Genomic DNA, 44,355 nt, shown 5'->3' with positions numbered 1-44,355 from the left:
CTCTCGGGCGCTCCGGCGGCCGGCGCTCCGGCGGCCGGCCTGGCGCTCGCGGTAGTCGCCGGCGTGGCAGCAGTTGGCGCACCAGCAGCCGTCGTGGTTGCCGGCGGCGTAAGCGTCGTGATTGCAGGCGGCTTCGGTATCAAGTCGGAAACAGCAGCGGCAGCAGGTGCACCACCAGCGGCACCAGCAGCCGGGGCCTCTTCCTTGGCCGGATCCTTGATCGGCGCCATGCGATTGTTACCCTTGCGCGGCACGCGTGGTTCTTCCTCGGGCGGGCGCGGGGCGATTTCCGGTGGCGACATCAAGATCAGCAATTGACGGTTGTTCTGGATGCCGGCCAGCGGCTGGCAGATCACGCCGCCAAAAGCGCCGCTGGCGTTGCTGTCGACTTGCGTGACGCGCGCCACGGCCAGTCCGGCCGGGTAGATGCCATCGAGGCCGGACGTGACCACGATGTCGCCGACCTTGATATCGGCATTGGGGGCGGTGAAGCGCAACTCCAACGAGCCGATCTTGCCGCGGCCGTAAGCCACGCTGCGCAAGCCGTTGCGCAGCAGTTGCACGGGAATGGCCTGGTCCTTGTCGGTCAGCAGCGTGACTTCCGACGTGAACGGGAACACGCGCGTGACCTGGCCGACCACGCCCTGGTTGTCGATCACGGGCAGACCGAGCGAGACGTCGCTGTTGCTGCCGCGGTTGAGGATGATCTTGCGGCTGCTGGCGTCGCGCGCGTCGTACAGCACTTCGGCCAGGATCGACTTGGTGGGCACCTGCTCGCGCGCGCCCATCAGGCGGCGCAGCTGGTTGTTTTCGGCCGTGCGCAACTGCGCCTGCTGCAGCGCCTGGGCATCGGCGATCTGCTGGCGTTTGAGTTCATCGACCTGTTTTTTCATCTCCGCGAGCGAGGAGAAGTAATCGCCGGCGCCATAGATGGCGTCGCGCGGCAGCAGTGCCACCATCTGCAGCGGATGCAGTACGGTGCCGACGACCTGGCGCACGGTGCCCAGCGTGCGCATCTGCGAATCGACCAGCAGCAGCACGATCGATATGCAGGCGAACACCGTCATCTTGACCCGCGCCGAAGCGCCTTGCTTGAAAAGTGGCGGAGGACTGTATTCCATGACTTTCAATAATCCGGCGCTCCCGCGCCAACCAGACTGTCAACTCACCCAATGAACCGGGGCCGCTTAGCGGCCCCGGTTTTATCTATTTGATCACTCGTAGGAGAAGATCGACCCCAGTTGGTCCATGCGCTCGAGCGCCATGCCCGAGCCACGCACCACGCAGGTGAGCGGGTCTTCGGCCACCAGCACCGGCAGACCGGTTTCTTCCATCAAGAGGCGGTCGAGGTCGCGCAGCAGCGCGCCGCCGCCGGTGAGCATCATGCCTTTTTCGGCGATGTCGGCGCCCAGTTCCGGCGGGGTTTGTTCCAGTGCGTTCTTGACGGCGGAAACGATGTTGTTGAGCGGGTCGGTCAGCGCTTCGAGGATTTCGTTGGACGAAATGGTAAACGAACGTGGAATGCCTTCGGACAGGTTGCGGCCCTTGACTTCCATTTCCTTCACTTCCGAACCCGGGAAGGCCGAACCGATGGCCTTCTTGATCGCCTCGGCGGTTTGCTCTCCGATCAGCATGCCGTAGTTGCGGCGGATGTAGTTGACGATCGCTTCATCGAACTTGTCGCCGCCGACGCGCACGGAGCCTTTATAGACCATGCCGCCCAGCGAGATGATGCCCACCTCGGTGGTGCCGCCGCCGATATCGACCACCATCGATCCGGTCGCATCCGACACCGGCAGGCCGGCGCCGATGGCTGCAGCCATCGGCTCTTCGATCAGGTACACCTGCGAGGCGCCGGCGCCCAGTGCCGATTCGCGAATGGCCCGGCGTTCCACCTGGGTGGAGCCGCACGGTACGCAAATGATGATGCGCGGCGACGGACGGAAGAACTTGGAATCGTGCACCATGCGGATGAACTGCTTGAGCATTTGCTCGGTGACGGTGAAGTCGGCGATCACGCCGTCTTTCATCGGGCGGATCGCCTCGATATTGCCAGGCACCTTGCCCAGCATCTGTTTTGCTTCCTTACCAACTGCCTGGATCGTCTTCTTGCCGTTCGGGCCGCCTTCCTGGCGGATCGCAACGACCGATGGTTCATCAAGGACGATGCCCTGGCCGCGGACGTAGATCAGAGTGTTGGCCGTGCCCAAGTCGATGGCCAGATCGGTGGAAATATACCTGCGTAAAAAACCAAACATGTGTGTCCTGTGGCGCCACTGGGTGCGCGTAAGCTGTAGAAAGATGTCCTGTGGTGAGCGGCGGTGGCAATGATTCAGCCCCGGCAACGCATCAACCCGCCATTCTACCTTATAATTTGAATGCAATTTGCCGAAAATCGGCCCGAAAGTGTATCAGTCCAGTCCGCAAGTTAAGCGGTAATCGTCGGCTTTTACCAGCGCTTTAGCGGAATTTCAAGTTTTTATCATTGTAACAATTTAAACATTTGCGCGGCTTTCCCCGCGCCCTACGCCATGTCCCTGACCCTATCCGACGTAACACGTATTGCCAAGCTGGCACAACTGGAGATGAGCGAAGCGCAGAGCGCCACCGCCCTCGACCAACTCAACGGTATCTTCGAGATGGCCGGACAGATGCAGGCAGTCAATACCGACGGCGTGGCCCCGCTGAGCCACCCGCTGGCCGCCCACATGAACAACATCGCGCTGCGCCTGCGCGAAGACAACGCCACCGAAACCAACCGCCGCGACGACTACCAGGCCGTGGCGCCGAAGACCCAGGACGGCTTGTACCTGGTGCCGAAGGTGATTGAATAACGCCTTGGCAAGTACGCGCCTTCGAATCCGTCATTCCCGCGACAGCGGGTATCCATACTGAGTTAGCCATGCCAGCGTTCTATGGATTCCCGCCTGCGCGGGAATGACGGAGCAGCGGATAACAAAGCGGTCATCGGTATCTGTACGACTGACAACCACGGCACCACGAATTCTGAATTGAACGCCATGCACACCAAAACCATTAAAGAGCTGTCCGCGCTGCTGCAAAGCAAAGCCATTACCGCCACCGAGCTGGCCACGCATTTCCTCGACCGTATCGAGCAAAGCGACCTGAATGCCTTCCTGCACGTCGACCGCGCCCTCACCCTGGCGCAAGCTGCCGATGCCGATCAACGTATCGCCAACGGCACCGCCACCGCGCTGACCGGCGTGCCGATCGCCCACAAGGATATTTTCGTCACCCGCGACTGGCGCTCGACCGCCGGCTCGAAAATGCTGGCCAACTATGTGAGCCCGTTCGACGCCACCGTGGTGGAAAAGTTCCGCGCCGCCGGCATGGTCACGCTGGGCAAACTGAACTGCGACGAATTCGCCATGGGCTCGGCCAATGAAAACTCGGCCTTCGGCGCCGTGAAAAACCCCTGGGACAAGACTGCCGTGCCGGGCGGCTCGTCCGGCGGTTCGGCCGCTGCCGTAGCGGCGCGCCTGGCGCCGGGCGTGACCGGCACCGACACCGGCGGCTCGATCCGCCAGCCGGCCGCCTTCTGCGGCATCACCGGCATCAAGCCGACCTATGGCCGCGTATCGCGCTTCGGCATGATCGCGTTTGCCTCGTCGCTCGACCAGGGCGGCCCGATGGCGCAAACCGCCGAAGACTGCGCGCTGCTGCTCAACGCCATGGCCGGCTTCGACGAACGCGATTCCACCAGCCTGACGCCCGAACTGGGCGGCATCGACGAAGATTTTACGCGCGAACTGGGCCAGCCCTTGACCGGCCTGCGCATCGGCGTACCGAAAGAATACTTCGGCGAAGGACTGGCCAAGGACGTCGAAGACGCCGTGCGCGCCGCGCTGGCCAAGTACGTGGAACTGGGCGCCACCCTGGTCGATATTTCGCTGCCCAATACCGCGCTGTCGATTCCCGCGTACTACATGATCGCCCCGGCCGAGGCATCGTCGAACCTGTCGCGCTTTGACGGCGTGCGCTTCGGCCACCGCGCCGACGGCTACAAGGACTTGGGCGACATGTACCGCAAAACCCGCGCCGAAGGCTTCGGGGCCGAAGTCAAACGCCGCATCATGGTCGGCACCTACGTGCTGTGCCACGGCTACTACGACGCCTATTACCTCAAGGCGCAAAAGATCCGCCGGCTGATCGCCGAGGATTTCGAAGCGGTACTGAACGGCCCCAACGCCGTGTGCGACGTCATCATGGGACCGGTGGCCCCCACGGTGGCCTGGGACCTCGGCGACAAGTCCGACGACCCGGTTGCCGCCTACCTGGCCGACATTTTTACCCTGTCCACCAGCCTGGCCGGCTTGCCGGGCATGTCGATCCCGGTCGGTTTCGGCCAGGGCGACAAGAACGCCAACCGCCCGGTAGGACTGCAAATCATCGGCAAGCATTTCGGCGAAGCCAAGCTGTTGAACGTCGCCCACGCCTACCAGCAGGCGACCGACTGGCACACCCGCGCACCGAGCGGTATCTAAAGAATCTAAAGCGAGAACAATATGGAATGGGAAGTCGTCATCGGTGTTGAGAACCACGTGCAGCTCACCACCGCATCAAAAATCTTCAGCGGCTCGCCGACCACGTTCGGCGCGGCCCCCAACACCCAGGCCAGCCCGGTGGACCTGGCGCTGCCGGGCGTGCTGCCTGTGATGAACAAGCAGGCCGTCGATCGTGCGATCCGCTTCGGCCTGGCCGTGGGTGCGAAAATCGCGCCAGCCTCGATCTTCGCTCGCAAAAACTATTTTTACCCGGACCTGCCCAAGGGCTACCAGATCAGCCAGTTCGAAGACCCGGTGGTCATCGGCGGCGCGGTCACGTTCGGCTATGAAAAGGACGGCCAGTTCGTTACCAAGACCGTCAACCTCACCCGCGCCCACCTGGAAGAAGACGCCGGCAAGTCGCTGCACGAAGACTACGCCGGCATGTCCGGCATCGACCTGAACCGCGCTGGCACGCCGCTGCTGGAAATCGTCTCCGAGCCGGAAATCCGCAGCGCCGCCGAAGCGGTGGCCTACTGCAAGGCCCTGCACTCGCTGGTGATGTGGCTTGGCGTGTGCGACGGCAATATGCAGGAAGGCTCGTTCCGCTGCGACATCAACGTCTCGGTACGGCCGAAAGGACAAACGCAGTTCGGCACCCGCTGCGAGATCAAGAACCTCAATTCGTTCCGCTTCATCGAAGAAGCCGTGCACGTCGAAGTGCGCCGCCAGATCGAGCTGATCGAAGACGGCGGCAAGGTCGTGCAAGCGACGCGCCTGTACGACCCGGACCGCAAGGAAACCCGCGAAATGCGCAGCAAGGAAGACGCCCAGGACTACCGCTACTTCCCCGACCCCGACCTGCCGCCGCTGGTCATCTCCAACACCTGGATCGAGCAAGTCAAGGCCGCGATGCCGGAACTGCCCGACGCCATGCGCGCCCGCTTCATTTCCGACTACGCGCTGCCCGAATACGACGCGCTGGTACTGACCGCCTCGAAAGCGATGGCGACATATTTTGTTGCCGTGGTCGATGCGGCCGGCAAGGACAACGCCAAGGCTGCCGCCAACTGGCTGATGGGCGACGTCTCGTCCACCGTCAACCGCGAAGGCGTGGACATCGGGGAGGCCCCGGTCAAGCCGGCGCAACTGGCGCTGATGCTCAAGCGCATCGCCGACGGCACCATCAACAACAAGACCGCCAAGGAATTGTTTGCCGACATGTGGGCGGCGAAATCGGACGACGACAACCTGGTCGATGCGCTGATCGAGTCGAAAGGCCTGAAGCAGATTTCGGACACGGGCGCACTGGAAGCGATCGTTGACGAAGTGCTGGCTGCCAACGCCAAGTCGGTCGAGCAGTACCGCGCCGGCAAGGAAGCAGCGATCAACGCCCTGATCGGCCAAGCCATGAAAGCCTCGCGCGGCAAAGCCAACCCGGCCCAGCTGACCGAACTGCTGAAAGCCAAGCTGGCCGGTTGATCCTTCCAACACTCCGATCGCGCCCCGCCAGCTTCAGCTCGCGGGGCGTTTTTTTATGCCAATGTAGACAGTCCTGTCTATAATCTGCCACAGCCTTCAAAGGGCTGTCGAATAAAGTATACATTTTTGTCTAGACAGACTAATCTACAACCACTGACACACCTGACCGACACCACCATGAGCATCCCGAAACCCACCGCCGCCGAACTCGAACTGTTGCAAACCCTGTGGCCGCTTGGCGCATCGACCGCCAAGCAGGTGCACGAAGCGATGCTGGCACACAAGCCCGAGCTCGCTTACGGCACCGTGCTGCGGCTGATGCAGATCATGCACACCAAGGGCATCCTGATTCGCGACGAGAGCCAGCGCTCGCATATTTATGCGCCAGCCCAGGCCCAGGATTCGCTGCAAACCAACCTGCTGCGCGACCTGATCGACAAGGCTTTTTCCGGTTCGGCCAAGGCGCTGGTGCTGGCGGCGCTGCGTTCGGGCATTTCCAAGAAAGAGCGGGCCGAGATTGAAGCCATGCTCAAGGACGATCCAAAGCCATGAGCGCCTTCATCGCCATGCTGGGCGCCACCCTGGTCCACTTCCTGTGGCAGGGCTTGCTGATCGGCTGCGCCACCGCCGTCGTGCTCGCGCTGCTGCGCAACAGCCGCGCCGAATACCGCTACCTGGTGGCGTGCACAGCCTTGCTGGCCTGCCTGGCCTGGCCCGCGCTGGGCCTGGTCGAACGCCTCGGCAACGGCGCGGCAGCACCAGGTGAAGCGGCCGGCATGATGCAGTTCGCGGTCCGCAACATGGTCGGCAACGGTCAACTGATCGACCTCGGCGCTGCGGTCCGGAGCATTGTCAGCGTCTGGGCGCTGTGCGCGGCCGTGCTGTCGGTACGCATGGCGCTGGGGCTGCTGTGGATCGAGCGTACGGTGCGGCGCAACGCCAGCCGCCACGATCCGGTGCAGGCACGCTGGCAGGCACGGCTGTCGCAGATGACGCAGGCGTTCGGCATCACGCGCCAGGTGCGCCTGAGGATCGTCGAAGTGCTGGCCAGCCCGGTCACGGCCGGCTGGTGGCGGCCGGTGGTGCTGGTGCCGGCTGCGCTGGCCGCCCGCATGCCGCCCGACCTGCTCGAAGCGCTGCTGGCGCACGAATTGGCGCACGTGCGCCGTCACGATTACCTGGTCAACCTGCTGCAGAACGTGATCGAAACGCTGCTGTTCTACCACCCGGCCGTCTGGTGGCTCTCGAACCGCATCCGTGCCGAACGCGAACTGATTGCAGATGATTTCGCAGCAAGGCAGCTCGGCGAACCGCGGCGTCTGGCACTTGCTTTATCCGAACTGGAACGTCTCCAGTTCTCCACCCACCACCTGGCCCAAGCGGCCAACGGAGGAAATCTGATGGATCGTATTCAACACCTGATGCGCCCTGCCCCGCAGGCCCTGAACTGGAAAGCCGCGATTCCGATGCTGGGACTGGCGCTGGCCTGTGTCGCAATTTATGCCGAGGCAACGGCGGCCGAGGCCACCACGGCCAAGAACAAAACAATCAAGGCCGTGGTTAATTTCGACAGCTGCGCCAAGCCGGAATACCCGGCGGCGGCGGTGGCCCAGCAACGTACCGGCATGGTCACACTCGGCTTTTCCATCGGCGCCGACGGCAAGGTCAAGTCCAGCAAGATCGAAAAGACCAGTGGTCATCCCGACCTCGACCAGGCCGCCCGCACCGGCATCGAGAAGTGCAGTTTCATCCCTGCTACCAAGGCCGGCAAACCGGTCGAGTCGTCGCTGAAGATGGTGTACAACTGGAACCTGGAGTAAGCGGGAAGGACTGACTCAAGGACGCGCAGCCGGCATGAAATGCGCGTCCAGCCCGGCAATCCCGGGCGCCACCCAGTGAGCACAGGCCGGCTCCACGCATTCGTGCAGGTGACCGGCAATAAACTTGATCAGGCTGTGCGCCGGCGCCGACAGGCGGCGGTCCTTGCGCGCCACCAGGTACCAGTTGCTCTCGAGCGGAAAGCCGGCCACCGGCAGCACCGCCAGCCTTTCGCGGCCCTCCTGCAAGGTGTGCTCGGAAATCACCGACACGCCCAGCCCCGACGCCACGCTCAACCGGATCGCCTCGTTGCTCTCGACCTGCATGGTATTGCCGAGATCCATGCCCTGGGCGCTGAGCCACGATTCGAACATCATCCGCGTGGCCGACCCCGGCTCACGCACCAGGAACCGTTCGCCGCGCAGCTGGGCCATCGTCACCTGCGGGCCGCCTGCCGCCCAGTGGTCCTGCGGCGCGATCATCTGCAGGGGATTGCGCAAGATGCGCGCAGCCTGCACCTGCGGTCCGCTCGGCGGATGGCTGAACACGTACAGTTCGTCCTCCTGGCGCTCGAAGCGGCCCAGGATGTGCGCGCGGTTGCCCACGCTGAGCGTCATGCCGATATCGGGAAACTGGCGGTAGAACGCCCCCATGATGCGCGGCAGCACGTATTTCGCGGTGGTGACCACGGCCACGTTGATGTGGCCGGACGAGCCGCCCCGCGCGCGTTCCAGGTAGCCATTGAAATCGTCGAAGCGGCCCAGCACGTCGCATGCAGCGCAAAACAGTTCCTCGCCCACGGCGGTGCGCTCGAAGCGCCCTTCGCGTTGCTCGAACAGCGGCGCGCCCACTGCCTCGGCCAGCCGTTTCATTTGCAGCGACACAGTGGGCTGTGTCAGGTGCATGGCGCGGGCGGCGGCGGAAATACTGCCGCTGCGCACCACTTGCACATAGATTTGCAGCAGGCGAAAACTCAGGTGGCGGATGTTCATGTCGGTCCATTCATAGATAATGCTCTATGGCCTATTGCAGAAGGTTTTATTATTCAATATACGCGGTGATCGGCACAATGGCGAGCATTCCAATTAGAAACTTTTTCCATGCCTGACATCGTGATCGCCTTCTTCGCCCTCGGCCTGTGCGCCGGCCTCGTCAAATCAGACCTGAAACTCCCCTCACCCACCTACGACACGCTGGCCATCCTGCTGATGCTGGTGCTTGGCTTAAAAGGCGGCATGGCGCTGCACGGCCATGTTACCGGCGCCATCGTGGTCGAGCTGCTGGTAGTGGCCGCGCTGGGCGTGGCGCTGCCGCTGCTGTGCTACCCGGTGCTGCGCCGGCTGGTACGGCTCGACCGTCCCAACGCGCTCAGCATCGCCGCCCATTACGGCTCGGTCAGCGCCGGTACCTTTGCCGTGGCCCTGGCGCTGGCCGAGCACGATGGCCTGGCCGTGAGTCCGCAAACCACCTTGTACCTGGTGATGCTGGAACTGCCGGCCATCGTGGTGATGTTGTGGCTGCACCATCGGCGCCAGGGCGGCGCGTCGTCAAGCCACGGCGGCATGGCCATCTGGCGCGAAGCGCTCACCAGCCGTGGCGTGGTGCTGCTCGGGGGCGGCGTGCTGATCGGTGCTTTGTACGGACCGCAAGGCATGGCGCCGATCGCCCCCGTGATGCTGGGCGGCTTCAAGGCCATGCTGGCGATCTTTTTACTTGAAATGGGCTTGTGCACGGCGCGCGTATGCCGGCCGCTGCCGTTGCAGCACTGGCGCCTGATGGTGTTTGCAGCGGTGGCGCCGTTCGTGCTGGCCTGGGCCGGGATAGCCGTGGCCACCGTGCTGGGGCTGCCGCCGGGAACCACGCTGGTGCTGGCCGCCCTGACCGCCAGCGCGTCCTATATCGCCGCACCGGCCGCGATCCGCGCCGCCATCCCGCAGGCCGATATCGGGCTGGCGATGCTCGCTGCGCTGGGCATCACGTTCCCGGTCAATGTACTACTGGGCTTGCCGTTGTACCGGCACTGGCTGGGCGTCTGAGATCAGGCGGTAATGCTGAGGTTGATGCCCATCTCGACCAGCAGGGCCAGGTCGGACAGCGAGAAGTCGAGCGTGGGCGTGGCCGCGCCGCGCTCGGAGCTGAACGAGATGCGCAACTCGGCCGCCACGTCGGCGCGCTCGAAGTGGATGCCGCGCGCGGACGACTCGGCCAGGAAGGTACGGATCGCCTTGAGCAGTTCATCGGGATTGTCGTCGGTGGCGATGCGCACGTAGAAACCGGAATCAATGCGTACCCGGCCGTCGGGCTTGACGTCGCCACGGCGCCAGTCGCCATCGGGCTCGACCGGCAAGCCGTCGCGGATATCGGCCAGTCCTTCGTCGCCGCCGTGTACCTTCAATGTTGCTATGTTCATGCCTGCCTCGGTTGGTCTGTACGCCGATCTAAAAGATTACACCAAAGAAACACCGGCGTCCAGAAGACTTGCAGCCTGCCGGACTTGGGGAGTCAAAGCGAAAAAATAGCTGATCGATTACAGATTTTGTCGATTTCGCAGTGCCCATAGTGGGCTATGGGCCGAGAAATTGGCGAAATATGGACCGATCCAGGTATTTTTGCAGCTGACGATCCCAAGTCCGACAGGCTGCTCACATCAAATAATTCCGTAGCGTTCGCGATAGGCCGCCACCGCGTCCTTGTGTTGCAGCAGTTGCGGATCGGCGCCGGCGCCGTTCAGGTAGCCGAACAGGTCGTCGAGGTTGCCGATGGAAATCACCGGGATGTTGTACTGGATCGCCACTTCCTGCACCGCCGAGTTCGGCGATAGCTGACCATCCTTGCCGGCGCGTTCCATGCGGTCGAGCGCGATCAGCACCGCGCATGGCTCGGCGCCGGCGGCGCGTATCATGTCCACCGACTCGCGCACCGAGGTGCCGGCCGAAATGACGTCGTCGATGATGACGACCTTGCCGGCCAGCTTGGCGCCAACCAGGGTGCCGCCCTCGCCGTGGTCCTTGGCTTCCTTGCGGTTGTAGGCGAACGAGGTGTTGCGGCCCTTGCCAGCCAGCGCCATCGCGGTGGCCGAGGCCAGGGTGATGCCCTTGTAGGCGGGGCCGAACAGCATGTCGAATTCCACGCCCGAGTCGAGCAGGGTCTGCGCGTAAAACTGCGACAGCTGGGCCAGCGTGGCGCCGTCATGGAACAGTCCGGCATTAAAGAAGTACGGCGACTGGCGCCCGGCCTTGGTGGTGAACTCGCCAAAGCGCAACACTCCGGTCTTGACCGAAAACTCGATGAAATCCTGACGTAAATTGCTCATGCTGCCTCATTTCTGTTCAATTCTGGAAAGTGCCGGTATTTTACCGCTACACTAGCGCATTCCAAAATTTCGACGCTTTTTCAAGCACTTGCCTTCATGCCAAAAATCATCTCCGCCAACCTGAACGGCATCCGCTCCGCCTCGTCCAAGGGTTTCTTCACCTGGCTGGCCAGGCAGGATGCCGATTTCGTCTGTGTCCAGGAACTCAAGGCGCAAGCGCCGGACATGACGCCGGAATTCCTCAACCCGGGCGGCTACCACGGCCACTTCCACTACGCCGAAAAGAAGGGCTACTCGGGCACCGGCATCTACAGCCGCCTCGAACCGGACCGCGTGGTGATCGGCTTCGGCGCCCCCGAGTTCGACCGCGAAGGCCGCTACGTGCGCTGCGACTTCGGCAACCTGACCGTGATTTCCGTGTACTGCCCGTCCGGCTCGTCCGGCCCCGAGCGCCAGGAAGCCAAGTTCCGCTTCATGGATTTGTTCTTGCCGCACCTGCAACTGCTGCACGCGGAAGGCCGCGAAGTGGTGATCTGCGGCGACTGGAACATCGCCCACAAGGAGATCGACCTCAAGAACTGGAAAGGCAACAAGAAAAACTCCGGCTTCCTGCCCGAAGAGCGCGAATGGATGACCCGCATCTTCGACGAAGTGGGCTACGTCGATGTGCACCGCGGTCTCGACCCGCGCGAAGAACAGTACACCTGGTGGAGCAACCGTGGCCAGGCCTACGCCAAGAACGTCGGCTGGCGCATCGACTACCACGTCGCCACCCCCGGCATCGCCGCCCGCGCCACCAGCGTGGCCGTGTACAAGGAAGAGAAGTTTTCCGATCATGCGCCGTTGATTATCGATTACGCGCACGAGTGAAACTCAAAGAGGCTCAGAGGCTGCGCTGGCTCGAAAACTCGCGCCAGTCGCCGCTGAGCGGATCGAGGAAGCAGATGCGGCGCGCCAGCAGTTTTAACGGGCGCTCGTAGTCGTCCGGGCCGCTTGGCAGCGCCACCGGGTAAAAGGCGTCGTTCCGGATCGGGATACCCAGCGCAGACAGGTGCAGGCGCAGCTGGTGCTTGCGGCCGGTGTGGGGGAACAGGCGATATCGCGTGCAGTCAGCACCGTGCTCGATGACGTCGATGATGGTCTCCGAGTTCGGCTCGCCCGCTTCCTCCTTCATGAGGAAGAACTTGTCGCCGTCCACCATGCGACTGCGGTACGTGAACGGGAACTGCGCGCCGTCCAGGCGTGGCGCCAGTGCCTCGTATTCTTTTTCGATCACGCGCTGCTGAAACAGCGACTGGTAAGCGCCCCGGCTTTCCGGGCGGCGCGAGAAGATCACCACGCCGGCAGTCTCCCGGTCCAGGCGGTGGATCGGCGTGAGCGCAGGTTCGCCCAGCGTTTTTTTCAGCCGCACCAGCAGCGTCTCGTGCAAAAAGCGGCCGGTCGGTGTCATCGGCAGAAAATGTGGTTTATCGACCACCACCAGGTGGTCGTCCATGAACAGGATCTGTTCCTGGAACGGGATCGGCGTCTCCACTTGTTCCAGCTCGCGGTAGTAAAAGATGCGCATGCCACGGCGGTAGGCGCTGTGCGGCGCGAGCGGAACACCGTCGCCATCGACCACGTGGCCGCGCGCCATGCGCTCGCGCCAGGTGGACTCCGGCACATCGGCAAAATGCGCGGCCAGGAAGGTGATCATGTCGGGCCACTGGCCCTCCGGCAGCCACAAGTAGCTGGGCGCGACGCCGTCGCGCATCGGCAGCGGATGCCGATCTGCCGGGGACCGCACCGGCATCAGGATTTCGGCAGCGCCAGCGAACGGTATGGCGGCAGCTTGTTCGCGTCGAGCCCCTTGGCGCGGGCGTACACCGGCAGCACCAGGTTCATGTGGTCGTTCATGTTCCTGATGCGGTCGCTGCCGGTCGGGTGGGTGGACAGGAAGCTGATCGGCTGGCTTTTGTTAATCGCCGCCATCTTCTGCCACAGCGCCACGCCGGCGCGCGGATCGTAGCCGGCCCGCGCGGCCAGGTCGAGGCCCACCAGGTCGGCCTCGGATTCGTCGCTGCGCGAGAATTTCAGCGCCGAGACCTGCGCCACGGCACTGCCGCCGGCGTCGCCCAGGCGCGGATCGAGGCCGAAGTAGCCGGCGATCAGCGAGCCGCCAACGCGGGCGACGGTGCTGGTCACCGCGTTCTTGCCGGCCTGCGCGCGCGCGTGTTCACGCAGCGCGTGGGCAATCTCGTGGCCCATCACCGCCGCCACTTCATCGTCGGTCAGATTGAGCTTGGTCAGAATGCCGCTGTAGAACGCGATGCGCCCGCCCGGCATGCAGAACGCATTGACGGTCGGCGAATTGAGCAAGTTGACTTCCCACTTCCAGTTGGCCGCATCCGGGTTCCAGCGCTTGGTGAACGGGATCAGGCGGTCGGCAATCGCGCGCAGGCGTATCAACTGCGGGTTGCTGTCGGTGGCAACCTGGTCCTTGTCGTGGGCCTGCTTGAGCATCTGGTCGTACTGCAGCTTGGACTGCTGGTTGACCTGGTCGGCGTCGCCGCCGATGCTGCGCATGCGCGACATTTTTTCGACCGGGATACCGTCGTTTTGGGCCAATGCCGGCAGCGCCGGCAGCACGCTCATCGCACAGGCCAGCGCCAGTGCGGCGCTGTTGAATTTAAGCTTTTTCATCTCGTTTATTCCATGGGGCGATTTTGGGGAGCATCAGCATGGCCGGGAAAGCCAGCATGAAGCAGACCATAAAGAACCAGAACCAACCGGTTTCCGCGACAATATACCCTACCGATGCGTTGATGAATGTGCGCGGTACCGCAGCCAGGCTGGAAAACAACGCGTACTGCGTGGCCGTGTAGCGCGGGTCGGTGGCGCGCGACATGAACGCCACCAGCGCTGCCGATCCGAGCCCCAGGCTGGCAAACGCCTCGAAGCCGAAGACTGCGCTGAGCAGGAACGGATCGGGCCCCACCTCGGCCAGCCAGGCAAAACCGAGGATGGCAAGCGCCTGCAGGACGCCGAACACCCACAGCGCACGGTTGATGCCGAGCTTGATCATCCAGATGCCGCCCACCGCGCCGCCGGCCAGGCTGGCCCACCAGCCGGTGGCGTTGGCGGCGAGGCCGATCTGCTTGGTGGTAAAGCCGATATCGAGGAAGAACTTGGTCGATAGGGCGGTGGCCATGGTGTCGCCGATTTTATACAGCAGCACGAACATGATGATGATGATCGCCTGTTTCAAGCCATCGCGCACGATGAATTCCCTGAACGGCAGCACGATCGCCTCTTGCAGATTTTTCGGCGGCGCGCCATACACGGCCGGCTCTTTCGCCAGCAGGGTGCAGATAAAACCGGGCAGCATGAACGCGGCCACGATCCAGAACACGGACTGCCAGGACATGGTGTCGGCCAGCACCAGCCCCAGCGCGCTGGGGATCAGGCTGGCCGCCTTGTAGGCGTTGACGATGATGGCGGCGCCCAGGCCCTGCTCTTCTTCGGCCAGGATTTCGCGGCGGTAGGCGTCGATCACCACGTCCTGGCTGGCCGACAGGAACGCGATGACCCCCACTGCCAGCACGATCAGGGTCAGCTCCTGTTTTGGGTCGAACATGCCCACGCCGCCGATCACCAGGAACAGGCCGATCTGCGTAACCGCCATCCAGCCCCGGCGCCGGCCCAGCGTACCAATGCTGTAGCGGTCCATCAGCGGCGCCCACAGGAATTTGAACGTGTACGGGAACGTCATCAGGCCGAACAGGCCAAGCGCCTTGACATCGAGTCCGGCCGTGGCCAGCCATGCCTGCATCAGGTAGATCAGCGTGTACAGCGGCAGCCCGGAACTAAAGCCCAGGAACAGGATCGAGATGGTGCGGCCGTTCAGGTAACTGATCCAGCTTTTCTTCTGTTCCGGGGTGGTCATCGCTATGCTTTCTTACGGAGGCGGAATACCGCCAAATCGCCGCGCAGGTTGGGCAGGAAATCGACGCGTTTGCCTTCGGCCAGCGCCACGCAGTCGATCACTTCCACGCCGCAGTCGTGCGCCAGGTCGCGGAAATCGTTGATGGTGGCGCAGCGCAGGTTGGGCGTGTCGTGCCATTCGTACGGCAGTGATTTCGATACCGGCATGCGCCCGCGCAGCAGCGCCACGCGGTGCGGCCAGTAGGCGAAGTTGGGGAACGAGACGATCACCTCCTTGCCCACCCGGACGATGTCGCGCAGCAGCGCTTCCACGTGCTTCATCATCTGCAAGGACGACAGGCACAAGACGGTGTCGAAACTGTTATCGCCAAACAGCGCCAGGCCGTTTTCCATATCCTGCTGCACCACCTGCACGCCACGGCGGGTGCTGGCCAATACCTTGTCGTCGGCGATCTCGATGCCGTAGCCGCTGCAGCGCTTGTCGCTTTGCAGGTAGTCCATCATCACGCCGTCGCCGCAACCGACGTCGAGCACGTGGGCGCTGGGCGGCACCCAGTGGGCGATGAAAGCCAGGTCGGGACGGGCCGCGCTCAAGTCGTTGAAATTCATGCGGCCTCCTTGCTGTTGATGTCGTTCAGCTCGTTCCATACCCGGTCGTAGTACGCGCGCACCAGGTTCAGGTAGCGCGGGTCTTCCAGCAGGAAGGCGTCGTGGCCGTGCGGCGCGTCGATCTCGGCGTAGGTCACCTGGCGGCGGTTGTCGATCAGGGCCTTGACGATTTCCTGGCTGCACTCGGGCGAGAAGCGCCAGTCGGTGGTGAAAGACGCCAGGAAGAACTTGGCGCGGGTGGCTGCCAGGGTCTTCGACAGATCGCCGCCGTGGTGGCGCGCCGGGTCGAAATAATCGAGCGCCTTGGTGATCAACAGGTACGTGTTGGCGTCGAAGTATTCGCTGAACTTGTCGCCCTGGTAGCGCAGGTACGATTCGATCTCGAAGTCCACGCCGAAGTCGAACTTGTAGGTGCCGGTCGCCGCAATGTCGTCGGCAACGGCGCGCAGCTTGCGGCCGAATTTTTCCGCCATGTCGTCGTCGGACAGGTACGTGATGTGGCCGACCATGCGCGCCACCCGCAGCCCATTCTTGGGCACTACGCCGTACTCGTAAAAGTCGCCGCCTCGGTAATCGGGGTCGGACAGAATCGCCTGGCGCGCGACGTCGTTGAAGGCGATGTTTTGCGCGGACAGCTTGGCGGTGGATGCGATCACCACGCAGTGGCGCAGGCGGTCCGGGTACATGATGCTCCAGGCCAGCGCCTGCATGCCGCCGAGCGAGCCGCCCATCACGGCGGCAAACTGCGTGATGCCCCACTTGTCGGCCAGGCGCGCCTGGGCGCTGACCCAGTCTTCCACGGTGACGACCGGGAACGCGGCGCCGTATGGCTTGCCGGTGGCCGGGTTGGTGTGCATGGGGCCCGTGGAGCCGAAGCAGGAGCCGAGGTTGTTGATGCCGATGACGAAGAACTTGTCGGTGTCGAGCGACTTGCCCGGGCCGACCATATTGTCCCACCAGCCGGTGCTTTTCGGCGTGCCCTCGTATTCGCCGGCCACGTGGTGCGAGGCGTTCAGGGCGTGGCATACCAGCACCGCGTTCGATTTGTCGGCGTTCAGGGTGCCGTAGGTTTCGTACATCAGCATGTAGTCGCGCAGCTGCGCGCCGCTTTGCAGCGGCAGCGGTTCGGCGAAATGCATGGTTTGCGGGGTGACGTATCCCAGGGATGACATGGTGGTTTCGATTTTTTTATTGGGGCGGCCCCACGGGCCATCTATCAGGATGGGACCGCGAGGATGGGTCCCATCAGCTACTGCAGTGTGCTACAAAATGTTCACAGCTAGGCCCGGGGACGACGACAGTACGAATGTACGGCTAGGAGCCAGAACGACGCTGTGGGCATTTTGTAGCACACTGCCTTACATCAGTTGTAATTGTTCGACCGCGTCTGCAATTACATTGGGTTCCATCGAGCGCATGATCTTGCGGGTTTGCGGCATGATGCGCGCCAGGTCGCTGTTCAGGATTTCCTGCTTGACCGAGAGCAGTTGTGCCGGATGCATGGAGAACTCGCGCAGTCCCAGTCCCAGCAACAGGCGGGTGAGCTTGACATCGCCCGCCATTTCGCCGCACACGGCGACGTCGATCCCGGCCTTATGCCCGGCCGCAATCGTCATGGCGATCAGTTGCAGCACAGCCGGATGGAGCGGATTGTAAAGGTGCGCGACCTCGTAATCAACCCGGTCGATCGCCAGCGTGTACTGGATCAGGTCATTGGTGCCGATCGACAGGAAGTTCATGCGCTTGACGAACATCGGCAGCGCCAGCGCGGCGGCCGGAATTTCGATCATCGCGCCCACGTCGACGGTCTCGTCGAACTTGACGTGCTCGTCGCGCAGCTCGGCTTTCGCCTGCGCGATCATGGCCAGCGACTGGTCGATCTCGAACGCGTGCGCCAGCATCGGGATCAGGATGCGCACCTTGCCAAAGGCCGATGCGCGCAAAATCGCCCGCAGCTGGGTCAGAAAAATCTGCGGCTCGGCAAGGCAGTAGCGGATAGCCCGCAAGCCCAGCGCGGGGTTCAAGGCCGTGTGCTCGGCCTGGTCGAGCGGCTTGTCGGCGCCGATGTCGAGCGTGCGGATCGTCACCGGCCGACCCTTCATGGCCACCACCGCCTTCCTGTACTGCTCGAACTGCTCGTCCTCGGACGGGATCTTGCCCTTGCGGCCCATGAACAGGAACTCGGAGCGGAACAGGCCGACGCCGTTGGCGCCCGCCTCCATCGCGGCCGGGCAGTCGTCGGGCAGCTCGATATTGGCCAGCAGCGTGATCTCGGTGCCATCTTTGGTGATGGCCGGGGTTTTCTTGAGTTTGCCCAGCTTTTTGCGGGCGCGAATCGCCGCGTTCTGGCGGTCGCGGTACTGCTCGAGCACCACCACGCTGGGGTTGGCGATGACCACGCCGGCGTCGCCGTCGATGATCAGCCAGTCGTCCTGCTCGATCAGGGTCGAGGCGCCCGACATGCCGACGGCTGCCGGAATGTCGAGACTGCGCGCGACAATCGCCGTGTGCGAGTTCTGCCCGCCCACATCGGTGACAAAACCGATGAACGAGCGGTCGCGGAACTGCAGCATGTCGGCCGGCGAAATGTCGTGCGCGACGATGATCATCTGCGGCTGGAATTCGTCGTCGCCCACCTTGACCGGCGGCGGCAGGATCTGCTCGGTGCCCATCAGGACCTTCAACACCCGCTCGGCCACCTGCTGGATGTCGGCCTTGCGCTCGCGCAGGTACGGGTCTTCGATCTCGTCGAACTGCGCCGACAGTTCATCGATCTGGGTGAGCAGCGCCCATTCGGCGTTGTAGTGGCGCGCGCGGATGATGTCGAGCGGCGCCTCGGAAATCATGGGGTCGGACAGGATCAGCGCGTGCACGTCGATGAACGCGCCCAGCTCCGTGGGTGCATCCTTGGGCAGCTCGTTCCACAGGGTTTGCAGTTCCTTGTGGACCTGGGCCAGCGCCTGCTGCAGGCGCAGCACTTCGGCTTCGAGGTGTTCTTCGGCGACCAGGTAATGCTTGACGTCGAGCGCGGCCGGCGCCAGTTTATGCGCGCGGCCAATCGCAATCCCGCGCGACACCGGGATGCCGTGCAGGGTAAACGAAGCCATGGGGGCGCCGGAATAAGGACGGGCGCGGCCGCGATCCGAGGGCATTACTCGCCTTCGCCAAACTTGTCGTTGATCAGTGCAGTGAGGGCAGCCACGCATTCTTTTTCATCGGCGCCGTCCGCTTCGAGCAGGACCTTGGCGCCCTTGCCGGCGGCCAGCATCATCACGCCCATGATGGACTTGGCGTTGATGCGGCGGGAATTGCGGCTCAGCCAGACATCGCTCTGGAACTTGGCGGCCAGCTGGGTGAATTTGGCGGACGCGCGTGCGTGCAGGCCGAGCTTGTTGATAATCTCAAGTTCTTGTTGAATCATATTTATCTTGTCTCTTCGAGAAAAACTGCGAGAAAGCCGCACTCTAAAAAAACCCGCGCCAGTCGAATTTTATCCGACGCGAATCCGGTTATCGACGCGCACCGCACCACTTTGCGCGCCGGCCAGGGCCATCTCGACGACCACGTCCAGCGTATCGCGGCGGTAAGTAATGGCCCGCAACAGCATCGGCAAGCTGATGCCGGCGATCACTTCCACCCTGCCCGCGTCCGCCAGGCGGTCGCAGCAATTGGACGGCGTACCGCCCTTGACGTCGGTCATCACCAGCACGCCGTCGCCGTCGTCGAGCCGCTTGATCGCCGCCGCCGCCAGTTGCTGGACTTGCCCGAGATCCTGGTCGGCGATCACGTCGATCGCTTCCAGCAGCTCGGTGGGGCCGCGAAACACGTGCGCGCAGGCGGCAATGAATGCCTGTCCCAGCGGCGCGTGCGTCATAAGCAGTATGCCAACCATATTGTTAATCCGCCAGTGAGCGCGGACTAAATTGAGGCCGTCCGGCAAAATTATTTTGAATTTGCATCTTTTTAACCCGCCGACACGGCCGCTTCGACCGCGTCGATGAAGGTGGCCGCCACCGGGAAGCCCGCCTGCTGGGTAATTTCCTGGAAGCATGTTGGGCTGGTGACGTTGACTTCGGTTAGGCAGTCGCCGATCACGTCCAGGCCGACCAGCAGCAGGCCGCGCGCGGCCAGGGTCGGGCCGATGGCGTTGGCGATCTCGAAATCGCGCTCGGTCAATGGCTGGGCCACGCCGAGGCCGCCAGCGGCCAGGTTGCCGCGCACCTCGCCATTTTGCGGAATGCGCGCCAGTGAAAACGGTACCGGTTTGCCGGCGATCACCAGGATCCGTTTGTCGCCCTTGGCGATGTCCGGGATGAAGCGCTGGGCCATGATGGTCGTTGCACCATTTTGGGTCAGCGTCTCGATAATCGCCCCAAGGTTCATGGCGTCGGGCTTGACGCGGAAGATGCCGGTGCCGCCCATGCCGTCCAGAGGCTTCAGAATGATGTCGCCATGTTCGGCCTGGAAGGCGCGGATACGGGCCTCGTCGGCCGTCACCAGCGTGGGCGACGTGTACTGGCTGAACTGTGCAATCGCCAGCTTTTCGCTGTGATCGCGAATGGCCGACGGCTTGTTGAAAACTTTGGCGCCCTGGGCTTCGGCCAGTTCCAGCATGTAGGTGCCGTAGATGTATTCCATGTCGAACGGCGGATCCTTGCGCTGGACGATGGCGTCGAACTCGCCCAGGTTGGTCTCCACCGCCGGGGCGGCGCGGTACCAGTCGGTGGCGTCGCCGGTAAAGCTGATCTGCGACGCCTTGGCTGTCGCGATGCCGCCCAGCACTGCCATATCCTTTTGCTCGAAGGCGTACACGGCATGGCCGCGCTGGTTGGCCTCGACCATCATGGCGTAGGTGGAGTCCTTGTAGGTCTTGAACGTGGACAAGGCATCAGCGAGGAAAGCAATTTTCATGGGTGCATCCGGTGGAGTGAAGCACTGATTTTAGCCGAGATTTGGTGCAGGGATGATTTGGGGGACGCTGACGGGCCATGGATCCCCGCGTTCGCGAGGATGACGACACTACGGTCGCCGGCTTCAAAACCGTCATACTCGCGCGCACGCGATGGCCGCTCTGCGGCCGCCGGCTTCAAATCCGTCATCCTCGCGCAGGCAGGGATCCATAGTCCCGCTGATCCGGCGATCTCCTGATTAATAAACCTCCGGATTCGGATCCGTCCGCTCCATCTCCAGTGACGCCGCCAGCAGCGCCAGCCGCGCCACCACGCCGTACACGTAGAACCGGTTGGGCGCCGCCGTGCCCGGCTTGGCTTTCAAATCGGGCACCGCGTGCTGCTGGGCGAACGCCAGCGGCACGTACTGCGAGCCCGGCGCATTGAGGTTCTGGTCGACGCCTTTTTCGGCATGGACGCGGTAAAAGCCACCGACCACGTAACGGTCGATCATGTACACGACCGGCTCGGCGACGTCGTCCTTGATGCTCTCGAAAGTGGGCACGCCTTCCTGGATGATGAAGTCGGTCACCTCTTTACCATCCTTGATGACGATCATCTTGTCGCGCTGGGCTTGGGTCAAGTCCTTGATTTCACTGGAATCCTTGATGGTCAGGATGCTGGTGCCATAGGTGCCGGCGTCGGGCTTGATGATCACGAACGGCTTTTGCTCCTTCATGCCGTACTCCTTGTACTTCTTCTTGATTTTCGACAGCAGCGTATCGACATTGGCGGCCAGGCACTCGTAGCCCTCGCCGGTGCGGAAGTTCACCGCGTCGCACTTGGCGTGCAGCGGGTTGAACATCCACGGATCGACACCGATCAGCTTGCCGAATTTCTTTGCCACTTCGTCATACGCATTCAGGTGGTTGCTCTTGCGGCGCAGCGCCCAGCCCGCGTGCAGCGGCGGCAGCAGGCTTTGCTCATGAATATTTTGCAAGATGTCGGGAATGCCGGCCGACAGGTCGTTATTGAGCAGCACGGTGCACGGATCGAAATCTTTCAGGCCCACGCGGCGGCCATTGGCCGAGCGCACCAAGGGTTCGACCACCAGCATATTGCCGTCCGGCAGAGCGATCGGGGTGGGCTGGGTGACGTCGGGGGACAGGGAACCGAGGCGCACGTGCAGCCCGGTCTGGCGGAAAATCTGCATCAGGCGGGCGATGTTTTGCCAGTAGGTAGGGTGGCGCTGGGTGAGCTCCGGGATCAACAGCAGGTTGCGCGCATCGGGGCAATACTTGTCGATCGCGGCCATGGCGGCCTGCACCGACAATGGCAGCATTTCGGTGGCCAGGTGGTTGAAACCGCCGGGAAACAGGTTGGTGTCCACCGGCGCCAGCTTGTAGCCAGCGTTGCGCATATCGACCGAGCAATAGAACGGCGGCGTGTGCTCTTGCCACTCCAGGCGGAACCAGCGCTCGATGGCGGGAGTGGCGGCCAGGATTTTCTCTTCGAGGTCGTGGAGCGGGCCGGTCAGGGCGGTGGCGAGATGGGGAACCATGATTACTTCCTTAAATGATGCGGGAGGACGACCCTCCAGGCACGCTGAAACACCGAATATTACCTTGTGGATAAGCTACATCGGGGCGATACCCCTATTTTAAAGGCGGGAATGAAAAAAGCCCCCGCACGCGAGTGCGGAGGCCTTCTTGACAAGAATGACAGCAATTACCTGTCGGGTTACATGTGATAGGCGGACTCGCCGTGGGTGGTGATGTCCAGGCCTTCGCGTTCTTCTTCTTCCGGTACGCGCAGGCCGATCACCATGTCCACCAGCTTGAAGGCGACGAATGCCACCACGGCCGACCAGACGATGGTCACGCCCACGCCGGTGGCCTGGATCAGCACCTGGCCGCTGATCGAGTAGTCTGGCGATGGCTTGTTGGCCACGTAATCGAAGATGCCCTGGCCGCCCAACGATGGCGCAGCGAACACGCCGGTCAGGATGGCGCCCAGGATGCCGCCCACGCCGTGCACGCCGAAGACGTCCAGTGAGTCGTCGGCGCCCAGCAGGCGTTTCAGGCCATTCACGCCCCACAGGCAGATCACACCGGCCAGCAGGCCCATGATCAGTGCGCCCATCGGACCGACGAAACCGCAGGCAGGAGTAATCGCCACCAGGCCGGCGACTGCACCCGAAGCGCCACCGAGCATCGATGGTTTGCCTTTGAAGATCCATTCGGCGAAGACCCACGACACGGTGGCGGCAGCGGTTGCCAGCAGGGTGTTGATGAAGGCCAGTGCCGCGATGTCGCCCGCTTCCAGCGGCGAACCGGCGTTGAAACCGAACCAGCCTACCCACAGCAGCGAAGCGCCGATCATGGTCATGGTCACCGAGTGCGGCGCCATCGATTCGCGGCCGTAGCCGACGCGTTTGCCGATCACGTAAGCACCGACCAGGCCGGCAACAGCGGCGTTGATGTGCACCACGGTACCGCCGGCGGTGTCGAGCGCGCCGTGCTGGAACAGGTAGCCGGCTTTGGCGGTTTCGGTGGCCAGGGTGGCGGCGTCCTTGATCGCATCAGGGCCGGTCCAGAACCAGACCATGTGGGCGATCGGCAGGTACGAGAAGGTGAACCAGATCACCACGACCAGCAGCACGGCGGTGAACTTGGCGCGTTCGGCAAAGGCGCCGACGATCAGCGCGCAGGTAATCGCTGCGAACGTGGCCTGGAAGGCGACGAACATGAACTCCGGAATCACCACGCCCTTGCTGAAGGTGGCGGCGTAGGCGAAGGTGCCCTTGACCGGGTCGTAGATATTGTTGAGGAAGGTGCGGTCATGCAGGTTGCCGAAGAACGCATTGCCTTCGGTGAAAGCCAGCGAGTAACCGTAGATGCACCACAACACGACGATCACGGCGAAGATCATGAAGATCTGCATCAGGATCGACAGCATATTCTTGGAACGGACCAGGCCGCCGTAGAACAGCGCCAGGCCGGGAATCGTCATCATGACCACCAGCAGGGTGGCAACCATCATCCAGGCATTGTCGCCCTTCTGGGGCGTTGGCGCGGCAGCGGGTGCAGCGGCCGGTGCAACTTGGGCAGCCGGCGCGGCGGCGGGCGCGGCTGGTGCAGCTTCCGGTGCGGCAGCGGTGGCGGCAGCCACCGGCGCCTCGGCCGGCTTGGCGTCTTGCGCATGGACAGGTGCGGCAAGCGCGAACAGCAGAGAGACCCCAGCTAACAACGTTGTTATAGTTTTCTTCATCTAAATCCCCTTAAAGAGCTTCGTTGCCGGTTTCACCGGTACGAATGCGGATCACCTGTTCCAGGTTGTACACAAAGATCTTGCCGTCGCCGATTTTGCCGGTGCGGGCTGCGCCTTCGATCGCCTCGATCGCCTGTTCGACGATGCTGTCGTCCACGGCTGCTTCGATCTTGGTTTTCGGCAGGAAGTCGACCACGTATTCGGCGCCACGATACAGCTCGGTATGCCCTTTTTGCCGGCCGAAACCTTTTACTTCGGTCACCGTGATGCCTTGCACGTTGATGGCCGACAGGGCTTCGCGGACTTCATCAAGCTTGAACGGCTTGATAATGGCGGTAATCATTTTCATGAGAGCCTCGCTTAGAAAGTTTTGGAAATGGTGACGACAGCGCCAGATTTACCAAGGTTTTTGCCGTTGCGGCCGACGTAGGCATCGGTATTGGTCTTGATGCCGGCAACGGCGACAGAGAACACGCCGAAGTCCTTGGTCACGCCAACCTTGTAGTCGCTATAGCTGAGAGCGCCGTTGTTCTCGACGTTCTGGTGGCCGGCATGGAGGTTGAGCACATAGCCGTCATAGACGTCGTAGTTGAACTGGCCGTCGAGGTAGCCGCTGTTCTTGCTGTCGGCGGTGCCAAACAGGTTGCTGGTCGATTGCGAATATTTCACCGAGAACGGGCCGGCGCTGACCTGGGCATACAATTCGAAGGTATTGGCGTTGGTGGCCAGCTTGTTCGACGGGTAGGCGTAGTACAGCGCGCCGACGTCGTAGGCAAAGGTGTCGGTGATCTGGCCGCGCTTGCCCGCGTAGATGTCGAATTCATACGAAGCATCGCCGCCGCCGTCCTTGATCCACTTGATATTGGTGGCCCATGCCCCCACATACACACCGGTGGGGTTGTTGACATAGTCAACACCGCCCTGCACCGCTGGTTGCAGACGGGTTTGCGAAATGCCGCGATAACGGTAATCGCTGACTGCGGCGACGTTATAGGTGATCTGGTTGTCTGGTACAGGTTCGGCAGCGGCAGGTGCGGCTTCCTGGGCCAGCGCCGAAGCGCTCATGGTGGCGAATGCCAAGGTCAACGCTGCTGCTGTCAGGGTCCGGGTCAGGCTTTTGTTTTGGCTCTTCATCATTTTGTCCTTGTAGTTATCGAAACTGAATACAGATACTTGATGCGATGCGGGTAAAATCCTTGTAAAGCGAAGCGGTAAGCATTCTATGGCTTCTATAGCAGAATGCGTGCCAGCTAACGTTGCCTGGTAGATAGCTGCTTGGGCTGCTTTGTCATGGGCGACCGGGCGCCCCATCTGACAAAAGTGATAATTTCGAAGAAAAGTTGGCCGCGCTGCTTGAATTTGCACCACACCGATACACGGACGCACTTCAATGGTGCATCCGCCCAGCAACCAGATCAAGGAATATTATGGATATGAATACTTTTTTTAACGACTTGCAGAACAAGATCTCCAAGGCCGTCGAAAATTCGCCCGCCAAGGACATCGAGAAAAACGTCAAGTCCATGATGACCCAGGGCTTCTCCAAGCTCGACCTGGTCACCCGCGAAGAGTTCGATATCCAGACCCAGGTACTGGCAAAAACCCGCGCCAAGCTCGAGGCGCTGGAAACGCGCCTGGCGGCGCTCGAAGCCAAGGCCGCACCGGTGTCGCCAGCTGCGGTGTCGCCTGCGGCTGCGGTTCAGGCAGAACCTAAAGTGGAAATCGCCAAGGGCGAGGTACTGTAAGCTCGATGCCGGCGGGTGCACCGCCGGCAAATTTACGGAGGCGCGCTCGGTGGCGGCTATCGGCCGACGCGGAAGTAGTCGGCGTCGAGATACGCCGGGGCGGCGTTTGCGCCTGCGTCTGCGTTGATTGCACCGTTCGCGCCCGGCGCCTTGGTCGCCAGCAGCCCCACCTGCGCGCCCACCCAGCGTCCCACGCTGGCCGAGAACGGTTGCCCTGCCAGGGTGTACTGCTTGCCGTCCAGGCTGTAGGCAAAGCGCACCACCGCGCCGTCGCTCACCTGCGCCCGCAGGTACAACGGCTGTTGATCCACGGTTGCTAAAACCTGCACCTGCTCCTTGCAGGCGGCGGCCGGTTGTTCGCAGGTCGCCAGCACCAGCTCCTTGCCGGTTTTTCCCTGCTGCACGCCGATCCACGCATATTTAATCCCCAGCACCACCAGGCCAGCGCGGCTCATCTCGCCCTGCACATCGATGCGGGTATCGACCGTGAAGGCCGGCGCCGGGAATTTTTGCGTCAGCACCGCTGCCACGTCGCGCACGCTGCCCCCAGCGGGCGCCGCCTGCGCATTGAGCCTCAGGCTGCCCGGCTTGGCAGCGAGATCGTACCAGCCCGGCGCTTGGTTGGCGTTCCACTGCCATTGCAGCCCCAGTTCGGCGGCATTGAATTCGTCGCCTGCCGGCGGCGCCTTGATGCCGCTGTCCTTGCCGGCCGGCTTGGCGTGTACCAGCACCGGCTCACCCGTGCCCTTGCCAGCCTTGTCCTCGCCGATCACCGGCCAGCCGTCGTGCCAGCGCATTGGCTGCAAGTGCACGATGCGCCCGTAAGCGCGCCGGTCCTGGAAGTGATAGAACCAGTCCTGACCTTTCAGGTCGGTTACCCACGCGCCCTGGTGCGGACCGTTGGTGGGAGACCCGCCCTGGGCCATCACGATGCGGTCCTGGTACGGGCCGGCGATGGTGCGCGAACGGAACACCGACTGCCAGCCATGTTCCACGCCACCGGCAGGTGCGAAGATGTAGTAGTAGCCGTCCTTCTTGTAGAACTTGGGCCCTTCCAGCGTGGTATAGCCACCGAGCTTGTTGCCGTCGATGATGTCGCGGCCGCGCTCATCGAGCAGCGTGCGCGCCTCCGGGTCCATCTGGCGCAAGGTCAGGATGTTGTTGAAACCGGCGCGGCTCTTGGCCCACGCGTGCACCAGGTAGGCCTTGCCATCGTCGTCCCACAGCGGCGACGGATCGATGATGCCTTTACCGGGCAACAGCAGGTGCGGTTCGCTCCACGGCCCGGCAAAGCTGGTGGCGGTAATGACATAAACGCCGAAATCGGGATCGGGATAGAAGATCCAGAATTTGCCGGCATGGTGACGCAGCGATGGCGCCCACACGCCCTTGCCCGGCTGCGGCGTGGCGAACGCCTGCGCCGGCACCAGCTTGGGCAGCGCATGGCCCACCAGCTCCCAGTTGACCATGTCGGTCGATTGCAGCAGCGGCAGCCCCGGCGCGTTGCTGAAGCTCGACGCGGTCATGTAGAACGTGGAGTCCACCCGGATGGCGTCCGGGTCGGAATAGTCGGCGTACAGGATGGGGTTCTGGTAGCGGCCGTTACCGAGGTCGGCCACCCAGGGACCGCTGGCAGGGCTTTGTGCCACTGCCCATGGCGCGCTGCACAGCAGCGCCAGCGTGGCCATGGTGATTTTCATTTTGCCTCCTGCGGTTTGGCAGCTACCGGCGCGATGGTAAAGCTGTAGCTGGCCGGTTCGAGCTTGATGCGGTACTTGACGTGCGGGCGGCCGGTGAGGTTCCAGCCGGTGTCGCCGCCTACGCCCGATTGCGCCAGGTCGATCAGCAGCGAGCCGTCGCCGTGCGGCGCGATCTCCGAGCTTTTCCAGGCGCCGCGCTCGCGCAAATACAGGTCTTCGTACGGGAACGCCAGCACATTGACCGACAGGGGTGCTGCACCCTTGACCGTAATACCCGCCCCCTGCTGGTTCGCCAGCGACAGCCAGCGCACGCCGGTCTTGTTGCCGCTTTCCTGCGGGCGGCTGTAGCCGTGGTACTGGTCCGCCACCTTGCCCGTGTAACGGCCGATTGCATAGCCGGTGGCGCGGTCGGCGTACGATTCCTGCGGGCCGCGACCGTACCACTGCACCGTGTCGAGCGTGTTGTCGTTGTCGAAGCGCAGCCCCAGGCGCAGCGGATCGGGCAGGTCGTCGCGCAGCGGCGTGAAGGTCGCGGCCACACCGAGTACGCCGTCCGCATCAAGCGTATAAACGGTTTCCCAGTGGGCGGCGCCGGCGCCAAAGCTGTACAGCACTTTCACGCGGTTGCCGTCCTGCGTGACCGCACGCACGTGGCGCTGCTCGGAGAAGGTTTTCCAGACCTGGTGCGTCTTGTCCACGCCTGCGCCTTCGTCGTTGTCGATCAGCCCGCGCCAGAAGTTGGGCGCGCCGCCCTTGAGCAGGGTCTTGCCGTTCACGGTGTAGTTCACCAGGCCGGTCTTGGCGTCGAGCAGCAGCGAGGCCGGACCGGCGGCCAGGCGGATATTGTCGCCGTCGCGCGCGGGCTTGACCGCCTTGGCGGTGGCCACCGGCTTCGATGCCGGCACGGTGACGAACTGGGACCAGCCCACCACCGTGCCGGCCGCCACGCCCTTGACCGATGCGGTACGGGCCTTGGCGCGCAAGGTCACCAGTTGTTCGCCGCCGGTCGAACGCAGCTTGGGCAGCCTGATCTGGACCTGGCGGCTGGCGCCGGCAGCGACGGCCGGCACCGTCAACGCACCGCGCGTGACCTCGTTGCCGTCGTTGGTGAGCACCCAGTCGAAATCGAGGTCGGACGTGTCGCGGAAGTCGTAGCGATTGACCACCGTGACCTTGCCGGTGGCGGGATCGCCTTCGAACACCAGGGGCGAATAGACTTTTTGCACCTCGTAGTATTCGGGATCGGGCGTGCGGTCGGAGCGCACCACGCCGTCGCCCACCACGCTGTTGTCGCCCACTTTCGGATTGACGTCGAAGCCGGAGGCATAGTAGCGGCGGCCCTTGTCGTCGGTGGCAAACACGGTCTGGTCTACCCAGTCCCAGATAAAGCCGCCCTGCAGTTTTTTGTGGGCGCGGATCACCTGCCAGTAGTCTTCCATATTGCCCAGCGAGTTACCCATCGCGTGCACGTATTCACACTGGATCATCGGCTGGGTAAAGCGCGGATCGGCCGCGTAGTCGGCCATCTTTTCGATGTCGTCGTACATCGGCGCGTAGATGTCCACGTAGGCGTTGGGCTTGTGGGTTTCGCCGATGGTGCCGTGACCGAGGTAGCTGATCAGGCGGTTGGGATCGTTGGCGCGGATCCACTGCGCCGCGTGCTCGAAATTGGGGCCGGTGCCGGCCTCGTTCCCCAGTGACCAGAAGATGATCGACGGCGAATTCTTGTCACGCTGGACCATGCGCGAGACGCGGTCGACGTGCGCGGCGCGCCACTGCGGCTTGTAGCCCAGTTGCACCTGCTCGCGGTAGCCGGGCACCTTGGAGTGGTCGCCCAGCTGCATGTACGCATGCGATTCGATGTTCGCTTCGTCCATCACGTACAGGCCGTATTCGTCGGCCAGGTCGTACCAGCGCGGGTCGTTCGGATAATGCGAGGTACGCACCGCGTTGACGTTCGCCTGCTTCATCATCTCCACGTCCTTGCGCATCAGGTCCAGCGACATCACGCGGTACGTGACCGGATCGTGCTCGTGGCGGTTGGCGCCCTTGATCATGATGCGCTTGCCGTTGACGCGCACTTCGCCATCCTTCATCTCCACCGTGCGAAAACCCATACGGCGCGACGTGGCAGACACCAGCTTGCCGCCGGCATCCATGTATTCGAGCACCATGCGATACAGGTTGGGCGTCTCGGCCGACCAGGGGCGCACCTTGGGCAGCACGCCGTCAATCGTGGCAGCGCTGCCGTCGATGCTGGCCTTGCGGTTGAATACTTCGCGCTCGCCGTCGAACAGCGTGACCGCGATGCTGCCGGCCACCGGAGCGCCGGCCGCCGGGGTACCCGCAAACTCGGCCTTGAGCTTGAACACGCCGTCGGTGTAGTCCTTGCCCAGCAGCGCGGTGACGGTATAGTCGCGCAGGTACGCTTTCGGCTCGGCGTACAGGTACACGCTGCGCTCGATGCCGGACAGGCGCCAGAAGTCCTGGTCTTCCAGGTACGAGGCGTCGGCCCAGCGATAGACTTCGATCGCGATATTGTTCTTGCCCGGTTTGAGGTAGCGATTGAGCTTGAATTCGGCAGGTAGCTTGGAGTCCTCCGAGTAGCCGACCTTTTCGCCGTTGACCCAGATGTAGTAGGCCGCACCGGCCGCGCCCACGTGCAGGAACACTTCACGCCCTTCCCAGCCGGCCGGCACCACGAAGTCGCGCCGGTACGAGCCCACTTCGTTGAAGGCGTCGGGAATCACCGGTTCGTTGAGCGGGAACGGGTAATCGACGTTGGTGAATATCGGCTTGCCGTAGCCCTGCGCCTGGATCATGCCGGGTACCTCGATAGTGCCCCAGCGGCTGGTGTCGAAATCGTTGCGGTAAAAATCCCTGGGGCGCTCGCCCGGCGTGTTGGAGTAGGCGAACTGCCAGGTGCCGTCGAGCGACAGGTAGTACTGGGAGGCGGCCATGTCGCCGGCTACCGCCTTGTCGCGGCTTTCGAAATTGAAGAACGTCGCCTTCATCGGCTCGCGGTTGACCGCCACCACTTCCGGTTGCTGCCACTCGGTGAGCGGCGTTTGGGCGGGCGCTGCGTGCAGCGTGCCGGAGAGGGACGCCAGCGCCAGCAGGCATGCGTGGACAGAAGCGGTTTTTTGGGCCATGGGCTGTTCTACCTTTTCATGAAAACGATGACAAAGATGCCAACGCCGAGTATAGGCGATGGAGGACGCCGGAGGTCAGGCCCTCCGGTCAACTGCTTGCGCATTTGGATGCACTGGCAAGGCGGTCAGATGCCGCAGGCGTCGTCGGCCACGCCGGGCATACGCTGCCACTGCCAGACTTTGACGCGTTCGCCGCGCGGCAGGTAAGTGATCGGGAACTGGCGCCCGTCGCGAGTGACGTTGAGCGTGAGCTGCGCCTTCTGGTCGCCCTGGATGGCATCGAGCGCCACGCCGTACGTGACCACGTCGCCGTCGCGCAGGCCGGCCTTGGCGGCCGCGCTGCCGTCCTGCAGGCCACGGATGGTTTTCTCCTGGCCCACCAGCGACTTCGGTTCGAACCCCAATTCGAACCGGCGCACGGTTTTTTCGCCGCGCTTGAAGCAGGGGCCGAAGTCGCCGGATTCCGGCTCCATCAGCTCTCCCGCCAGCATGGCCGCGTGCAGCGCCGGGCCGGCCGGACCCAGTTCGCGCGTGAGCAGCTGCTGCCACAGCGCCACCTGCTGTTCCGGCCTGGCGCCGCGCTGGCGGCTCATCTCCAGCACCAGGTTATCGAGCGAGCGCTTGCCGCCGGAGGCCTTGCGCACGCGCGCATCGACCAGCGCCAGGTACAGCGCGCCGCGATCGTACGGCAAGGTGCGGATGCGCGTGTCTTCCCAGAAGCGCGGCATGATCTCGGCGTCGGGCGTGGTGTTGAGCGCGTCGGCGTAGTAGCGCGCTGCGGTCTGATTGAGGTCGGCGAGGAACTGGTCGGCGGTGAGTAGGCCGGCACGGTACGGCAGGCGCGCCTGGTAGTACACGGCCACGCCCTCCTCGTACCATGCCTGGTCCGGGCCTTCGGTCCAGGTGTGGGTCATTTCGTGCGACAGCGTGATCTTGAGGTCTTCCACGTCGATGCCCTTGCCGTACGTGACCAGGAACGATTGCGCCAGCGCCGTGCCGCCGCCGGCATTGATCGGGTTATAGCGCAGGAACACGCGGTATGGCGTTTCGGCATTGTCGCCAAAGAAGCCGGCCATCGCGCGGTGCAACTGGTCGGCCCAGGTCATCAATGGTTCCGGATCGAATCCCGGCTTGCCCAGCCAGGCCGACGAGAAGCCCTTGGGTTTCACTTCGGCCGGCACGCGATGCATGGCACCGGCCATGAAGACGGTGGACCACAGCCGCGCGGGCGCGCCCACTGGCAGCGTGACATCGCCCTCGCCGTAGCTCGAGGTGGCGCTGGCGTCGTCGCCGAGCTTCGACAGATCCCAGCGCAGCGCCAGCGGATACTGTTTGGCGCCGGACGGCAGCAGCACGAATATGTTGCCAACGCCGGAAAAACCGCCGCCCTCGGTGCGCAAACTGTATGGCGGCGCCGCCCCGCGCTTCGGCGGCGCATTGTCCACCGGCGCCTGGTAATGCACCACCAGGTCGCCCTGCACTTCGCGCGGCGACGTCCACTCGCGCAGCTTGCCGTTCGATCCCTTGACGTCGCGCGTGGCCAGCGGCACGTTGCCGTGGCTGTCGCGCACCGTCAGCTCCTTGAGCGTGACGGCGACCGTCTCCACGTTGGCCACCACCAGCGGCAGTTGCAGCAGCGGCGTATCGGCAGCGGCCTGCACATCGGGAATGGTGAGCGTGACATCGACCACACCGGCGCCCTTGTCGATGTCGTCGGCGTGGTTGAACGGGCCCGGTTGCAGTTTCAGTACCAGCGGGCGCGGTGGTTGCGGCTTTGCCGGCACCGGCGCCGGAGCTGGCTGAGTTGATACCGTCGGTGCTGCGGCCGGTGCTTGCGCTTGCGCCGCAACGGCGCCGGCCGCCAGCAGCAGCGCCAGTGACGCGGTGTGCGTGGCCCGCAGGCCGGTCCGATGAAACACAGTGGCAATGCGCATGTCCGGCTCCTGCAAAAATCAACGATCAACAACTTTACCATCTATCAATGTTTCATTGCGCAACGTAGCACTGCATCTGCCGCAGATCAATGCCCAGCCTGGCCAACCCGCTACACTCGGCGCAGCCCGTAACCACGCAGGGGAAACACATGAGCCTGGCCGTACTCAAGAGCCGCGCCCTCGCGGGCATGGAGGCGCAGCAAGTCAATGTCGAGGTGCACCTGGCCAACGGCTTGCCGGCGTTCACGATTGTCGGCTTGGCAGATACCGAGGTGAAGGAAGCCAAGGACCGCGTGCGCGCCGCTATCCAGAACGGCGGCTTCGAGTTTCCTGCCCAGCGCATCACCGTCAACCTGGCGCCGGCCGACCTGCCCAAGGAATCTGGCCGCTTCGATTTGCCGATCGCGCTCGGCATCCTGGCCGCCTCGCGCCAGATTCCGGCCGACAGGGTGGACCGGTACGAGTTTGCCGGCGAACTGTCGCTGTCGGGCGAATTGCGGCCGATCCGGGGCGCACTGGCGATGTCGTTGGCCATGGTGCGCGATTCCGGGCCTGATATCGGGCCTCGTATCGGACCTGACATGGGGCCTGATTGCGGGCACGATGGCGAGCACGGTATCGCGGCCACCCAGCGGCGCACCTCGTCAGGCACCAGTGGCCGGCGCGGCTTCATCCTGCCGCAGGCCAATGCCGACGAGGCGGCGCTGGTGACCGGCGCCGCCATCTACCCCGCCGGCTCGCTGCTGCAGGTGTGCGCCCACCTGGCCGCCAGTTCCAGCGAGGCCATGTTGGCGCGGCATACGTCGGCGCCGCGGGTCGCCATGACCGAGGTGGCCGACCTGGCCGACGTCAAGGGCCAGTTCATGGTCAAGCGCGCGCTCGAAGTAGCGGCGGCCGGCAACCACAGCCTCCTGATGGTGGGGCCCCCGGGCGCCGGCAAGACCATGCTGGCGGCGCGCTTTCCCGGCCTGCTGCCGCAAATGACCGACGACGAAGCGCTGGAAGCGGCCGCGGTGCAGTCGCTCACGGGAGGCTTTCGCATCGAGGACTGGAAGCGCAGGCCCTTTCGCGCACCGCACCATACCGCATCTGGCGTGGCGCTGGTGGGCGGTGGCGGCTATCCGCGCCCCGGCGAGATCTCGCTGGCCCATCGCGGCGTGTTGTTCCTCGACGAGCTGCCCGAGTTCGACCGGCGCGTACTGGACGTGCTGCGCCAGCCGATGGAGTCGGGCCGCATCACCATCTCGCGCGCGGCGCAGCAGGCGGAGTTTCCCGCCCACTTCCAGCTGATCGCCGCGATGAACCCGTGCCCCTGCGGCTACCACGGCCATCCCAGCGGCATGTGCAACTGCACGGTGGACCAGATCTCGCGTTACCAGGGCCGCGTGTCCGGTCCCCTGCTCGACCGCATCGACATGCAGATCGAAGTCTCGGCAGTGGAACCCGACACCCTGGCCGCCGACGCCGACGGCGAGCCGTCCAGCACGATCGCCGCCCGCGTGCAGCGCGCGGCCGAGATCCAGCTGGCGCGCCAGGGCAAGCGCAACCAGTACCTCACCACCCGCGAAATCGACCGCCTGTGCAAGCCCGACAAGGCGGGCAAGGCCAAGCTCAAGCGCAGCATGGAACACTTCCAGTGGTCGGCCCGCGCCTACCACCGCATCCTGCGCGTAGCGCGCACCATCGCCGACCTGGCGGGAGCGGAGAGCATCAGCGAACAGCATATCGGCGAGGCGGTGCAGTATCGGCGGGCGTTGAAGGAGCGGTGAGCGTTCGGGCCGTGAGACAATCGCACCATGAACCCACCCCGCACACACCCGATCACCGCCACGCTGTTGCTGTTCGCAGCGCTCACCGGCACAGGAGCGACGGCTGGCGCCGACGACACCCCAGCACCAGCGCCTGTGACAGCCGCGCGAGCCATCGCCTATACCGGCAAAATCGTCAGCAGCAGCGGCACGCTGCCGGAGAAAGCCGCCATTTCTGCCGAATGCGAAGGCGCGACCGAAGCTATCGCCGGCCGGATCGAGGCCGATACCTACCACCTCGACCTGCCCCCCGCCGTCAGGTGCACCGTGGTGCTCGGCGCCACCGCGTGGGAAGCCGATAGGCAACCGGTGTTCGATGCTGCCACCGCCATCCCGCAAACCATGCTGATATACCCGCTGCCGGTAGCGCTGCCGGACATCGCGCGCGAACTGATCGAGATGGGCGCGCAGGACCGCGCGGCGCGCCAGGCCTGGGCTGCCGGCCAGCGCGACGCCGCGTCGCAGAAAAAAATGGTGGCCGGCGACCGCAAGCGCCAGCGGCGGCTGCGCCAGATCATCACCACCAAGGGCTGGCCGATGATGTCAACGGTGGGCGCCGTAGCGGCCAACGAGGCGTGGCTCCTGGCCCAGCATGCACCGCCGGCGCAGCTCAAGCACTGGTCGGTCTTCATGCGGGTCGCCGCCAACAAGCATGAAATCAGGCTGTCCAACCTGGCCACTACGCTCGACCGCGTCCGCATGATCGAAAAGCGGCCGCAGATCTACGGCACCCAGTACAGCACCCGCGAGGACGGCGCGATCCAGTTCTATCCGATCGAAGACATCGCCAGGATCGACCAGCGGCGGCTGGAAATGGGCCTGTCCACCTTTGCCCACTTGAAGACACAACTGGCCCAACCGGCCAACTGAGCTACACCTCCCATTGGAACTTCACCGTCAGCGACTTGTTGGTGGTGTCCGGGTCGCGCGTGCGGTCGCGCGAAAAGCCCACCGACATCGAGCGGCCGTGGCGCCACAGGTGGCGGTACAACAGCGAGCGGTGCATCTGCCGCTCGGCCCACGGTTCCAGTCCAGAGACGCCGTCGTCGCGGCGCGCGGCCGACGTGGTTTGCGCCAGCAGCCGCAGCGAATCGGCTGCCGTAAAATGCAACATGCCCAGCGCGCGCCAGCCGTTGTCCACGAACGCCGGCGTGCCCAGCGTGCCCTGCACCCAGGCGCGGTTGAACCGCAGATCGGTCTCGATCGAGCAGCCCTGCGTACCTGGCAGCGGCAGGCGCAAGCCCAGGTCCACGATGGCGTTGCCGCCGCTGCCCACGCGGTCGGCGTCGACGTCGAGCTGGCGCCCCAGCGTCACTTCCGCATTGAACTTGGTCATCCACGCCAGCGGTGACGATTCGAAACCGAAGTGCAGCGCCGGCACGTCATGCAACACGCCCAGCCGTCGGCCCCGTTGCTGGTCGAAGCCGAGATTGGCCCACAGGTTGGTCTGCCGTCCCGCGCGGAACCAGATCCCCGGCTGCAGCTTGCGCTCGACGACCTGGTTGGCCTGCTGGCCCAGCCGGCGATCGGCCAGGGTGCGGATCTCGTGCACGCCCAGGTGCGCCTCGAACTCGTAGAGTTCGAGCTCCGCGCTGCCCAGCGCGAGCGTGCGCGCGCCCAGGCGGCGATTGAGATTGATGTCGGTCTTGAGCACGCCCGCCTGCGGCACGAAGCCGTTGTCGTTGACGAAACCGGGCGTGATCGCTTCGAGCTGCAACTCGTTCCACCAGTCGTCGCTGATGCTGGTAAATTTGCCAAGCGCGTAGCCGCCGTGGCGCGTGGCCACGCGCACGCTGCGCGCCACCGGTTCTTCCACGAAGCCGGCGCTGGTTTGCGAATGCATCAGCAGCCACAAGGCCTGCTTGCCGTCGCTACGCCACTGGCCGTCAACACCGGCCACCTCGTTGCTGCCGGCGTCGCCATAGCCGCGCTGCGAGACGAACGCGCCCATCACCATGCTTTCGCCGTGCCAGCGCGTGCGCACCATGCTGGCCAATGTACGCCGGGTTTGCGCGTATTCGGCCGTTTCGTAGGCGCCGCCGCGCAGCACCACGCCGCCCTCCTGGTCGCGCAAGCTCATGGCGGTGGCGTCGGCGCCCGCATCGCGCCAGGTGGCGCGCAAGCCCCACTCCGGGTCGGCCACGGTGCGCGAATAAAACGCCGACAGCGGCAACCCCAGCACGTCCGAACTCTCGAGGAAAAAACCGCGCTTTTCCGGCAGGCTGAGGGCAATCCGGCTGGCGCCCGACGATGTCGGCTCGTCGATTTCAACCTGCGAAAAATCGGGATTGAGGGTGGCGTTGAACACCCAGTCGGCGCGCGGGCGGGCGTTGATCTCGAGGCCCACGCTGGCGCGGTCGCCGTGCTGGCGCCCGGTCTCGTCGCGGTCGCGGTTCGAGCGCATGGTCAGTTCGGGTTTGAGTTCCAGGAAGCTGCGGTCGCGCACCGCCGCCACCGTGTCGCCCATGCCGCCCACGTCCTGCAACAGCGCGATGTGACTGAGCGAGCCGTTTTTTAGCGGGGTACTGGTGAGCAGCAGGCCGTCAGCGTGCGGCACGCTGCGCTCGATCATCACGCGCCAGGTCTTGCCGTCGGCGTAGGGAAAGCGCAGGTTCGACAGCGGCCAGCGGATCTCCATGGTATAGCCGTCGGCCAGGCGCTTGACCGCCGCGTCGATCGGAAAGTCCGGTCCCAGGTCCGATTCATCGAGGTCGGCGCGGTACATGCCGTCGCTGAACACGCCGGCGATATTGACGCGCACGAACTGCGCCGCGCGACCATGGCCCGTGGGGTCGAGCCACACGCCGATGAAGTCCTGGTCCAGGCTCACCTTGTCGCGCCGCGTGAGGGTGCCGCGCATGCGCTCCGGCGCGTCGTCCCAGGCACGGATGCCGAACACCAGCGCGCCGTCGTCGATCAGCAGTTGCACCGTGGTGCGCAGGTTGGCCGGCGCCGGCTTGCCGTCGGCCGGCAGAAACTGGTGAAAGGCGTCGAACACGGGCGCGGCACGCCAGGCGTCGTCATCGAGCGCGCCATCGATGCGCAAGGTGGCGCTACGGTCGGCCAGCATCGCCGGCAATGGCGGCAATATTGGCACTGGCGCGTGGCGTTCGTCCTGCGCCACGGCAGCCACCTCGCCGGCCGCAAGCATGGCTGCCAAGCCTGCCGTTCTAAATACCCTGATAATTGAATGCACTGTCGCCCCTGTTTTGTGCGCAGCAGTTTAACGCAGCAACATGCTTTTTTGAGAACTATTTTTGAGAATACCGGCCGCCCTAAATTCTGTCGAAGCGCGCGCATAACATCACCTGTTCGCCAACCTAGCTGCTATATTTAACGTTGACTTTTCAACGAGCCGGGAACTGCATGACACGCTTGCCCCTTCTATTTGCCGCCAGCGCCGTGCTGGCCGGCTGCGCCACCGCACCGCCACCGATGACCGACTTCACCGCCAACTCCGGCAGCCCGCGCGCGCCCGAGCAACTGGCGGTCACGTTCGACCATGCCGATGTCTCGCTGCGCGTCGATCCCGCCACGCAAAGCATCAGCGGGGACACCGCGCTGACCTTCACCGCCACCGCGCCGCTTGCCCGCATCGCCGTGGAGCTCGACCGCAATCTGCCGATCGATGGCGCCAGCGTCGATGGCGTGGCGTTGCCAGCAGCGGCCATCAGCAATCCCGAGGGTCGCCTGTACCTGGCCTTGCCCAAGCCACTGCTGGCCGGCGAGCGCACCACCGTGCGCATCCGCTACCACGGCGTGCCGCACGTGGCCAAACGGGCGCCGTGGGATGGCGCCTTCGTCTGGGCGAATACCGCCGACGGCCAGCCCTGGATTGCCACCACGGTGGAAGGCGAAGGCTGCGACCTGTTCTGGCCCTGCATCGATCACCCGATGGGCAAACCGAAGCTGATCGACCTGCACATCACGGTGCCCGCGCCGCTGGTCGTCGCCGGCAACGGCGTGGCCACCGGCATGACCGAAAAAGACGGCTGGCGCACCTACGACTGGCGCGCCAAAAACCCCAGTACCTACGGCGTGTCGCTCAACATCGGCCCGTACGAAGTGCTGGCGGGCGACTACGTGAGCCGCTACGGCAATACCATCCCGCTGCGCTACTGGTATCTGAAAGGAGATGCCGAAAGCGGGAAAAAGGCGCAGGGACTGTTCGATGAATTCACGCCCATGCTCGACTTCTTCGAGGCGCGCATCGGTCCCTACCCGTTCGGCGACGAAAAAATGGGCGTGGTCGAAACGCCGCACCTGGGCATGGAGCACCAGACCATCAACGCTTACGGCAACAAGTACCTGAAGTCGCCATACGGTTACGACTGGCTGCTGCACCACGAGCTGTCGCACGAATGGTTCGGCAACCAGATGACCAACGCCGACTGGGACGACATGTGGCTGCACGAAGGCTTCGGCAGCTATATGCAGCCGCTGTACCTGCAGTCGCTGCGCGGCGAGATGGCATTCCAGGCCGAGTTGTTCAAGCAGCGCCAGGCGATCAAGAACCAGGCGCCCATCGTCAGCGGCAAAACCCAACGCATCCAGGATGTGTACGAGTCCGAGCGCGGGGGGCCGGGCAACGACATTTACGTCAAGGGTTCGCTGATCCTGCACACGCTGCGCAACCTGGTCGGCGACGACGCATTCTTTCGCGCCACGCGGCGCATGGTGTATGGCACCGAGACACCGGTGCCGGGCCAGTTCCAGCCGCGCTGGAGCAGCACGAAGGAATTCATCGGCATCGCCAACGAGGCGGCCGGCCGCGACCTGGCGTGGTTCTTCGACGCCTACCTGTACCACGCGGCGCTGCCCGAACTGGTCGAGACGCGCAACGGCGACCAGCTCACCGTGACCTGGAAGCTCAAGGACGGCGGTCCGTTCCCGATGCCGCTCGAGGTGCGCGTAAACGATCGCATCGAAAAGCTGCCGATGACGGACGGCCACGGCGTACTGACACTGCCGCCGCGCGCGCTGGTGACCATCGATCCTTACTCGCGCGTACTGCGTCGCGCAGCGCATATTGAGGCATGGCAGGCCGACGAGGCTGCGCGTAAGAAGACCAAGGCCGCCAAATGAAGCCGCGTCGGCTGGCAATTCCGCTGATGGTACCGCTGCTGGCGCTGCTGCTGAGCGCCTGCGACCCGCACTACAACTGGCGCGACTACCGCAGCAAGGACGCGCCCTACAGCGTGCTCTTTCCCGGCAAACCAGCTACCCATACAAGCGAAGTCCTGCTGGCTGAGCTGCCAGTTGAGCTGCCGGTCAAGATGACGATGACGGCAGCCGAAGTGGACGATGTGCTGTTCGCCGTGGGCAGCGCCGAATTGGCCGATGCGGCGCAGGCGCAGGGGGCGCTGCTGGCCATGCAGACCGCGCTGGCGCGCAATATCAACGCCACCATCACCAGCCAGGCTACCGCTGCCAGCGGCGTGCAAACGACCGTCAGCATCGAGGCAAAAGGCATGCGCAACGGCCAGCCCGCGCTGCTGATGGGTCGCTTCATCGCCCGTGACCGGCGCGTGTACCAGGTGGTGGTGATGGGCGACCAGCGCCATATCTCGCGCGAGCAGGTAGCGACCTTCCTCGACTCGTTCAAGCTGCAGTAGGCCTGAAACGCTGAAATAGTTTGAAACAATTTGCTCGCTTAGGCCTGACTTAACTGTCCAGTTTGCCTATTGCAAACATTCAGAAATGAATTAAAGTGGGTCTCACGGCGTGCCCGCCACCGAGAGCCGGCGCACCGCACCATCCAACAAAATCAAGAGGCGCATCATGTTAATCACATTCAAAACCCGTTACAGCCCTGAAGTGTTGATGTATCAGGAACATGCCCAGCGCATCCTCGACCTGCTGCACAAGAATCCCACGCGCGGCGTGATCACCGCCACCGAGGCGGCAGAAGCGTTGTCGGTGCTCGAGGACCAGGTGGCAGAGAGCAAACTGCATCCCGAGACCGATATCGAGTACGACATCCACGCCCACGAGCGCGAGGACGGCGAGACGGTCGAACATGCGCTGGCCCAGCGCGTGGGCTTCGCGGCGCGCGCCTATCCGCTGGTGGAAATGCTGCGCCTGGCCAAGCAGGAAAACCAGCCGATCGTCTGGGGCGTCTAGTCTCGTTCAGTCGCGTCTAGTCTCCCTTGAGACTGGCCTTCAACGGCAAATCCATGGTGAACCGCGTCCCCACGCCCACGGCGCTGTCGACGCGGATCGTCCCGTCGAGCAGCGAGCTGACGATGTTGTAGGTGATGCTCAAGCCCAGGCCATTGCCGCCCTGCCCCAGCTTGGTGGTGAAGAACGGATCGAAGATCCGGGCCTGGTGCTCGAGCGTGATGCCGCAGCCGTCGTCCTCGAACACGATGCGCACCGCGTCTGTCCCCACCCGCACCGCCCATAACCTGATCAGGCCATCCTCGCGCGCTTCGAACGCGTGCAGCAGCGCGTTGTTGATCAGGTTGATGATCACCTGGCCATACGGGCCGGGGAAGCTGTCCATCTCGATATCGCCGGGCATTTCGAGTTCCAACCGGTGGCCGGCCTTGCGGATCTGGTTCTTCATGGTGGTGACGATTTCAGCGCTGGCCTGGTGCAGGTTGAAGTGCCGGCGCTTGGCGCTGGCCTGGTCCACCGCCACTTGTTTGAAGCTGTTCACCAGTTCGGCCGCGTTGCGCAGGCTACGCATCAGCAGCGTGGAAGCTTCACGCGATGCTTCGATGTAGTGCGACAGGTCCGAGCGGCGCAGCGCGTTGTCGGTATGGCGCGCTTCGATGTCGGTGGTCTTTGCCTCGAGCGTGCTGGCGATCACCAGGCTGTTGCCGATCGGCGTATTGAGTTCGTGGGCCACTCCGGCCACCAGCGAACCGAGGGCCGCGAGCTTCTCGCGCTCCACCAGCTGCTGCTGCGCGTCCTGCAACTGGCGATACGAATCGGCATTGGCAAACGCCACCGCCACGTACGAGGCCAGCGTGGTGAGCATGTCGAGATCGATGCGCTGGTAAGCGTTGGCGCGGTAGCTGTGCACCGTGATCACGCCACGCACCTGGCCGGCCACCGAGATCGGCACATAGATCAGCGAACGCGGCGCCGAGGGCAACGAGCCGTCCTCCATGGTACCCATGTGCTCCGTGCCCGACACCAGCGTCAGGTTGGCGATGTAGCGCGGGTAGTCCTGTTCGAGGTCGTTGATGAACACCTCCTGCCCATGGTTGATGCACCATACTGCCAGCTGGTTCGGCTCCAACATGCTGCGGGTATAGGGCGTGTAGCGTTTGCCGTTCTCCATGGCGAATGGGTATTCGATCACTTCCAGCTCGGGGCGGTGGATGCCGATGCCGAACACGCTGGCATCCATCAGCGCATGCACCTGCTGGTACAACATGGCCATGATCGCCTCGCTATCGAGGTTCGCGGTGAGCCTACGGCCGATATCGGACAGCAGCGAGATATTGCGGTGCGCCTGTTCCACGCTGTCTTTTTGCCGCTCCACTTCGCGCTTTTCGCGTTCGACCGAATCCTTCTGCTGCACCAGTTCGCGCGTGCGGTGCACCACTTCATTTTCCAGCACCTGCTGTTGCAGCACCAGGCGCCGGATACGCAGGCGGAACAGCAGGTAGCCCAGCCCCACCGCCAGCGCCAGGACCAGCAGCCGGAACCACCATTGCTTCCAGAACGGCGGTGTGATGATCACTTCCAGCGCCACCGGTTCGCGGCTCCAGACGCCATCCTTGTTGGACGCGCGCACGCGGAACACGTACCGGCCGGGATCGAGGTTGGTGTAGGTGGCAAACCGCCGGCTGCTGTCGGTGTCGACCCATTGCGGATCGAAGCCCTCGAGCTGGTAGGCATAGCGGTTGCGCTGCGGGTCGGCAAAATGCAGGCCCGCGAATTCGATCGTGAACATGGCGTCGCGCGGGCCCAGGGTGACCGTCCTGGCCGCGTCCAGCGGTCCCTCGGGCAGCACATCCTCGCGCATGATGGCGGTCAGGATCGACTGGTTGAAAATCGAAAAATCGGTGATCGCCACCTGCGGCGGCATCGGGTTGTCATCGATGCGCAACGGCTGGAACGCGGTCACGCCCCCAGGGCCACCGAAATACATGGTGCCGTCGGCCGCCTGGTAGCCGGCGCCAATGTAATACGAGCCGTCGAGCAAGCCATCCTTGGCGGTGTATTGCTTGAACACGCCCGTCGCCGGATCGAACCTGTCGATGCCGCCGGTGCTGCTGATCCACAGCCGTCCCTTGGCGTCGCCAAGGATGGCACCGACCGGATTGGACGGCTGGCCCTGGCGCACCGGGTAAAAGCGGAACCGCAATTCCCCATCAGGTCCGGGCTCGGCCCTGCACAAGCCGGCGCCGGTACCCAGCCACAGTACGCCGCTGGTATCTTCGTGCAGGTACTGCACGCGCTTGTGGCACAGGCTGTCGAGCTCGCGGGGCTGGTGACGGTAATGGCGAAACTTGCCGTTCGAGCGATCGAAACGCTCGAGGCCATTCTCGGTGCCGACCCACAGCACCCCGGCACGGTCTTCCAGCAGCGCCTTGATGAGGCCGTCGATGCTGCCAGGATCAGCAGGATCGTGGCGGTAGGTGGTCACCGCCAGCGTGCGGGGATCGATGCGGTGCAGTCCCGTATGGGTGCCGATCCAGATCAGGCCCCCACGATCGATCAGGATGCGGTGCACCAGCAGCGCTGCACGCTCGGTGTCGAGCTTGAGCCGCGTAAAGCGGGTGCTGACCGGATCGCGCCAGGCGACCCCGGCGTCGGTGATCACCCACAGACGGTCCTGGTGGTCGCTGGCCAGGCCCAGCACCTGGTTGCTGGGCAAGCTGCCCGGATCGTTGGGATCATGGCGCCAGATCTCGCTGGTGCCGCGCACCGGATCGAGCCGGGTCAGGCCGTCGCCCGTGCCCAGCCAGAGCTTGTGGCCGCCTGCACTGGCAATTACGCGCACCTTGTTGCTGCTGACGCCGTTGAGCACGCCCTCATTCTCGGTATAGCGCTCGAAACCGCCGCTCAGCAAGTCCACCTTGTCGAGACCGGTATGCCAGTTGCCGACCCAGAGCGTGCCGGTGCGGTCCTGGTACAGTGCGCTGACCTTGTTGTCGGAGATGCCGTTCTTCTCGACACTGTTGGCGCGGTAGTGGTGCAGCTTGCCCTGGCGGGGATCGCGGCGCAGCAGCCCCCCATCCTGCAGTGCGATCCACAGATGGCCTTCGCTGTCGGGCAACATGGCCACGACCTGGCGGTTGGCCAGCGCCGCGCCGCCCTCCACTGGCAACTGCTCGGCGCTGTCGCCGTCCATGCGCCAGGTTTGCAGCCCGTGCGAGCCGGCAGCCCACACCCGGCCATCGGAGCCCAGTGCCAGCATGCTGACGGGGTCGGATGCCATGGTAGAAGTCTCGGTGAGCAGGTGGCGGAACTTGCTGGCGCCCGCCGGCAGCACATCGAGCCCGCTTGCCGTTGCCAGCCACAAGTTGCCACGCTCGTCGCTCACCATCGCGTTTACACGGTCATCGCCGAGCGTACCAACATCGTCCGCCACATGACGCAGCACCCGTATCGCACCGGTCGCAACATCGAGATGCTGCAAGCCGTCGCTGGTGGTCAGCCACAAGCCGCCCCTGCCGTCTCCCACGATATTGGTGACGGACAGGTTGCCTGGTGCGATTTGCTGGTGGATGAAGTTCTGGGTGGCGCGATCATAGCGGTCGAGGCCCCCCTTGGTGCCGATCCAAAGGCGTCCTTTAGCATCCTCGTACAACGCCTGGACGAAATTGTCGATCAAGCTGCCGGCGTCGGCGGGATTGTTCTTGAAGGAGATAATGCGGTAACCATCATAGCGGCTCAGTCCCGCTTGGGTGCCGATCCACAGGTAGCCATGCCGGTCCTGCACGATCCGCGTGACCGACTCCTGCGCGAGTCCGTGCTCCACACCGAGATGATCGAAACGCAGGCTGAGCGGCGCCCCCATGGCGCTGGCCGCCAGCCAAAGCCAGGCACACAATATGGCCAGACGCATCGCGCGATTTAACATTCTTTTCACTCCGATATTAGACTTATTGTAGTACAGAAACATCGGAGCAAATGAAAAAAGCCCCACCAGCGTTGTTTGCTGGTGGGGCTTTTAGGAATAACTAGCCTGACGATAACCTACTTTCACACTGGTTGCAGCACTATCATCGGCGCAAAGTCGTT

35 protein-coding genes and 1 pseudogene are annotated in these 44,355 nt (G+C 63.7%); 13 read left to right on the top strand and 23 right to left on the bottom strand.

Going from position 1 to position 44,355, the window contains the following annotated elements:
* Positions 1–1,121: rod shape-determining protein MreC (gene mreC, locus DUPY_RS21640; protein WP_070250956.1), on the bottom strand; the 1,121-nt coding region annotated here is incomplete at its 3' end.
* Positions 1,122–1,214: 93 nt separating this feature from the next.
* Positions 1,215–2,258: a rod shape-determining protein gene (locus DUPY_RS21635; RefSeq protein ID WP_008445008.1), complete on the bottom strand. Its 1,044-nt coding sequence runs from the start codon at positions 2,256–2,258 to the stop codon at positions 1,215–1,217.
* Positions 2,259–2,531: 273 nt separating this feature from the next.
* Between DUPY_RS21635 and gatC the strand changes: the two genes are divergently transcribed.
* The 5 genes from gatC to DUPY_RS21610 all read left to right on the top strand — a co-directional run bounded on the left by gatC (position 2,532) and on the right by DUPY_RS21610 (position 7,807).
* The gene (gatC, locus tag DUPY_RS21630) at positions 2,532–2,834 is read left to right on the top strand and encodes an Asp-tRNA(Asn)/Glu-tRNA(Gln) amidotransferase subunit GatC (RefSeq protein ID WP_070250953.1); all 303 of its coding nucleotides are present in this window, start codon (positions 2,532–2,534) and stop codon (positions 2,832–2,834) included.
* A 186-nt stretch (positions 2,835–3,020) separates the two neighbouring features.
* Entirely contained in the window at positions 3,021–4,505 is a 1,485-nt protein-coding gene (gatA, locus tag DUPY_RS21625; protein ID WP_070250951.1) for an Asp-tRNA(Asn)/Glu-tRNA(Gln) amidotransferase subunit GatA, read from the top strand.
* A gap of 21 nt (positions 4,506–4,526) precedes the next feature.
* Positions 4,527–5,987, top strand: coding sequence for an Asp-tRNA(Asn)/Glu-tRNA(Gln) amidotransferase subunit GatB (gene gatB / locus DUPY_RS21620; protein ID WP_070250949.1), 1,461 nt, complete (start codon positions 4,527–4,529; stop codon positions 5,985–5,987).
* Positions 5,988–6,164: 177 nt separating this feature from the next.
* On the top strand, positions 6,165–6,539 hold the full coding sequence (locus DUPY_RS21615) for a BlaI/MecI/CopY family transcriptional regulator (protein ID WP_070250947.1): 375 nt from the start codon (positions 6,165–6,167) through the stop codon (positions 6,537–6,539).
* Positions 6,536–7,807, top strand: coding sequence for a M56 family metallopeptidase (locus DUPY_RS21610; protein WP_070250945.1), 1,272 nt, complete (start codon positions 6,536–6,538; stop codon positions 7,805–7,807). The genes DUPY_RS21615 and DUPY_RS21610 overlap by 4 nt, the downstream gene beginning before the upstream one ends.
* A gap of 15 nt (positions 7,808–7,822) precedes the next feature.
* Here the strand turns inward: DUPY_RS21610 and DUPY_RS21605 are convergent, their stop codons facing one another.
* Positions 7,823–8,797, bottom strand: a complete 975-nt coding sequence (locus DUPY_RS21605; RefSeq protein WP_070250943.1) for a LysR family transcriptional regulator — start codon at positions 8,795–8,797, stop codon at positions 7,823–7,825.
* 108 nt (positions 8,798–8,905) lie between these two features.
* On the opposite strand from DUPY_RS21605, the gene DUPY_RS21600 reads away from it, so the two are divergent.
* Positions 8,906–9,841: a sodium-dependent bicarbonate transport family permease gene (locus DUPY_RS21600; RefSeq protein ID WP_070250942.1), complete on the top strand. Its 936-nt coding sequence runs from the start codon at positions 8,906–8,908 to the stop codon at positions 9,839–9,841.
* A gap of 2 nt (positions 9,842–9,843) precedes the next feature.
* On the opposite strand, the gene DUPY_RS21595 is transcribed toward DUPY_RS21600, so the two are convergent.
* Complete coding sequence (locus DUPY_RS21595; protein ID WP_070250940.1) at positions 9,844–10,215, bottom strand: hypothetical protein; 372 nt, start codon at positions 10,213–10,215, stop codon at positions 9,844–9,846.
* Between the two features lie 237 nt (positions 10,216–10,452).
* A complete protein-coding gene (gene pyrE, locus DUPY_RS21590; protein ID WP_070250939.1) occupies positions 10,453–11,118 on the bottom strand; it encodes an orotate phosphoribosyltransferase in 666 nt (221 codons plus the stop codon).
* A gap of 96 nt (positions 11,119–11,214) precedes the next feature.
* Between pyrE and DUPY_RS21585 the strand changes: the two genes are divergently transcribed.
* Positions 11,215–11,988, top strand: coding sequence for an exodeoxyribonuclease III (locus tag DUPY_RS21585; RefSeq protein WP_070250938.1), 774 nt, complete (start codon positions 11,215–11,217; stop codon positions 11,986–11,988).
* A 13-nt stretch (positions 11,989–12,001) separates the two neighbouring features.
* On the opposite strand, the gene DUPY_RS21580 is transcribed toward DUPY_RS21585, so the two are convergent.
* The 13 genes from DUPY_RS21580 to DUPY_RS21520 all read right to left on the bottom strand — a co-directional run bounded on the left by DUPY_RS21580 (position 12,002) and on the right by DUPY_RS21520 (position 24,944).
* Positions 12,002–12,910, bottom strand: coding sequence for a pseudouridine synthase (locus DUPY_RS21580; protein ID WP_070250936.1), 909 nt, complete (start codon positions 12,908–12,910; stop codon positions 12,002–12,004).
* Positions 12,910–13,800, bottom strand: coding sequence for a M48 family metallopeptidase (locus DUPY_RS21575; protein WP_070250934.1), 891 nt, complete (start codon positions 13,798–13,800; stop codon positions 12,910–12,912). The genes DUPY_RS21580 and DUPY_RS21575 overlap by 1 nt, the downstream gene beginning before the upstream one ends.
* Entirely contained in the window at positions 13,787–15,043 is a 1,257-nt protein-coding gene (locus DUPY_RS21570) for an AmpG family muropeptide MFS transporter (protein ID WP_070250932.1), read from the bottom strand. Before DUPY_RS21570 ends, DUPY_RS21575 begins: the two co-directional genes overlap by 14 nt.
* Before the next feature lie 2 nt (positions 15,044–15,045).
* Positions 15,046–15,651 (bottom strand): methionine biosynthesis protein MetW, encoded by a 606-nt coding sequence (metW, locus tag DUPY_RS21565; protein WP_070250930.1) that lies wholly within the window; start codon positions 15,649–15,651, stop codon positions 15,046–15,048.
* The gene (gene metX, locus DUPY_RS21560; protein WP_071651680.1) at positions 15,648–16,823 is read right to left on the bottom strand and encodes a homoserine O-succinyltransferase MetX; all 1,176 of its coding nucleotides are present in this window, start codon (positions 16,821–16,823) and stop codon (positions 15,648–15,650) included. Before metX ends, metW begins: the two co-directional genes overlap by 4 nt.
* 186 nt (positions 16,824–17,009) lie before the next feature.
* Positions 17,010–18,758, bottom strand: a complete 1,749-nt coding sequence (gene ptsP / locus DUPY_RS21555) for a phosphoenolpyruvate--protein phosphotransferase (protein ID WP_070250926.1) — start codon at positions 18,756–18,758, stop codon at positions 17,010–17,012.
* A gap of 44 nt (positions 18,759–18,802) precedes the next feature.
* Positions 18,803–19,072: an HPr family phosphocarrier protein gene (locus DUPY_RS21550; RefSeq protein WP_070250923.1), complete on the bottom strand. Its 270-nt coding sequence runs from the start codon at positions 19,070–19,072 to the stop codon at positions 18,803–18,805.
* A gap of 69 nt (positions 19,073–19,141) precedes the next feature.
* On the bottom strand, positions 19,142–19,543 hold the full coding sequence (locus tag DUPY_RS21545; protein ID WP_026637766.1) for a PTS sugar transporter subunit IIA: 402 nt from the start codon (positions 19,541–19,543) through the stop codon (positions 19,142–19,144).
* A gap of 71 nt (positions 19,544–19,614) precedes the next feature.
* Entirely contained in the window at positions 19,615–20,562 is a 948-nt protein-coding gene (gene gshB / locus DUPY_RS21540; protein ID WP_070250921.1) for a glutathione synthase, read from the bottom strand.
* Positions 20,563–20,799: 237 nt separating this feature from the next.
* The gene (gene gshA / locus DUPY_RS21535; RefSeq protein ID WP_070250919.1) at positions 20,800–22,101 is read right to left on the bottom strand and encodes a glutamate--cysteine ligase; all 1,302 of its coding nucleotides are present in this window, start codon (positions 22,099–22,101) and stop codon (positions 20,800–20,802) included.
* A 179-nt stretch (positions 22,102–22,280) separates the two neighbouring features.
* Positions 22,281–23,810, bottom strand: a complete 1,530-nt coding sequence (locus DUPY_RS21530) for an ammonium transporter (protein ID WP_070250916.1) — start codon at positions 23,808–23,810, stop codon at positions 22,281–22,283.
* Between the two features lie 10 nt (positions 23,811–23,820).
* A complete protein-coding gene (locus DUPY_RS21525) occupies positions 23,821–24,159 on the bottom strand; it encodes a P-II family nitrogen regulator (protein ID WP_008444920.1) in 339 nt (112 codons plus the stop codon).
* 11 nt (positions 24,160–24,170) lie between these two features.
* Positions 24,171–24,944 carry a TorF family putative porin gene (locus DUPY_RS21520; protein WP_070250962.1) on the bottom strand — a complete coding sequence of 258 codons (774 nt, stop codon included), beginning with the start codon at positions 24,942–24,944 and terminating at the stop codon, positions 24,171–24,173.
* A 293-nt stretch (positions 24,945–25,237) separates the two neighbouring features.
* Between DUPY_RS21520 and DUPY_RS21515 the strand changes: the two are divergent.
* Positions 25,238–25,468 (top strand): annotated as a pseudogene (locus DUPY_RS21515) (accessory factor UbiK family protein); the annotation flags it as partial.
* 143 nt (positions 25,469–25,611) lie between these two features.
* Here DUPY_RS21515 and DUPY_RS21510 read toward each other — a convergent pair.
* The 3 genes from DUPY_RS21510 to DUPY_RS21500 form a co-directional block, all read right to left on the bottom strand.
* A complete protein-coding gene (locus DUPY_RS21510; protein ID WP_070250912.1) occupies positions 25,612–27,255 on the bottom strand; it encodes a glycoside hydrolase family 43 protein in 1,644 nt (547 codons plus the stop codon).
* The gene (locus DUPY_RS21505; RefSeq protein WP_070250911.1) at positions 27,252–30,407 is read right to left on the bottom strand and encodes a glycoside hydrolase family 2 TIM barrel-domain containing protein; all 3,156 of its coding nucleotides are present in this window, start codon (positions 30,405–30,407) and stop codon (positions 27,252–27,254) included. Before DUPY_RS21505 ends, DUPY_RS21510 begins: the two co-directional genes overlap by 4 nt.
* 125 nt (positions 30,408–30,532) lie before the next feature.
* The gene (locus DUPY_RS21500) at positions 30,533–32,341 is read right to left on the bottom strand and encodes a M61 family metallopeptidase (protein WP_141749634.1); all 1,809 of its coding nucleotides are present in this window, start codon (positions 32,339–32,341) and stop codon (positions 30,533–30,535) included.
* Between the two features lie 149 nt (positions 32,342–32,490).
* On the opposite strand from DUPY_RS21500, the gene DUPY_RS21495 reads away from it, so the two are divergent.
* Complete coding sequence (locus DUPY_RS21495; protein WP_070250909.1) at positions 32,491–34,110, top strand: YifB family Mg chelatase-like AAA ATPase; 1,620 nt, start codon at positions 32,491–32,493, stop codon at positions 34,108–34,110.
* Positions 34,111–34,137: 27 nt separating this feature from the next.
* Positions 34,138–35,019 carry a DUF6624 domain-containing protein gene (locus DUPY_RS21490; protein WP_070250907.1) on the top strand — a complete coding sequence of 294 codons (882 nt, stop codon included), beginning with the start codon at positions 34,138–34,140 and terminating at the stop codon, positions 35,017–35,019.
* Position 35,020: 1 nt separating this feature from the next.
* Here the strand turns inward: DUPY_RS21490 and DUPY_RS21485 are convergent, their stop codons facing one another.
* Positions 35,021–37,300 carry a DOMON domain-containing protein gene (locus tag DUPY_RS21485; protein ID WP_070250905.1) on the bottom strand — a complete coding sequence of 760 codons (2,280 nt, stop codon included), beginning with the start codon at positions 37,298–37,300 and terminating at the stop codon, positions 35,021–35,023.
* A gap of 215 nt (positions 37,301–37,515) precedes the next feature.
* On the opposite strand from DUPY_RS21485, the gene DUPY_RS21480 reads away from it, so the two are divergent.
* The 3 genes from DUPY_RS21480 to DUPY_RS21470 all read left to right on the top strand — a co-directional run bounded on the left by DUPY_RS21480 (position 37,516) and on the right by DUPY_RS21470 (position 40,272).
* A complete protein-coding gene (locus DUPY_RS21480; protein WP_070250903.1) occupies positions 37,516–39,234 on the top strand; it encodes a M1 family metallopeptidase in 1,719 nt (572 codons plus the stop codon).
* Positions 39,231–39,764 carry a hypothetical protein gene (locus DUPY_RS21475; RefSeq protein ID WP_070250901.1) on the top strand — a complete coding sequence of 178 codons (534 nt, stop codon included), beginning with the start codon at positions 39,231–39,233 and terminating at the stop codon, positions 39,762–39,764. Before DUPY_RS21480 ends, DUPY_RS21475 begins: the two co-directional genes overlap by 4 nt.
* Positions 39,765–39,930: 166 nt before the next feature.
* Positions 39,931–40,272, top strand: coding sequence for a DUF1840 domain-containing protein (locus tag DUPY_RS21470; RefSeq protein WP_070250958.1), 342 nt, complete (start codon positions 39,931–39,933; stop codon positions 40,270–40,272).
* Between the two features lie 16 nt (positions 40,273–40,288).
* On the opposite strand, the gene DUPY_RS21465 is transcribed toward DUPY_RS21470, so the two are convergent.
* Positions 40,289–44,194 (bottom strand): sensor histidine kinase, encoded by a 3,906-nt coding sequence (locus DUPY_RS21465; protein ID WP_070250900.1) that lies wholly within the window; start codon positions 44,192–44,194, stop codon positions 40,289–40,291.
* Positions 44,195–44,355 lie beyond the last annotated feature (161 nt).

Source organism: Duganella phyllosphaerae (assembly GCF_001758785.1).
Taxonomy (GTDB): Bacteria; Pseudomonadota; Gammaproteobacteria; order Burkholderiales; family Burkholderiaceae_D; genus Rugamonas; species Rugamonas phyllosphaerae.
Note: the sequence above shows the minus strand (reverse complement) of the source record. Positions and strands in the feature narration are given on the sequence as shown.

What these genes read in the sequence shown, in the direction of transcription:
- DUPY_RS21635 (WP_008445008.1), bottom strand. Translation starts at nt 2,258, where the DNA reads ATGTTTGGTTTTTTACGCAGGTATATTTCCACCGATCTGGCCATCGAC.
- gatC (WP_070250953.1), top strand. Translation starts at nt 2,532, where the DNA reads ATGTCCCTGACCCTATCCGACGTAACACGTATTGCCAAGCTGGCACAA.
- gatA (WP_070250951.1), top strand. Translation starts at nt 3,021, where the DNA reads ATGCACACCAAAACCATTAAAGAGCTGTCCGCGCTGCTGCAAAGCAAA.
- gatB (WP_070250949.1), top strand. Translation starts at nt 4,527, where the DNA reads ATGGAATGGGAAGTCGTCATCGGTGTTGAGAACCACGTGCAGCTCACC.
- DUPY_RS21615 (WP_070250947.1), top strand. Translation starts at nt 6,165, where the DNA reads ATGAGCATCCCGAAACCCACCGCCGCCGAACTCGAACTGTTGCAAACC.
- DUPY_RS21610 (WP_070250945.1), top strand. Translation starts at nt 6,536, where the DNA reads ATGAGCGCCTTCATCGCCATGCTGGGCGCCACCCTGGTCCACTTCCTG.
- DUPY_RS21605 (WP_070250943.1), bottom strand. Translation starts at nt 8,797, where the DNA reads ATGAACATCCGCCACCTGAGTTTTCGCCTGCTGCAAATCTATGTGCAA.
- DUPY_RS21600 (WP_070250942.1), top strand. Translation starts at nt 8,906, where the DNA reads ATGCCTGACATCGTGATCGCCTTCTTCGCCCTCGGCCTGTGCGCCGGC.
- DUPY_RS21595 (WP_070250940.1), bottom strand. Translation starts at nt 10,215, where the DNA reads ATGAACATAGCAACATTGAAGGTACACGGCGGCGACGAAGGACTGGCC.
- pyrE (WP_070250939.1), bottom strand. Translation starts at nt 11,118, where the DNA reads ATGAGCAATTTACGTCAGGATTTCATCGAGTTTTCGGTCAAGACCGGA.
- DUPY_RS21585 (WP_070250938.1), top strand. Translation starts at nt 11,215, where the DNA reads ATGCCAAAAATCATCTCCGCCAACCTGAACGGCATCCGCTCCGCCTCG.
- DUPY_RS21580 (WP_070250936.1), bottom strand. Translation starts at nt 12,910, where the DNA reads ATGCCGGTGCGGTCCCCGGCAGATCGGCATCCGCTGCCGATGCGCGAC.
- DUPY_RS21575 (WP_070250934.1), bottom strand. Translation starts at nt 13,800, where the DNA reads ATGAAAAAGCTTAAATTCAACAGCGCCGCACTGGCGCTGGCCTGTGCG.
- DUPY_RS21570 (WP_070250932.1), bottom strand. Translation starts at nt 15,043, where the DNA reads ATGACCACCCCGGAACAGAAGAAAAGCTGGATCAGTTACCTGAACGGC.
- metW (WP_070250930.1), bottom strand. Translation starts at nt 15,651, where the DNA reads ATGAATTTCAACGACTTGAGCGCGGCCCGTCCCGACCTGGCTTTCATC.
- metX (WP_071651680.1), bottom strand. Translation starts at nt 16,823, where the DNA reads ATGTCATCCCTGGGATACGTCACCCCGCAAACCATGCATTTCGCCGAA.
- ptsP (WP_070250926.1), bottom strand. Translation starts at nt 18,758, where the DNA reads ATGGCTTCGTTTACCCTGCACGGCATCCCGGTGTCGCGCGGGATTGCG.
- DUPY_RS21550 (WP_070250923.1), bottom strand. Translation starts at nt 19,072, where the DNA reads ATGATTCAACAAGAACTTGAGATTATCAACAAGCTCGGCCTGCACGCA.
- DUPY_RS21545 (WP_026637766.1), bottom strand. Translation starts at nt 19,543, where the DNA reads ATGGTTGGCATACTGCTTATGACGCACGCGCCGCTGGGACAGGCATTC.
- gshB (WP_070250921.1), bottom strand. Translation starts at nt 20,562, where the DNA reads ATGAAAATTGCTTTCCTCGCTGATGCCTTGTCCACGTTCAAGACCTAC.
- gshA (WP_070250919.1), bottom strand. Translation starts at nt 22,101, where the DNA reads ATGGTTCCCCATCTCGCCACCGCCCTGACCGGCCCGCTCCACGACCTC.
- DUPY_RS21530 (WP_070250916.1), bottom strand. Translation starts at nt 23,810, where the DNA reads ATGAAGAAAACTATAACAACGTTGTTAGCTGGGGTCTCTCTGCTGTTC.
- DUPY_RS21525 (WP_008444920.1), bottom strand. Translation starts at nt 24,159, where the DNA reads ATGAAAATGATTACCGCCATTATCAAGCCGTTCAAGCTTGATGAAGTC.
- DUPY_RS21520 (WP_070250962.1), bottom strand. Translation starts at nt 24,944, where the DNA reads ATGAAGAGCCAAAACAAAAGCCTGACCCGGACCCTGACAGCAGCAGCG.
- DUPY_RS21510 (WP_070250912.1), bottom strand. Translation starts at nt 27,255, where the DNA reads ATGAAAATCACCATGGCCACGCTGGCGCTGCTGTGCAGCGCGCCATGG.
- DUPY_RS21505 (WP_070250911.1), bottom strand. Translation starts at nt 30,407, where the DNA reads ATGGCCCAAAAAACCGCTTCTGTCCACGCATGCCTGCTGGCGCTGGCG.
- DUPY_RS21500 (WP_141749634.1), bottom strand. Translation starts at nt 32,341, where the DNA reads ATGCGCATTGCCACTGTGTTTCATCGGACCGGCCTGCGGGCCACGCAC.
- DUPY_RS21495 (WP_070250909.1), top strand. Translation starts at nt 32,491, where the DNA reads ATGAGCCTGGCCGTACTCAAGAGCCGCGCCCTCGCGGGCATGGAGGCG.
- DUPY_RS21490 (WP_070250907.1), top strand. Translation starts at nt 34,138, where the DNA reads ATGAACCCACCCCGCACACACCCGATCACCGCCACGCTGTTGCTGTTC.
- DUPY_RS21485 (WP_070250905.1), bottom strand. Translation starts at nt 37,300, where the DNA reads ATGCTTGCGGCCGGCGAGGTGGCTGCCGTGGCGCAGGACGAACGCCAC.
- DUPY_RS21480 (WP_070250903.1), top strand. Translation starts at nt 37,516, where the DNA reads ATGACACGCTTGCCCCTTCTATTTGCCGCCAGCGCCGTGCTGGCCGGC.
- DUPY_RS21475 (WP_070250901.1), top strand. Translation starts at nt 39,231, where the DNA reads ATGAAGCCGCGTCGGCTGGCAATTCCGCTGATGGTACCGCTGCTGGCG.
- DUPY_RS21470 (WP_070250958.1), top strand. Translation starts at nt 39,931, where the DNA reads ATGTTAATCACATTCAAAACCCGTTACAGCCCTGAAGTGTTGATGTAT.
- DUPY_RS21465 (WP_070250900.1), bottom strand. Translation starts at nt 44,194, where the DNA reads ATGTTAAATCGCGCGATGCGTCTGGCCATATTGTGTGCCTGGCTTTGG.